Here is a 55,201-nt window from a genome sequence, read left to right as displayed (position 1 = left end):
GATCCCGCCGTTCGTGCCCGGCAATGGCAGGATGCAGGGTTTGCGTGGCTGCATGTGGTCGATCTGAACGGCGCCTTTGCCGGCCGCTCGGAAAATGCCGAGGCGATTACCGCTATTCTCGGCGCTGTTTCCGTCCCTGTTCAGCTGGGTGGCGGTATTCGTGACATGGCGGCCGTGGAGCGGTGGATAGAGGCGGGTATTTCCCGTGTCATTCTGGGCAGTGCTGCCGTCAAAACGCCACAGCTGGTCAAGGATGCTTGCCGTGCCTTCCCGGGGCGGATCGCGGTCGGCATTGATGCGCGTGACGGGTTTGTCGCCACTGAAGGCTGGGCTGAGACATCCTCGGTGGCAGCCGTTGAACTGGCTGCCCGGTTTGAGGATGAGGGTGTGGCCGCGATCATCTATACCGATATTGGCCGCGATGGCATGCTGACGGGCCCGAATGTCGAACAGACGCTTGCTTTGGCGCGTGCCACGACGATCCCGGTGATTGCCAGTGGTGGGGTCGGTGATCTGTCGCATATTGTTGATGTCTACGACGCCGGAACAATTACAGGCGTTATACTTGGGCGTGCTTTATACGATGGTCGGGTAGACCCGGCAGCGGCCTTGCAGGCCGTTTCCTTGCGTTAACAAACCATTGCGTGAAAACGCCGCACGAAGTTCTTGCATTTCCCCGGCTTTTAGCTGCAAAACCCCGCCACTTTTGGTGGCTGGCGCAGACCAGTCCTGATCCTTAAATTGTGCCGGTCGCCGGTGAACGGATTGCGCCGTGTTGAAGCTTCGTGTGATTCCCTGTCTGGACGTCAAGGACGGGCGTGTCGTCAAAGGCGTGAATTTCGTATCCCTGCGCGATGCGGGTGATCCCGTCGAGCAGGCAGCCCTGTATGATGCGGCCGGTGCGGATGAGTTGACCTTTCTGGATATTACGGCCAGCTCCGATAATCGTGATACCATTCTCGATGTGGTTGCCCGCACGGCCGAGCGGGTCTTTCTGCCGCTGACGGTTGGGGGTGGCGTCCGCACCGTGGGTGATATGCGGCGCCTGTTGCTGGCGGGGGCTGATAAATGCAGCATGAATTCAGCCGCTGTGGCGCGTCCTGAGTTGATCAGGGAAGGGGCTGAAAAATTCGGCAGCCAGGCCATCGTGGTGGCCGTTGACGTCAAGAAAACGTCATCGGGCTGGGAAGTGTTTACCCATGGTGGCCGTACAGGGACCGGGCTTGATGCCATAGAATGGTGCCGTCAGGTAGCGTCTCTGGGTGCCGGCGAGATCCTGCTGACGAGTATGGATCGGGATGGAACGGGGCAGGGATTCGACACCGAATTGTTACGTCGGGTCTGTGCGGCTGTGTCGGTGCCGGTGGTCGCTTCGGGTGGTATCGGCACATTGCAGCATTTTGTCGAGGGTGCAGAAGCGGGGGCAACAGGGTTGCTCGCTGCATCCGTTTTTCATTTTGGCACGTTCACAATCGAGCAGGTCAAAAATGCGTTGCATGCAGCGGGACAACCCGTTCGTTTCACCCGGCCTGCCATGCAGGCTGCCTGAGGGATTATGATGGTCAAAGCCGTTAAGAAAAAAACAGTCACGAAGATAAATAAGAAAACGTCCGCTCCTGCCGCCGTAAAGATCAAATCCAGAAGACTTTCGCCTCTGGCTGATATTGATCCTGATAATGCGGTGCAGGTACTGAACCGGCTTTGGGAAGTGGTCATGCAGCGCCGGGACGCTGATCCTGCGGTCAGCCATTCCGCACGTCTGCTGTCCCGCGGTATCGGCAAGGTTGCACAGAAATTCGGCGAGGAAGCCGTCGAATGTCTGATTGAGGCGGTGAGCGGCGACAAGGAAGCTCTGATCGGTGAAAGCGCCGATGTGCTGTATCACCTTCTGGTCCTGTGGGTTGCGGTCGGGGTCGAGCCTGCCGAGGTATGGCGGGAACTGACCAAGCGCGAAGGCATCAGCGGTATTGCTGAAAAAGCATCCCGTGCCAAAATATTGCCGCGCGCCGCAGGGTTGAAGACGACCAAAATTCCCTGATCATATCGATCTCGTCATCAGACAGAGATTTGAAAACAGAAAAGGCCAAGACAATGCCGGTCAGCGCCATCGGGGATTACGACCCCGACAATATCTTCGCCCTTATCCTGCGCGGCGAGATCCCATGCCGCAAGGTGATGGAGAATGATCATGCGCTGGCCTTTCTGGACATCAATCCGCAGGCTCCTACCCATGTGCTGATCATTCCCAAAAAACCGTATATTTCTTTTGCGGATTTTACGGAGCGTGCCTCCGCGGAGGAAGTCGGGACGTTTTTCCTGACGGTTGGCAAGCTGGCGCGTGACATGGGGCTGGAAGTGCCGGGATACAGGCTGCTGGCCAATAGTGGTCAGGATGCCGGGCAGGAAGTGCCGCATTTCCATGTGCATCTGTTTGCCGGGCGTCCGCTTGGCCCGATGCTGGTGAAAACCGAGGACTGAAAGACGCTGGGGGCGCGGGCTCAGTCTGCCCGCGCGCCTGGATGGAAATGGGCGTAGATGCGCCGCGCGGTTTCCTTCGAGATGCCCGGCGTGGCTTCCAGCGCCGCGAGCCCGGCCTGTTTGACACCGCGTGCCGAGCCGAAATGATTAAGCAGGGCGCGTTTGCGGGCTGCTCCGATGCCGTCAATATCGTCCAGTTCACTGCGGACCAGTGTTTTTGACCGCCCGGCCCGATGGGTAGTGATAGCGAAGCGATGCGCTTCGTCACGCAGACGCTGGAGGTAGTAAAGCACCGGATCACGGGGTGGCAGCTGGAACGGGGCCTGGCCCTCCGTATGAAACCATTCGCGGCCGGCATCGCGATCAGGGCCTTTGGCAATAGCGACCAGTTTGACATCCGTGACACCGATCTCGTCCAGGATTCCGCGGACGGCCGATAACTGGCCGGCCCCGCCATCGATCAGCACCAGATCTGGCCAGTTGGCTTCCCCCTCCGGTCCTTCGGCACGTTCCTTCAGACCACGGCTGAAACGACGCTCCAGCATTTCGCGCATCATGGCGAAATCGTCGCCGGGCGTGATCGGGCCACGGATGGAAAATTTGCGATAGGCGGATTTATTCCAGCCCTCCGGCCCTGCCACCACCATGACGCCGTACGGGTTGGTCCCCATGATATGGCTGTTGTCGTAAATCTCGATCCGGTTCGGGCGGGTGGGCAGGTCGAACAGCTCTGCCACGCCGTCCAGCAGACGGTTCTGGCCTGCACTTTCGGCCAGTTTGCGTTCCAGCGCCTCCCGAGCATTGGTCTCCGCATGGGCAACCACGGCGCGCTTTTCTCCGCGTACCGGCACATGCAGCTCGACCCGGCGCCCTGCTTTCAGGCTGAGCGCTTCCGAGACCAGTTCTTGCTCGGCGATGGTATGATTGAGCAACAGTAAAGGGGGCGGGGGCTTGTCGTCATAGAACTGGGCGATAAAGGCTCCCAATACATCCTGTGCTGTCTCGGCACTGGTATGGGCGGGATAGAAGGCACGGTTGCCGTTATTATGGCCGCCACGGATGAAGAAAACCTGCACACAGCTTTGTCCCGCATCCTGCCAGACGGCGATGACATCCGCATTGCCGATGGAGGCCGGATTGACCACGGCGGTGCCCTGCACATGGGTCAGGCCACGAATACGGTCACGGATGGCGGCGGCGCGCTCAAATTCCAGGGCTTCGGCGGCCTGTTCCATCTGGCGGGCAAGATCGCGTTGAATCTCCGTGCCGCGTCCGGACAGGAAGGCCCGCGCCTGATCGACCAACTCGGCATAATCCTCCTGACTGATACGGTCCACGCAGGGGGCAGAGCAGCGGCGGATCTGGAACAGCAGGCAGGGGCGGGAGCGGTTGGCGAACACGCTGTCCGAGCAGGAGCGCAGCAGGAAAATACGCTGCATGGCGGTCACTGTCTGGTTGACTGCCCAGGCCGAGGCAAACGGTCCCCAGTAGCTGGCGGCTTTGCGGGTCTGTGCGCCGCGATGTTTCATAATCTGCGGGAAAGCATGATCTTCGGTCAGCATCAGCCATGGATAGGATTTGTCGTCCCGTAGCACGATGTTGAAGCGTGGCTTGAGCCGCTTGATCAGATTGGCTTCCAGCAGCAGGGCTTCGGCTTCGGTATGGGTGGTGACGATCTCCATGGAAACCGTCTCGCTGACCATGCGACGCAGCCGCTCGGGAAGACGGTGGATCTGGGTGTAACTGGCCACGCGTTTTTTCAGACTGCGCGCCTTGCCGACATACAGGGCTTCGCCTTGTCCATCGAGCATCCGGTATACGCCCGGCCTGTCCGGCAACAGTTTCAGCATTGCCTCAATGACAGTCACCCCTTTGCCCGGGGGTGCCTCGACAATTGGCAGGGAAGGATTGTCAGCTTCTTTCGGCGGGTTGGCGGGAGCATCAGGCATAGTCATGGATTAGGGGTTGCCTCGCACTTCCTCAAGGGTTGGCCGCCCGGATCTCGGGGCAGGAAGTGGATAAGAGACAGGATAAAATTCATCCACCAAAGCTGTGGATAACATTGTGGAAGAAGCTGCGCACATTTGCGCCAAACCCGCAGTACACAAGGGTTACACGCCGATTGCACAGATTCGAAGCAACAGCATAAGTTATTGAATTATATAGCTTTATTATTTGTGGAGGATGGTGGTGCCGTCATCATACTGAAAAATATGATTCTCTTGCGCCGCAGGTGGACAAGTCCGGCCGCAACCCGCTTCGGGAAGAGAGTGTCAAGCACAAGAATCAGTGATTTAAGTAATTTTATGGCTTGACCGGTTTTCAGGCCGCGGGAGCCAAAAAGGTCTTATTCAACCAGAGTCGTACTGCCGGCCCCTTGCAGATGCTGCCCGCCATCCAGTGCCAACATCTGACCGGTCACAGAGGGCAGGGAGAGCAAAAACAGCACGGCACGGGCTATTTCGTCCGGGTTGGTGCCATGACCAAGCGGGACACTGCGGCATTGCTCCGCGAACTGGTCCGGGGTCTGCCGTTTGCTGGGGGCTGCCGGACCGGGGCCAATGGCATTCACGCGGATGCGGGGAGCCAGAGCCAGAGCCAGCGTGCGGGTCAGGGTCCACAGACCGCTCTTCGCGACTGTATAGGAAATAAAACCCGGTCCCGGTGCCCATACGCGCTGGTCGATCATATTGATCACAGCCCCCTGTGCCGTTGTGGGCAGCAGATGGGCAAAGGACTGTGCCAGTACCAGCGGCGCGCGGAGATTGGTTTCCATATGTCGGTCCCAACTGTCGCGGGTCGCGTCATGCCAGGCATCGAATTCGAAAATGGCGGCGTTGTTGATCAGCACGCCGATCGGCCCCAGCGCATCAGTCGCGTCCTGCATCAGCCGCCGGGCATCGTGCTCACGCCCGAGATCGGCTTGCAGGGGAACGGCATTCCGTCCGCTCCGGTGAAGGGTGGTGACGACCTCCTCGGCCTCGGTGCGACTGGTTCCGTAGTGCACGGCGACTGAAAACCCGGCCTCTCCCAGCGCCAGAGCAATGGCGCGCCCGATCCTGCGCCCGGCACCGGTGACGAGCGCGGTGCGCGGCATGGCTTCAGACAGGGGCAGGGAATGCAGCATGGGGCGATGGTTCCACGATGAGAAGATCCTGTGAGGCCGGGTGGAGCAGGGTGACGCACAGTGAGTGCAAGGATGCCATAATCCGGCAGGTGGTGCCTGCCATGGTTTTATGTCAGTATGCCAGCGTGACGGTCGGAATTACCCACGTCGCCGCCGACCTCTGACCTTGGAGGGATCATAACCGCCGCCGCCGGGGCCAAGCGGTTGCGGCGTGCGGTCCTTGCGGGCGCGTCCGCCATCTTTCTGCGCACCAGCCCGCATGGAGGAAGCAGGGGCCGGTACGGGGGGCAGGCCCATTTCCAGTGCTTCCAGACGGCGTATTTCGTCGCGCAGGCGTCCGGCTTCCTCGAACTCCAGATCGGCGGCAGCAGCGCGCATCCGGCGTTCCAGCTCGGTAATGGAGGCGCGGAGATCCTTGCCCACGAACTCGGCGGCCGAGGTGGCGGAGGTCGGCGCGACCGTGACGTAATCCTGTTCGAACACGCTTTCCAGCATTTTGCCGATCTGCTTGCGTACCGTGGTCGGCGTGATGCCGTGCGCTTCGTTCCACGCTTTCTGCCGCTCCCGACGGCGGGCGGTTTCCTCCACCGCGAAGGTCAGGGAGCGCGTCATGGTATCGGCATACAGGATCACGCGCCCCTCCACATTCCGCGCGGCGCGGCCAATGGTCTGGATCAGCGAGGTCTGGCTGCGCAGAAACCCTTCCTTATCCGCATCCAGAATGGCGACCAGTGAGCATTCCGGAATATCCAGCCCCTCCCGCAGCAGGTTGATGCCGATCAGCACATCGAAGACGCCGACGCGCAGATCGCGGATGATCTCGATCCGTTCCAGCGTGTCCACGTCGGAGTGGAGGTAGCGAACTTTCACCCCGTGCTCGGTGAGGTATTCAGTCAGATCTTCCGCCATGCGCTTGGTCAGGGTGGTGACCAGCACGCGATTTCCTTTGGCCGTGACGAGACGTATTTCCGCCAGCAGATCATCCACCTGATGTTCCACCGGGCGGATCTCCGTGATTGGATCGATCAGCCCGGTCGGGCGGATCACCTGTTCGGCGAACACACCGCCGGTCTGTTCCATCTCCCACGGGCCGGGGGTTGCGCTGACGAACACGGTTTCCGGCCGGAAGCGCTCCCATTCATCGAATTTCAGTGGTCTGTTGTCGATGCAGGAGGGCAGGCGGAAACCGAACTCCGACAGAATGGATTTCCGGGCATGGTCGCCCCGCTCCATACCGCCGATCTGCGGTACGGTCACATGGCTTTCATCGACGATCAGAATGGCGTTGTCCGGCAGATATTCAAACAGGGTCGGTGGCGGGTCTCCCGGTGCGCGACCGGAAAGATAGCGGGAGTAATTCTCGATTCCCTTGCAGGAGCCGGTGGTCTCCATCATCTCGATATCGAAGGTCACGCGCTGACGCAGGCGCTCGGCCTCCAGCACCTTGCCTTCGGCGTCGAATTCGGCCAGCCGCTGTTGCAGCTCCTGCTTGATTTCCTTGATCGCCTGACTGAGCGTGGGGCGAGGTGTGACATAGTGGCTGTTGGCGTAGACGACAGCCTCTTCCAGTTTTGCGGTCACATTGCCGGTCAGGGGATCGAATTCGCTGATGGCGTCGATCTCGTCACCGAACAGGCTGATGCGCCAGGCCCGGTCCTCATGACTGGCGGGGAAGATGTCGACCGTCTCTCCGCGCATTCTGAACGTGCCGCGCTGGAAGGCGGCATCGTTGCGTCGATATTGCAGATCGACCAGCGCCCGGGCCAGCGCATCCCGGTCGATCTGGCCGCCCACCTGCAACCGCACCACCATCTTCGCGTAAGTCTCGACCGAGCCGATACCGTAAATGCAGGAGACGGAGGCAACGATGATGACATCGTTCCGCTCCAGCAGGGCCTGTGTGGCGGCGTGACGCATCCGGTCGATCTGCTCGTTGATCTGGGCGTCTTTTTCAATATAGGTGTCGGTGCGCGGAACATAGGCTTCCGGCTGATAGTAGTCGTAATAGCTGACGAAATATTCGACTGCGTTATTGGGAAAGAACGACTTCATCTCCCCGTAGAGCTGGGCTGCCAGAGTCTTGTTTGGCGCGAGAATCAGGGCCGGGCGCTGCATTTCCTCAATCACCTTGGCCATGGTGAAGGTTTTGCCGGAGCCGGTGACGCCGAGCAGCACCTGATTGCGTTCCCCTTGCCGCAGTCCGCTGACCAGCTCCCTGATCGCGCTTGGCTGATCACCATCGGGCTTGTAGTCAGAGACGACTTCCAGTGCCTTCGTGAGGGGTTTCGCGGGCTGCTTTTGCGGCATGAACAGCATGGGATGGGCGGCGATCTGGGACATGACGGGAAGATGGGCGGCCCCACGCCCCGCTGCAAGCAAAACTGCCGATCCTGATCTTTCTCAGGGCCGTTCAGAAGGGCGTATGACGGCGGACAGGCCCACTCCGCAGGTGATGCCGGTAAGGAGACCTGCTGTCACATCGCTGATGAAGTGGAAATCAGCCCCGAGCAACCCGATGGCGACACAGGCGATCGGCAGCAACCACAGCCAGCGCAATTCCGGCAACCTGTCGCGCAGTGCAGCCATGGGGGCGGTAATCATCGTCGTATGGCCGGAGGGGAAGGAGGCCCAGCCCCGTCCGCCATGCAGCGGAAAAAAGCCGAAGAGACCGTTGCCAATCCAGGATGGGTTGTTGTCGATCCATGTTTCCGGCCATGGACGGCCGAACAGGTATTTGAGTTCATCCTTCACGGGCACGGCCACCAGCGCGGCCAGAGAGGCTGCAATCAGCGCCCATCCCATCCTGCCGGGCTGCCAGCGTCCGGATGCTGCCGCCAGGGCCGCTAAAAACAGGTAGAGTGCGCCGAGTGGGGCCGCTATTTCGGCCGGGCGCGTCATCCAGATGAAAACGGGTTTCCACGATGGCAGGGTGGCGTGGGCCCAGCTCGACCAGCCCCGATCGAGAAAGGCAATGGCCAGTACGGTCATGATTGCCGCCAGTCCCATCAGGGGCCACCAGACAGGGCGGGATGAGCTTGTATCATCACTGCTATGACGGAGACTGCTCATGCGGGTCTTTCATAAAGCTGGCTTTTCAGGCTCGGATTGGATAGCGGAAGCGTCTTTGTTCCGAAACAGGCGAGAGAGACAAACAGCGCGTGTCCAGTCTTCGTCTCCGTGCCCTGCTGCCGATCCTGCGCTGGAAGGTTAAGCGCCGCTTATCCCGTGTACAGGATGTGCGGGAACTGCGCCGTGACTTCGCACTGACCATTCGCCGCCTGCCGGGTGACATACGGATCAGTATGAAAGACATGGGCGGCGTGGGGACCGAGCATCTGCGCACTCATTCCGCCAAAGGGGGGGCTTCCAAAGTGGGGGCTTCCAAAGGGACGGAGCATGTTGTGCCGACCGTCCTGCTGTATCTGCACGGGGGCGCCTATCTGGGCTGTTCCCCGGCGACACATCGCCCGATCACCTCGTTTTTCGCGCGGGCCGGATTTGAGGTCTATGCACCGGCCTATCGTCTGGCCCCGGAAAATCCGTTCCCCGCTGCGGTCCAGGATGCGCTGTCAGTGTATCGGGCATTGCTGGACTCTGGCATTTCGCCCGCCCGTCTGGTCATTGCCGGAGATTCGGCCGGCGGTGGTCTGGCGCTGTCCCTGATGCTGGCGGCGAAACAGGCTGGACTGCCATTGCCGGTGGCGGCCGCGCTGTTTTCTCCCTGGACCGATCTGGCGGCAACCGGAGCGTCCCTGCACTATAACGCTCATCGGGATGTGATGCTGGATGGAAATGTATCCCGCGCGGCGACACTGTATCTTCAGGGGGCCGACCCTTACCATCCGCTGGCCTCGCCGCTTTATGGTGCGCTTGACGGGCTTCCCCCGTTGCTGATCGAGGTCGGGGCGGACGAAGTTCTGCTGGACGATGCTTGCAGACTTGCGGAGCGTGTACGGAGCAGCGGTGGCAGCGTTGATCTGCGCATCTGGCCCAAAGTGCCGCATGCGTTCCAGATTTTCGCGACCTTTCTGCCGGAAAGCCGGGACTCGCTGCGTCGGACTTCCCGCTTCCTGCACCGCATGGCAGGCGACGGGCACCGGCAGGCGCTGCAAACCACTTTTCCTCCCATAGCGGAGGATGAAGCGGTGCCGGGGAAGGCGTTATCCTTCCCTTAAGGCGGGCATACGCTCCAGCAGGGCGGCGTTGAGCGCATCCTTGCGTGCCCACAGGCTGCGATACCATGCGGTGCGCGCAGCCATCTGATAGGCCAGCATCCGTTCGGCAGCGACATAGCTGCGCGCCGCAGTGGCGATCTGCAGAACCGCATCAGGATTATTGACCAGGGCCACAAGCTTTTCCTGAAGCTCGGCTCCCGTGCGGAACAGGATGCCGGTCTTGCCGTCCTGAATGCTGTTCTCATACGCAACCGGGCTGGCCAGAGCGCAGACGCGATGAGAGGCGGCCTCAATGAATTTCAGGTCGCTTTTGGCACGGTTAAAGGGCGTGTCCTGCAAAGGCATGAAGGACAGCTCGCAGTCCGACAGTTTCTGATGATAGGCCGCATACTCCAGCGTGTCGGAGAAGGATTTGTGCGGCGTATCCAGTGCGTCGAAAAATCCCCGGTCCCGTACGACCTCGAAATGCAGCCGCTCTCCGCAGAGACGTGCCGCCGTGTTGAGGGCGTCAATGTAAGGGGGCCAGTCGTTTTCACGATTGATCCCCGCGAACAGCATTCTCATCTGCGGGCGTTTCGCATGATTGTGCGGTACCGGCAGGGCGCGGATGCCATTGGGGAATATGGCGACTTCCGGATTGTCTTTCCGGAATACATCGGCCAGCCCCATGGTGGTGGTCTGGACCGCGTGCACACCACGGAAATTCCACATATCCGGGCGCTGAAGAACAGGAATGTAATCCGGATGATCGTCGAATTCCGTAACGATCAGAAATCCCTGTCGCAGGATTCCCCGCAGCACGGACAGCCCTTCCTCTCCGGCGAGAGCAGGGCGATGGAAAATCCAGATTTTCGGCAAAGACGGATCGGGGGGAGGCAGTTCGCCACCCTTGACGATCGCCGCCCGGATGCCCGGCTCGGCAGCCAGAGCACGCATCGGTTCGATCACCCGGACGTCGCTGACACCGCCGACCGGTGCCAGGATGGTGGAATAGACCTGAACAGTGCCAGGCCCCCCGGCACGGGCACGCCAGACATATTGCATCGGCAGGGCGCGCTGCGCATAGGCGTCCGGATCGACCTGCATCGTCTGCAGCACTGGTTTCAGGGCATTGATGATCTGTCGCCCCTGCTCGGCCTCGAAAATACGCGGCAGGCAATCAATGGGTTGCAACCCTGCGGCACGGATGCAGTGCTCCATCATGGCCTGTGAGAAAAAGCGCAGATGCGTGCGGTCCAGCAGGCCGGTATCGCTGTAGTCGAACGTCCCGGTCAGAAGGCGTGTGGTGATGCTCCAATGTTCGACATTGGGCATGCAGATGATGACGACACCCCCTGGAGCCAGCAATGTCTCCACATGATTTTTCAGGAGCGTCCAGGGATCCTGAAGATGCTCCAGCACATCGCCATAGATCAGGCAGTCAACGCGCCCGAGCAGCTCCTCAGGAAAAACGGCGGTTTCCACATCGCTGTTGATGACCGTCTCCAGCCGGGATGAGGCGAGGCGGGCGGCCTGTTGGTTGGTCTCTATTCCGAAGACACGGGCAGCTGGATTGAGCTGTTTGTAGGCAGCCCCCAGCGCCCCAGTGCCGCATCCCACATCAAGCACGATGCGGGCTGATAACGGAATCCGGTCCAGAATGTCAGGGTTGGGAATATCGGGATATTTCCATGCCTCATCTACAGCCGCCGCAGTGGTCACGCGTCTTGATGCCTTTTCTCTGGGCGCCCGATGGAGGAATAGGAGAAGCCGGCCTCTCGCATCGCGGCAGGGTCGAAGACATTACGCAGATCAACAACCACTCGTCCATTCATCTCCGCAAGCAGCTTTTCCGGAGAGAGGGCACGGAATTCGTTCCATTCGGTGATGATCACCAGAGCATCTGCACCGGAGAGCGCCTCAATGGCACTGCCCACATAAGTAATGGCATCCGGCAGCAGGGGCCGGGCCTGCTCTATTCCTTCCGGATCATAGGCGATGATCGAAGCGCCCGCCTGATGCAGCAGGCTCAGGATCGGGATGGAGGGACTGTCTCGCATATCGTCGGTTTCGGGTTTGAATGTCAGGCCCAGTACGCCGATTCGTTTGCCGTTCACGCTGCCTCCGCAGGCGGTGATAATGCGCTCGGCCATCTGTTCCTTGCGGGTATTGTTGATATCGACCACCGTCTCGATCAGCCTTGTCGGTGCGCCCGCATCATGGGCGATCCGTACCAGAGCCAGCGTATCCTTCGGGAAGCAGGATCCGCCAAAGCCCGGACCGGGATGCAGAAATTTGCTGCCGATCCGCCCGTCCAGCCCCATGCCTTTCGCAACATCATGCACATCCGCACCGGTCGCCTCACAGAGATTGGCAATCTCATTGATGAAGGTGACTTTCATCGCCAGAAAAGCATTGGCAGCGTATTTGGTGAGTTCTGCCGTTTCCAGCCCGGTATGCAGGATCGGGGTCTCGATCAGGTTCAGCGGGCGGTAAAGACGGTTCAGCACTTCTCTGGCGCGGGGGGTGGAACTGCCAACCACCACGCGGTCCGGGCGCATGAAGTCGCCGATCGCGTTCCCCTCGCGCAGGAATTCGGGGTTGGACGCAATGTCGATCTCCAGATCGGGACGCATTTCCCGCACCAGCGCTTCCAGCCTGCGGCCAGTGCCAACCGGAACGGTCGATTTGGTCACCAGGACACAATGGGTGGTCAGGGCTTTTGCAACCTGTTCGGCAGCAGCGAAAACATAGGTCAGATCAGCATGCCCATCGCCGCGGCGGGTCGGCGTACCAACAGCGATGAACACCGCCTCCACATCCTTGACGGCAGCCATCAGATCATTGCCGAAAGACAGGCGGCCTGCGGCGACATTGTCGGCAACCAGCTTGTCCAGTCCCGGTTCGTAGATCGGCATCCGACCCTCATGCAAAGCCGCCAGCTTGGCCGGATCGGATTCCACGACCGCGACCTCAACCCCGAACTCGGCAAAACAGGCAGCGGAGACCAGCCCGACATATCCGCCTCCGATCATGGCAATGCGCATTGGTCCAGTGATCTCCTCTTCATCAAGATGATGGGTCGTTGAAGTGGGGGGGGCAAGGAAATGATGATCTCTCATCATTCATATCATCTGAGTATCGAAATAAAATAGATACTGGAAAACTATTTTTTAAAAATCAGAAGAAATGAAACAGAACAAAATAAATATTTTTTACAGGAAAAATAAGGCATGTTTTTCAACTTCTGACTGTATTATTTCCTAATGACGCAGCTGCATCTGGATCGGGCCTTCGCGCCGGCCATGGGTGAACTGGTCGACATAGGGGTTGTCGCTGTCCATCAACCTGTCGGCTTTGCCGGTCCAGACGATGCGGCCCTGAAACAGCATGGCGGCTTCGTGGCCGATCCGTTTCGCGCTGGCCATATCGTGGGTGATGGCAATGGCCGTGCTGCCACCTGACGGGCCGGCGGTGACGCATTCGACGATCAGCCCGTCGATCACTGCGCCCATGATGGGATCAAGACCGGTCGTCGGCTCATCGAAAAACAGGATATCCGGCTGCATGGCGATGGCACGGGCCAGAGCAACCCGTTTCTGCATGCCGCCGGACAACTCGGCCGGAGACATGCGCCCGATCTCTGCGCTGAGTCCTACTTTGGCCAGGTATCGGGTTGCGATCTCCTTCGCCTCTGAGCGGGAGAGACGGTTGCGGGCCAACAAACCGAAGGTCACGTTTTCCCAGACCGGCAGGCTGTCGAACAATGCGCCGTTCTGGAACAGCATCCCGATCCGTTGCCGCTGCGCGGCCCGTTCATCGGCAGGCATGGTGAGAATGTCGCGTCCGTCGAACTCGATTTTTCCCTCATCCGGCTCGATCAGGCCGAGAATGCATTTCAGCAGCACCGATTTGCCGGAGCCGGAGCCGCCGATTACGACCAGAGAGGTGCCGGCTGGAACATCCAGATCGACGCCATCGAGAATCCGGCGCTCGCCGAACGTCTTGCGCAGCCCGGTGATGCGGATGGAAGGTGCGCTCATCGTGAGAAAAACAGTTCGGTCAGGACGTAATCGAATGCCAGGATCAGAACGGAAGCGGTCACCACGGCGGATGTCGTGGCCGAGCCAACCCCCTGCGCGCCCCCCCGGCTGTTATAGCCATGATAGCAGCCCTGAAGGGCAATCAGGAATCCGAATACGGCCGCTTTCGTCAGGCCGGACATGACATCATCCATGTGGATGGAGGCGATGGTATTGGCCAGATAGGTGTGCGAATTGAAACCCAGCTTGATTGAGGCCACCAGCCATCCGCCCATCACGCCCAGAATATCGGCAATGATGACCAGCAACGGCAGGGCGATGGTGCCTGCCAGCAGCCTGGGCGCGACCAGATATTTCATCGGATGAGTGGACAAGGTGGTCAGCGCGTCGATCTGGTCGGTCACGCGCATTGTGCCCAGCTCCGCCGCCATGGCCGCGCCGACGCGCCCGGCGACCATCAGCCCGGCCAGTACCGGTCCCAGTTCCCGGGTGACGGAGAGCGAGACCAGAGACGCAATGGCGCTCTCGGCCGAAAAACGGGCAAAGCCGGTATAGGATTGCAGCGCCAGCACCATCCCGGTGAAAATGGCGGTCAGTGCCACCACCGGCAGGCTGAAATAGCCGATTTCCACCAATGCCCGCAGAAACATACGCCCGTAAAAAGGCGGCCGCAGCAGATGCGATAGAGCGGTGAGACCGAATACGCCCATCCGGCCCGTGCTGGCACAGGCCGAGAAAAAGCCCCTGCCCAGCCATGCAAGCGGACTGAGGATCATGGGGTCAAAGGCCGATAAACACGCTCATAGCGCCGCCCGAGGGAGGTCAGCACCTCATACCCGTTCGTGCTGGCGCGTGCGGCGACTTCATCGGGGGATACCTCTGGCCCGATAAGCTCCAGCCAGGAGCCTACCGTGATACGGGGATCGTCAGTGACGTCGTAGGTCGTCAGGTCCATGGAGACACGGCCTACCAGTGGAATGCGTGCCCCGTCAAAAGCGGCCTCTGCCCGGCTGCTCAGGGCACGCTGGAAACCATCCGCATATCCGACTGAACACACCGCGATCCGGGAGGGACGCTGGGCGACCCAGATACCATTATAACCTACGATCTCCCCAGCTTCGACCGGTCTGATCTGAAGCACTCTTGCAGAGAGCCGCAACACGGGGCGCATCGGGTTCGGGCGGCCTGGAACCGGATTGATGCCATACAGCGCAGCCCCGGGCCGGGCGATGTCGCTGGCAAAATCCGGCCCCAGAAAAATACCGGAGGAATTGGCGATGCTGCGCGGAGCAGGCGGCAGGCGGCTGCACGCGGCAGCAAAACGCTGGCGCTGAAGTGTATTGCTGTCATGGTCGGGAATTTCAGCGCTGATCAGATGGGTCATGATGGCCCGTAGCGTAATGCCGTCCAGCAGCTCGGGCCGTTCGGCCAGCCGGTCACGTTCCTGCGGGTCCAGCCCCAGCCGGTTGATGCCGGTATCCACATGCAGAAAAGCGGGCAGGGCCTGTTCGCGGCGGGTTGCCTCCTGCCGCCATGCCTCGATTTCAGCGAGGGAGCCGAGCGCCGGGATTAGCCCATGATCCGTATAAGCAGCTTCCCACCCGGGCCACAGGCCATTCAGCACGATCAACGTGGCGGATGGAATCAGCGGACGAAGCGTCAGGGCTTCCTGCGGATGGGCCACGAAAATGTGATCGCATCCCTCCTGCACCAGACGTTGAGCAATGACGGCGGCCCCCAGCCCGTACCCGTCCGCCTTGACCACGGCCCCGGTGATGCGATTCGTACCATGGGTCGTACGCAGAAAGCGCCAGTTGGCGGCAATGGCCTCCAGATCGATCTCCAGCCGTGCCACACCCGGCCCGTTCTGGTGCGCTTCGCCCTGAAGGGAAGGCAAAATATCAACCGGACCGCGGGATGCCTCCGCTTCTGTCAGGGGCATTTCATATGGCCCGATATCGTCAGATGTCCTCGCCATGGACGACATCGAGATCGCCGAAGCGGGTGAACTCAGCCTCGAAGAACAGATCGATTTTTCCGGTCGGCCCATGACGCTGCTTCGCGATGTAGAGTTCGGCCTTATTGTGCGCGGACTCCATATCCTGTGTCCATTTCTCCATGGCCGAGTGGAATTTCTCGTCATTCTCGAAGGCGATCTCCTTCGGCATGCGCTGTTGCAGGTAATATTCGTCGCGATACACGAACATCACGCAGTCGGCGTCCTGCTCGATCGATCCCGATTCGCGCAGATCGGAAAGCTGGGGCCGCTTGTCCTCCCGGCTTTCAACCGCACGAGAGAGCTGGGACAGGGCGATGACCGGCACGGCCAGTTCCTTGGCGATGGCCTTCAGCCCCTGCGTGATCTGGCTGATTTCCAGCACGCGGCTTTCCGGGCGTGTGCCGGCGGCGGGGCGCATCAGCTGAAGATAGTCGACCACGATCAGCGCCAGCCCCTTGGTCCGTTTCAACCGGCGGCAGCGTGTGCGCAGGGCGGAGAGCGTGATGGCCGGGGTATCGTCAATATAGAGCGGCATGACCGCCAGTTCCCGGCTGACTTCCACGAAGCGGTCGAAATCGCGCTGCCCGATATCGCCACGCCTGATGCGATCGCCGGAGATGCGGGCCTCTTCGGAGAGGAGACGGGTGGCAAGCTGCTCCGCGCTCATTTCAAGGGAGAAAACAGCCACTGTGCCGGATGGCACCGCATTGGGGTCTTTCTCCCGCGCTTCGATCAACAGGGAGCGGGCTGCGCCGAAGGCGATTTTGGTTGCCAGCGCGGTTTTGCCCATACCGGGACGCCCAGCGAGGATCAGCAGGTCGGAGGGGTGCAGACCACCGCTGCGCTTGTCCAGATCGCGCAGGCCGGTAGACAGGCCGGACACACCGCCCGGTGTTCTGAAGGACCGTTCGGCCCCGGCAATGGCGGCGGTCAGCGCCACTTCAAAGCTGACGAATCCGCCTTCACTGCCGCCACGCTCGGCCAGATCGAACAGGGTCTGCTCGGCGGTTTCCAGCTGTTCACGTGCAGACAGAGCCTGTGCGGCATCATCAGCCGCCCCGAAAGCACGGTTCACCACGTGCTCGCCAAGGTCGATCAGCTGGCGGCGCAGCCAGGCATCATGGATGGCGCGGCCGTATTCACCGGCATTGATGATGCCGACCATGGCACTCATCAGCTTGCCCAGATAGGCGCTGCCGCCGACCGGATCCAGCAGGCCGGAATGCTCGTATTCCGCCTTCAGCGTGATGGCATCCGCCAACTGTCCGGTTTCGATCCGCCGGGCGATAGAGTGATACAGACGGCCATGAATCGGGTCGGCAAAATGCTCGGGGGCCAGAAATTCGCTGACCCGTTCATAGGCTTTGTTGTTGGTCAGCAAGGCACCCAGCAGCGCCTGTTCCGCCTGATGGTTGGAGGGCGGCAGGCGTTGCGACAGGCCGAGCAGCGCGGGTTCGGACGGGGATGTGGTCACCAGAGTATTCATCGCCGGCGATCATAAGACAGGCTGGCGCGCCCGTCGCTGTGGAAGAATGCTAATAACGGGGATAACTTGGATAGGGCTGGTTATCTCTTTGAAACGAAACAGAAAAAAGGCGCGGACCGAAACCGGTGCCGCGCCTTGCTTCATAGTCTCGGGATCACCGCTCAGGCGGAGATCTCGACCTCTTCTTCGTCCGCAACCTCAATCAGGGCGGCTTCCGCAGCAGCAGCGGCTTCCTCGGCGGCAAGGCCGACAGCCTCGCCACGGGCCTGACGTTCGGCTTCCTCGACGCTGCGGGCGACATTGACCGTCACCGGCAGCACGACTTCCGGATGCAGCACGACGCGCACATCGGTCAGGCCCAGCATCTTGATCGGCTGATCAAGCTGGATCTGCTGACGGTTCACGCTCAGGCCGGATTCCGTGATTGCAACCGCGATATCGCGGCTGCTGACGGAGCCGTACAGGCCGCCGGATTCGCCCGCCTGACGGATGATGACGACCGACAGGCCGCTTACGCGTTCGGCGATGCGCTCGGCTTCTTCGCGGCGCTTCAGGTTCTGGGCTTCCAGCTGGGCGCGCTGCTGTTCGAAGCGCTCCGTATTCGCCTTGGTCGCGCGGATGGCGCGGCCGCCAGGCAGCAGGAAGTTACGGGCATAGCCGGGTTTCACGCGGACCAGATCACCCATCTGGCCCAGCTTTTCGACCCGCTGCAGCAGGATCAGTTCAACAGCAGCCATGGGTCCCTCCTCAGGTCAGGATATAGGGCAGAAGGGCGAGGAAACGGGCGCGCTTGATAGCCTGCGCCAGTTCACGCTGCTTCTTGGCCGAAACGGCGGTGATGCGGCTCGGTACGATCTTGCCGCGCTCGGACAGGAAGCGGCTCAGCAGGCGCACGTCCTTGTAATCGATCTTCGGCGCGTTCGGGCCGCTGAACGGGCAGGACTTGCGGCGACGATAGAAGGGGCGACGCGCACCGACCGCAGCGCGGCGGGTGGCGGGATTCACATCCTGGGTATCGGACATATCAACTTACTCCTGATCCAGACCGCGGTCGTCATCGTCGCCGCCGGCGCGGGCGCGGAATTCCTCGCGGTCATCATAGCCACGCTTGCGACCCGACTCGAAACGGCCGGGCGGCTTCGGGCCGCGGAAACCGCGTTCGCGGTCATCGGACTTGCGGGACAGGATCACGGACGGAACGTCGTCGATCTCCTCGACACGGATAGTCATGAAGCGCAGAACGTCTTCGTTCAGGCGCAGCTGACGCTCGACTTCCGTGATCGTGGCGGGCTTCGCGTCCAGGCCCAGCAGCATGTAATGGCCCTTCCGGTTCTTCTTGATCCGATAGGCCAGTGTGCGCAGACCCCAGTATTCACGCTTCTTGATCGCGCCGCCCTCGGCCTCGATCAGGGACGCAACATGGTCGGCAACGCTTTCGACCTGCTGCTGGGTCACATCGTTACGTGCAATCAGCACGCTCTCGTAAAGCGGCATTTCATTCCCCCTCTGGCTGTTCGGCCCCGACCGGTATGGTCCATGCAGGGGATCCCCGGAAAACCGGGCCATGCATGCGGGCATAGCCGGGACGATGCCGTCGCCCCGGCAGGGAAGGGCGGGGTAACATCACGAAACCCGTTTCGTTTCAAGGAAAAACCGCGCAGCGGAGGCAGGATCGCAGCACATGGCAGTCTGTTTGCCATCTGTCTGGCACCGATTCCAAGGCAAGCCGGTCAGCCTTGGAGTGCCCGGCATTGACTTATCGGCGTGTGAAAGTTACGCGGCGTTCCTCCAACAGTTCGGAATGATTGCGTCGAATGACCGTTCGCGCCTTTTTGTTTCCAGGTCAGGGCAGCCAGTTCGTCGGTATGGGCCGTGATCTGGCCGATGCGTTCCCCATCGCTCGTGAAGTATTCGAGGAGGTGGATGATACGCTGGGTCAGAAACTGTCCCGTCTGATGTTCGATGGTCCTGCCGAGGATCTGACCCTCACGGAAAACACCCAGCCCGCCCTGATGGCTATGTCGATGGCCGTCCTGCGCGTGCTGGAAAAGGAAGGCGGCTTCATCCTGCCTGCAAGGGCTGCGGTGGTGGCCGGGCATTCTCTGGGTGAATACTCCGCCCTGTCTGCCGCCAATGCACTGTCCGTGGCTGAAGCGGCGTTGCTGCTGCGTTTGCGCGGTCAGGCGATGCAGAATGCGGTACCGCCCGGGGAAGGCGGCATGGCGGCGTTGATCGGTGTCGATATGGATCAGGCGGCTTCCATCTGTGAAGAAGCGACCACTGATCCGGAGACGGGTCGGCATGAGGTGATCCAGCCCGCCAACGATAATGGCGGCGGGCAGGTGGTGATTTCCGGCCATCGCGGCGCGATTGACCGGGCGATCGAGGTGGCCCGTGCGCGGGGCGTGAAGCGGGCTGTGCTGCTGCCGGTCTCTGCTCCGTTCCATTCGGCGTTGATGGCGCCGGCGGCGGATGTGATGGCGCAGGCTCTGGCGGAACATCCGTTGCATGCGCCATTGGTGCCGGTGATCGCCAATGTCACGGCGGCCAAGGCCACGGACCCGGCGGAACTGCGCGACCTGCTGGTGCGGCAGGTGACAGGTACCGTGCGATGGCGGGAATGTGTGGCAACGATGCTGGAACTCGGCGTCGATACGTTCGTCGAGCTTGGCGCGGGCAAGGTGCTGGGTGGTCTGATCAGGCGAATTGCACCGGATGCAACGACCCTGTCTGCCGGAACCCCGGCAGAGATTGAGGCGCTGCTCAAGACATTTTGACGGATCAGACTGGTCGTGGGCGGAATCCCCGGCGGGGGCCGGTTCCGTACCGGACAACGAATAAAGAGATGAGGGGAAACGCCGATGTTCCGGCTGGATGGTAAAGTGGCTCTGGTAACCGGGGCTTCTGGCGGGATCGGAGCTGCCATCGCCCGTGCCCTGCATGCGCAGGGTGCAAGTGTGGTTCTGTCCGGCACCCGCCGCCCTGCTCTCGAGTCGTTGGCGGATTCTCTGGGCGAGCGTGCTTATATCGTGACGGCCGATCTGTCCGATCCCGCAGCGGCGGAAGGGTTGGTTGCAGCGGCGGAGGAAGCGGCCGGCCCGCTTCACATTCTGGTCAATAACGCAGGCCTGACCCGCGATATGCTGGCCCTGCGGATGAAGGACGAGGACTGGCAGACGGTTCTGGATGTCGATCTGACCGCGCCTTTCCGTCTGGCACGGGCCGCGCTGAAGGGCATGCTGCGCCGCCGGGCCGGCCGGATCATCCAGATTTCCTCGGTGGTCGGTGCAACCGGCAATGCGGGACAATCGAATTATGCGGCAGCAAAGGCAGGGCTGGTGGGTATGAGCAAGGCTCTGGCCCAGGAAGCGGGTTCACGCGGCGTCACGGTGAATGTCGTGGCCCCCGGTTTCGTGGAAACCGCGATGACCGATGTTCTTCCCGAAACCAGCCGTGAAAAGCTGTTGCACTCTATTCCTCTCGGCCGCATGGGGCAGCCGGAGGATATCGCATCGTCCGTGGTCTATCTGGCCTCTGACGAAGCCGGATGGGTCACCGGTGCCACACTGCATGTAAATGGCGGTATGGCGATGATCTGAACTATGGCAGGATGGTGGCGGTGTGCGAAAAACCATGCTATCGCGCAGCCGTCAGCCTGATGGCCGGAATGTTCCGGCCTTTGGGTCATCGTCCATCAGGCCTCGTCTTGCCCGGTTTCGGACAGGGTTCGAAAAAGGCCGGGGGGCGAAACATCTTTGGGGATAATGTCCGGTGGACCAGACAGGGAAGCCGGATCAGGCCACAGCAAGCATGCTGCAAGCAGGAGATAGAGATCCGATGAGCGAAGTCGCCGACAAGGTGAAGAAGATCGTCGTCGAGCACCTGGGCGTCGAGGAGTCCAAGGTGACCCCCGAAGCGTCGTTCATCGACGATCTGGGTGCCGACAGCCTCGATACCGTCGAACTGGTGATGGCGTTCGAAGAGGCGTTCGGGGTGGAAATTCCGGAAGACGCGGCTGAGAAGATCAGCACCGTCAAGGACGCGGTCGAATACATCGAAAAGCAGAAGGCGGCCTGAGGCTTCGGCCCGGCCCTCTTTTCCAAATTTGACGCACAAGACACCAGGATCGAGCGGGATGAGCATTTCCGACTCTGCTAACAGCCGTGGACGCCGTGTCGTCGTTACCGGCATGGGGATTGTCAGCCCACTCGGGCTTGGTGTCGAACACGTCTGGAAGCGCCTGATCGCCGGGGAATCCGGCATCGGCGCAATCCAGGCTTTCGATGTATCGGCTCTGCCCGCCCGCATCGCGGGGGAGGTGCCTGTCGGTAACAAAGCCGAAGGCAGCCTGGATCTGGCCGAATGGATTCCGGTCAAGGATCAGAAGAAGATGGATCGCTTCATCCATCTGGGTCTGGTCGCCGCCACGCAGGCGGTCGAGGATTCCGGCTGGATGCCCGGTGAGGACGATCAGGAAGGCCGTGAACGCACCGGCGTGATGATCGGTTCGGGTATTGGCGGTCTTCAGACAATTTACGAGACCTCCGTCAAGATTTATGAAGGCAAGGCGGCGCGTATCTCGCCCTTCTTCATTCCTGCCGCGCTGATCAATCTTGCCTCGGGCCATCTGTCGATCAAATATGGTTTCAAGGGACCGAACCATTCCGCCGTCACGGCTTGCGCCACCGGCGTTCATGCCATTGGTGATGCTGCCCGTCTGATCGCCATCGGGGATGCCGATGTGATGGTTGCGGGTGGTGCGGAAGCGGCGGTGTGTGAACTCGGCATTGCCGGGTTCTGTGCCTCCCGTGCCCTTTCTACCGGGTTCAATGAGACGCCGACCGAGGCATCCCGCCCATGGGATAAGGACCGTGACGGCTTCGTCATGGGGGAAGGCTCCGGCGTGCTGGTGCTCGAGGAATACGAGCACGCGAAAAAGCGCGGCGCGAAAATCTATGCGGAAGTGTCCGGCTATGGCCTGTCGGGTGATGCGCATCACATCACCGCCCCGGCAGAAGGCCACGATGGCGCGTTCCGGGCGATGAAGGCCGCGTTCCGCAATGGCGGGATGACGCCTGCCGATATTCAGTATGTCAATGCGCATGGCACCTCCACCCCGCTGGGCGATGATCTGGAGCTGGAGGCGGTCGAGCGTTTCTTCGGGGATGCGGCGCGCACCGTCGCCATGTCCTCCACCAAATCCGCCACGGGGCATCTGCTGGGTGCGGCAGGCGCGATTGAGGCCGTGTTCTCTATCCTCGCCATCCGGGATGGCGTGGTGCCGCCGACCCTCAATCTGCATACCCCGAGCCGCGAAAGCGTGATTGATCGTGTGGCCCTTGAGGCCCAGCGTCGTCCTGTGAAAGCGGCGCTCTCCAACAGTTTCGGTTTCGGTGGAACCAACGCCAGCATCATCTTCCGCGCCGTCTGATCATACGCCGCTCTCCGCAGGCGATGGTGCCCGCGCGCAGAACGGAGACGATCAGGCTGCACGCCGCCATGGGCTGGTGCGGCCTTCCGCCGATACGGAGGCCGCTTCCACCCATGATGGTGCCGGAGATGACACCGATCACCCTGTCATGGATGAAGCCTCACCCCAACCGGTGAGCGGTGAGGCACGTTCAAAATCGGACTGGGATGATGCATCCCCGGCCGGTCCTCCATCTCCACCTGACCAGACCAGGCCGTCTTCTCCTCCGGCAAAGCGCCGTCACTGGCGGTGGTGGTTGGGGGGCGGTGTGGCGGCTCTGCTCGCTGCTGTGGGCGGGATTGCCGGATATGGCTGGCTGACGGCCTATGCCGATGGCCCTTCCGAAGCTCGTACCATCGTTGTCGTGCCGCGTGGTGGTCTGGTTCATGTGACGCAGGCACTGCGTCAGGCGGGTATCATCGACTCTCCTCTGTTGTTCCGTGCCGCGGTCGAGATCACGCGGTGGCAGGGGGCCGGTACCTTGCACGCGGCGGAGTTCGAATTTCCGGCTCACGCCTCGGTGATGACCGTGCTGCATATCCTGCGTACAGCCCGGCCGGTGCAGCATACGATTACGTTGCCTGAAGGCATTACCGCATTCCGTGTGGCCGAGATTTTGTCCCGTGATCCCGTGCTGACCGGCGATGCGCCGGTACCGCCGGAGGGGAGTCTTCTGCCGCAGACCTACGCTTTCGAACGGGGGGCCACACGTCAGCAGATTGTGGAGCGGGCGACCGAGGCCAGCCGTCACTGGCTTGAGAAAGCATGGCAAGGACGGGATCGCTCCATCGGTTTGACCAGTCCGGAGCAAGCGGTGATTCTGGCCAGCATCGTGGAGCGGGAAACAGCCCGTCCCCAGGAACGCCCTCATGTGGCGGCGGTTTTTCTCAACCGTTTGAAACATGGGATGCGGCTTCAGGCGGACAGCACGCTGGTCTATGCCGCCAGCGGTGGCAGTGGTCAGCTGGAACGGCCTTTGTCCCATGCAGATCTGGCTTTTGACGAGCCGTACAACACCTACCGCATCCATGGTCTGCCGCCCGGCCCGATTGGCAATCCCGGGCAGGCGGCGCTGGAAGCCGTGCTCCATCCGTTGCACAGCGACGATCTTTATTTCGTTGCTGATGGAAATGGCGGGCACAATTTTGCACGTGATCTCGGCCAGCATGAGGCCAATGTGCGCAAATGGCGGGACGGCAAAAAAAGCCGCTGAACCTGCGGGGTTCTATTGAGGCATCAGCCGTGCCGTGAGCGCGGGGGGCAGCAGGGCGGTCAGATGGGCGAGGGCCGCCATCTGCCATGGGAAGGCGTAGCGTATTTTCCCCTGTGCAATCGCAACAAGGATCCGGGACGCTCCGTCCTCGGCCTCCATCAGAAACGGCATCCGGAAGCGGTTTTTATCGGTCATCGGTGTGCGGATAAATCCCGGACAGAGGGCGCTGAGCCTGATCCCGTCTTTCCACGCACGGGAGGCGGCGGCGGTGGCCCAACTTTGTGCAGCGGCCTTGCTGGCGGAATAGCTGGGCGCATAGGGCAGGGGTGCCAGCCCGGCGATGGAGGCGATCACCGCGATCCGGCCACGTAGAGCGTCATCAATGACGGCCTGCCCCTGCATCAGGGTCATGGCGGGCAGGACGCTGTTCAGCATGCCGGTGACATTGGTTTCGAACACAGCGCGGGTGGTGGCCGGCATTTCCAGGCCGCTGCCTGTTGCCGTTCCGCTCATGGCGGGGGAGATGCCTGCATTGGCGATCAGCGTTCCCAACCGGTCTCCGTGGGCAGCTATGCTCTCGATCCAGCCAGCCATGGCGACCTCATCCCTGACATCGGCACTGAAGCATCGCACCTGTGCCCCTTGATCCCGGCATTGTTGCCCGGTTTCTTCCAGCCTCTGTAGATCCCGCCCGTTCAGATACAGGCGCGCGCCGGGAAAGGCGCAGAGAATGGCCAGCGCCGCGCCGATCCCGCTGGAGGCTCCGGTGATGGCAATGGCCCCTTCCTGAGCCAGATGATGGGCGGCGATCTGCCCCTTTTGACGTATTCTCTGTTTGTCACGCTGGCCCATTGCCTGCCCCCGCTGGTATACGGCGCGCGAGGGGAGACGAACTCAGATGGTGCCCAGCCCGACCGTACGAATCGATTTCAGCCAGACTATACCCCGTCAAACCATTTGCCATGCTGCCTTGCGGGAGCAGAGGGTATGATGCGTCCACTGCCTGAAACGGGGCGGAGGGGGCTGTGTCTGGTGGTGGCGGCACCTTCCGGAGCGGGCAAAAGCTCCATCACCCGTGCGCTGCTGGCGGAAGATCCCGGCCTGCGTCTTTCGGTCAGTGTGACCACCCGCGCTCCGCGTGCCGGGGAGCAGGAGGGCGTGCATTACTATTTCCGTACACAGGAAGAGTTCGATGCGATGGCCGCAGAGGGCCAGCTGCTGGAATATGCGCGTGTGTTCGGGCGCAGCTATGGCACGCCGCGCGGGCCGGTGCAGAAGGCCCTGTCGGAGGGCAGTGACGTCCTGTTCGATGTGGACTGGCAGGGCTATCACCAGCTCCGCTCCGCCTTACCGGGCGATGTGGTGGGTATTTTCGTGCTGCCCCCCTCGCTGGACGACCTCGCCAGCCGGCTGGAGGGGCGGGGAGACGCACCGGATATCATCGCCCAGCGTATGGCGGCGGCACGGGATGAGATCGCCCATGTGGGAGAGTTCCCCTATGTCGTGGTGAATACTCATCTGCCGGAGGCGATTGATCAGGTGCGGACCATTCTTCATGCGGCCCGCACGGAAACGAAACGGCAGGGCTGGCTGCGTCACTGGCTGGGTGGCCTCGGCCTGTCGGAGTGAAAAATGAGGATGCCATGACTGAAAGCACGGAGCGTCTGATTGTCCCGGTGACCGATCTGCCGGAGGAACAGGCTGCTTCATGGCTGGGTGCTGCCGAGGCGGTGCATCGTCAGCTACGCCCTGCGATCCCCGATCCTTATGCGGGGCATATGCGGGCGATGATCGCGCAGGGGGCGGAGATGGCAGTCCTGGCGGAAGGCGGCCTCGTCAGGGCGGTGGCGGTCTATCGGTGTTACCTGACCACCTATCGCGGTTTTCGGTTTTACGTGGATGATCTGGTGACGGATGAGGCCAGCCGCTCCTGTGGCCATGGCGAGGCCTTGCTCGGCTGGTTACGGCAGCGGGCACAGCAGAGGGGCTGTCAGGCACTCGATCTCGATTCCGGTGTGCAGCGCGCCAGAGCGCACCGTTTTTATTTCCGGGAAGGTATGTCGATTACGGCGTACAGCTTCTCGCAGACGTTGGTGGAGAACCGTTAGCGTTTCTTCTCCCACCCCCGTGGCCCCTGCTGCCAGTAGGTAAGGGTGTGGCCGGCGTTTTTTGCCTGTTTCCAGCGCAGGCGGGCGGCGGCGACGGCGTCTTCGTTGCTTCCGTCGAACAGATCGAACACGCGGGTATAATCGTGCAGTCTCTCGCTGGCGGTGCCGTCGATCAGGAACAGGAAGTGGGCGCCATTGGGGGCGGCTTCATCCTGTGCAGTCAGCCAGATCGGCTGAAGGGCCGCATCGCCGCTGCGGGCGGTGCCGTGGGGAAGCCAGTCCGGGTTGGGGCAGAGCCAGAGCGTGGTGTCCAATGCGGCCACCCGCTCCGGCCCGCCGCACAGCACCATGGCTCTCTCGCCTGCTGCCAGAGTACGACCGAGTAGTTGCGGCAGGGCCTGTTCAGGCCCTGTCCGCGTCAGGTGATAGAAGCCGATTTCCGTCATCAGCCTTCGTAATACTCGGCGACCAGACGGTCGAGCAGACGCACGCCATATCCGGCAGCGCCTTTTTCCGCGAGGCTGGTATCGTGAGTCAGCCATGCCATCCCGGCGATGTCCAGATGTGCCCATGGCTTGCCGTTGACGAAGCGTTGGAGGAACTGGGCGGCGGTGATGGAGCCTGCCGGACGACCACCCACATTTTTCACATCGGCAATGTCGGAGCGAATCTGGCGGTCATAAGCGGGATGCATCGGCATCCGCCAGACTTTCTCGTTGGTTGCCGCACCGGCTTTGGCGATCTGCTCGGCCAGTGTGTCATCATTGCTGAACAGCCCGGCATATTCATGGCCGAGACCGATAATGATCGCACCGGTCAGCGTGGCGAGGTCGATCATGATGCGCGGATCGTATTTCTGCTGGGCGTACCACAGCACATCCGCCAGTACGAGGCGGCCTTCCGCATCGGTGTTGATAACCTCGATGGTCTGGCCGGAATAGCTGGTGACCACATCGCCCGGACGCTGCGCGGTGCCGGAGGGCATGTTTTCCACCAGCCCGATAATCCCGATCGCATTGACCTTTGCCTTGCGGGCAGCGAGGGCGGCCATCAGCCCGGTCACAGTCCCGGCCCCGCCCATATCCCATTTCATGTCTTCCATACCGGCGGCTGGTTTGATGCTGATCCCGCCCGTATCGAAAGTGACGCCCTTGCCGATGAAACAGACCGGTTTTTCCTTGCTGCGGGCTCCGGCTCCGTTCCACTGCATTATCACCACACGGGCTTCGCGTTCGCTGCCTTGAGCAACACCCAGCAGGGCGCCGAAGCCGAGTTTGGTCAGCTCCTTCGGGCCAAGGATTTCGACTTTCAGGCCGAGCGTGGTCAGCTTGCGGCAGCGTTCCGCGAATTCCGCCGGATAGAGCACGTTCGCAGGCTCACTCACCAGATCGCGGGTCAGGAACACGCCTTCGGCAATGGCGCGCAGCGGGGCCAGAGCGGCGCGGGTGCTGGCAATATCGGTGGTCAGAACGGTCAGTTTGGTCAGTGTCGGTTTGGCATCCGCTTTTTCATCGGTGCGATAGCGATCGAAGCGGTAGGACCGTAATGTGGCCCCATGCGCGATGAACGCAATCTGTTCGTTGGACAGGGTCGGGGCTGCAATGGCGGCCGTGTTTTCCTTCGCAATGGAGGGCCATGCGGCACCACCGGCTTCTTCCAGAGATGTCTGGGTCGGCACATCCTTGCCCAGACCGATCAGCACGATACGGGACAGGCCGGCACCGGGGGCAAGCAGATTGAGGCTTTTGCCATGCTCTGCCTTGAAATCGGCGATGGAGATGGCGCGGGTAATGGCCCCGCCCGTAGCCTTGTCCGCTGCTTCGACAAGGCCCGACGGTGTTTCGCCGGGCGCAAGAAACAGAACCAGTGCCCCGTTTTTGGGCAGGGCAGCTTTGGCAAAAGCGATATCGAGCATGCAGGTTCCCACAGACTTGGACCGGGACGGGAAAGCCGTTCCGGAACGGATAAGCAGTCAGATGACTCTGACGCTAAAGCAGATTGGCTGCGGATGAAAACGGCCTGCACCGCGTGGCCGTCATGTCTTGTTGATGAGAGACGGGATACCATCGGATCGAAAGGGCAAGAGGGAGGGGGGGTTACTCCACCGCTTTTCTTCCGGTGCTTTTACTCTGGCGCGATACACCGCATGATAAGCGCATGAATGACATTGAAGCACTGGCCCTGGCGGCTGAACTGGCACAGCAGGCGGCCTCGATTATCATGACGATCCGCTCCCGCGGGTTCGACGTGATCCATAAATCCGATCACAGCCCGGTCACCGAGGCCGATCATGCAGCGGAAAAGGCGATCCTTGCCGGTCTGCGTGCCGCCACACCGCAATGGCCGGTGGTGGCGGAGGAGGAGGTCGCAGCGGGTCTGATGACCGCCCCCGCCGATACGTTCTGGCTGGTCGATCCGCTGGACGGTACCCGGGAGTTCACCGCCGGAACACGGGATTTCACGGTGAATGTCGGCCTGATCCGTCATGGCCGACCCGTTCTGGGAGCCGTGGCGCTGCCTGCTTACGGGGAGCTGTTTCTGGGCATTCCAGGGCAAGGCGCATGGAAGCGGGATGCTGATGGCGAAAGGCCGATCCATGTCCGCACACCACCGGCGGAAGGGCTGACCGTCATGGCTTCCCGCCACTATGCCGATGATCCGCGTCTGGCGGAGTTCCTGGGTCAGCGCAAGGTTGCAGCCCTCAGTAATATCGGCTCGGCGGCCAAATTCTGCCGTCTGGCGGAAGGCGAGGCCGATCTGTATCCGCGTCTGGGCCGCACGATGGAATGGGATACGGCTGCACCGCAGGCGGTTCTGGAGGCTGCCGGAGGGTCGGTCCTCACTTTTGATGGTCAGAGGCTCGGCTATGGCAAGCCGGGATGGGAAAATCCGCATTTCATCTGTAATGGCGCGCATGGCTGACATTTTGCCCTGCACGACCGCCTTGCTGACAGAGCCGGAGGCGGCGGGCAGGCTGTTGCGTCAGGGCGCGCTGGTGGCGTTTCCGACCGAAACGGTCTGGGGGCTGGGGGCTGATGCGACCTGTGCCGATGCCGTGGCGCGGATTTTTGCCGCCAAGGATCGGCCGCGTTTCAATCCGCTGATCTGCCACTTGCCGGATGCGGAATCCGCTTTTACCCATGGTATCGCAGATGACAGGGCGCGGGCGCTGGCGGCTGCATTCTGGCCGGGGCCGCTGACCATGGTGTTGCGGCGGAACCCGGACAGTCCTGTGAGCCTGCTGGCCAGTGCCGGGCAGGAGACACTGGCATTGCGTGTGCCCGCTCTCGATCTGGCCCGCAGGATGCTGGTGGCGGCAGGGTGCCCGGTGGCAGCGCCTTCCGCGAACCGGTCGGGACGGGTGTCTCCCACCAGCCGTGATCATGTCATGGAGGGGCTGGCCGGGCGTATCGACGCCGTGCTGGATGGGCCGGACTGCATGGTGGGGGTGGAGTCGACCGTGATTGATCTCAGCGGTCCTTCAGCGATCCTGTTGCGTCCGGGCGGTGTGTCCCGCGAGGCGTTGCGGGATGTCATCGGGGATGTGACGGTTTTATCCGCTCCGGAAGGGGGGGCGGACGGAAGCAGGGAACAGGTGTTGCTCTCGCCCGGTATGATGCGTTCTCATTATGCGCCTTCCCTGACCGTGCGGCTTGATGCGGTATCGGTTGCCGCTGATGAGGCGTTGCTGGCTTTTGGGCCGCCTTTGCCCGGGGCTGGGCTGGTGTGGAATTTAAGCGCTGCCGGAGATGTGATTGAGGCCGCCACGCGCCTGTTTTCAGGGTTGAGAACCCTGGATAGCAAGGGGAGGCAACGGGGTCTGCGAGGGATCGCCTGTATGCGCGTGCCGATGCAAGGGTTGGGCGAGGCCATCAATGATCGTCTGGCCCGTGCGGCGGCCCCGCGTGAGATGCCATCCGACGCGGTGGGGGAGCCATAAGACGGTCTGATGAAGGCGCTCTTCCCCGGTTATGCTGTCGCATTCCGGTGGTTGCTTTCCTTTCGTTCCTGTCCCAGACAATGCTCATGAGCCTGAGACTGACGACACTCGATCGATATGTGATGCGCCAGTTGCTGGTTGCGCTGGTCGCCTGCACCTGCGGGCTGGTGGCGCTGATCTGGCTGACCCAGTCGCTGCGTTTCATAGAACTTGTGGTCAATCGCGGCCTGTCCGTTTTTGTGTTCCTGAAACTGACCGGCCTGCTGATCCCCAGCTTTGTGGCGGTGATCATTCCCATCACGACTTATGTTGTGGTCCAATTCGTGTATCAGCGTTTGGCAGGGGATCGGGAATTGACGGTCATGCGGGCGGCCGGGCTGTCCAGCTGGGTCATGGCGCGCCCGGCGCTGCTGGTGGCACTGCTGACAATGCTGCTGTCCTTCGTCCTGAATCTGTGGATCGTGCCGGCGGCCTTCAGTGCGTTCCGGGAGTATCAGTGGGAAATCCGCAACAAGATGGCGGCTTTCCTGTTGCAGGATGGCGTGTTTACCCCCGTTTCCGATGACATGATCGTCTACATACGCAAACGCGACGCGGACGGGACATTGCATGGCATCCTGATTGATGATGCCCGCAAGGCCGACAGCCATGCGACGATCATCGCCCAGCGTGGGCGGATGGAGCAGGGTAGCAATGGTGCGCCTCAGGTCGTGCTGGAAAGCGGCAGCCGGCAGGAGCTGGACCGCCATACGGGTCGGCTGAATATTCTGACTTTCAACGAGAACACGATCAGCCTCGAACAATCCGGCAAGGATGAACAGCGGTCGCGCGATGCCAATGAAATGTCGCTGACCGAGCTTTTGCATCCCGATCCTTCACAGGTGATGGCGCGGGATATTCCAAAGTTGAGGGTGGAGGCGCACAGGCGTCTGTCTGGTCCGCTCAATGTTCTGTCTTTTGCGGTGGTGGCGCTCGTTTCGGTGTTGAACGGCGCTTTTCGTCGACATGGTGGTCTGCTGCGTCCGGGTGTGGCGGCGCTGGTGGTGGTGGCTTTGCTGGCTGTTGGACTGGCCGTGGCGAATGCTGCGGCAAAACTGCCGCAACTGATTCCCCTGATCTGGATTGCAGCTGTTGCGCCCGGTATGGCCGGGGCCTGGATCATGTTCTGGCCGGAATGGCGCGGGAGAACATCTTTCAGGGAGGCGGGTCACAACAGGTTTGCCAGTCTTCCTCCGTCAGGGGCGCGTTAAATGATCCGCGCCTTGACCCTGTCATCCTATATCACCCGGGTTTTTCTGGCCGCAGCGCTGGTTGTTCTCGTTGCCCTTACTCTGCTGGTCGGGTTGTTCGATTTCATTGAATTGCTACGTCGGGCGGCGACCAAGCCGGATGTCTCATTCGGGCTGGTTTCGACCATCGCGGCGCTGCGACTGCCGTGGATGAGCATCACCATCCTGCCTTTCGCGGTTTTGCTGGGGGGAATTGGGGCATTCTGGCGGCTTACCCGATCCTCGGAACTGGTGGTGGCCCGGGCTGCGGGCATCTCCGCCTGGCAGTTTCTGGCGCTGCCGGTCGGGGCTGCTGCCCTGCTGGGGATGCTGGCCATGACGGTGATCAGTCCGCTCTCATCGGTCATGCTGTCGCGTGCAGAGCAACTCGATAACACCTATCTGCGAACCAGCGGCGGGCCGATGCGGCTGGCAGGCGGCCAGCTTTGGCTGCGTCAGTCCGATCCTGGGCTGGACCCGCACGGTGTGTCGATCATCCATGCAATGCAGGTGGCAGCCCATAAAAACAGTCTGCAAGCCTCTTCCATCACTGTTTTCCGGCTGGATTCCGAGGATCGCCTGGTCCAGCGGATCGAGGCGGCAACAGCCAGACTGGTCTCCGGCCAATGGGTTTTGGACAATGCCAGAGTCTTGCGTCCCAGCCATCTGCCGGACCCGCCGCATACTGTGGAGATCCCGACCGATCTGACCGTACGGCGTATTCAGGAAAGCTTTGCCTCCCCCGATACGCTGTCATTCTGGAGCCTGCCGGATTTTATCCGCCTGCTGGATCGGTCGGGGTTTTCATCGTTGCGGCATCGTCTGCGTTTTCAGTCTCTGCTGGCCCTTCCTTTGTTATGTGCCACCATGGCGCTGGTGGCGGCGGGGTTTTCCATGCGACCCTCCCGTCGGGGCGGGGTTGCCAAAATGATTGGCAGTGGTGTGGCGGCCGGATTCTGTCTGTTCGTCGTCTCCAAAGTGGCAGAGGAATTCGGGCAGTCCGGCACTGTTCCGGTGGTGCTGGCGGCATGGGCGCCTTCGGTCGCCGGGTTGATGCTGGCAGTGGCGCTGCTGCTGCATCTGGAAGACGGCTGATATGCTGACAGATCGTGCGCGGACAGGCTAAGGACACGCATGCACATGAAACGAAACGGCATCGGAAGAATGAAGACGCGGTTGGTCCTGCCAGGGCTGACGGCTTCTGTTCATGATCACCGCCTGTCATTGTTTCTGGTAGTGATGTCCGCATGCATGCTGGCCGGAGGGGCTTCGGCCTTTGCCCAGGTCAGTTCCCTGCAGGCGAGTGACAGCCTGTTCAATCAGTTCAACCAGACATCCTCCCCCGGTGCCAGCGGTTCCTCGGCGCTGGAGCCTGCCATGGTGGGCAGCGATCCGAACGGAGCCTCCGCCCCTCCGCCCGTGGCGGCCCCTTCACCACGCAAAAAAGGCTCTACGGTCAGTGGCCAGACGCCGGTCACCTTCACCGCCGATCATCTGACATATGACCGTGACGGCGCGCTGGTCAGTGCGGAGGGGCATGTAGAAGCGTGGCAGGGCGACCACGTGCTGCGCGCCGACAAGGTCACGTATGATCGTAACACCAATGTTGCCGCCGCATCCGGCAATGTGGTGCTGCTGGAGCCGGATGGCGAGGTTCTGTTCAGCGATTACGCCGAACTCAGTCAGGGCATGAAAGACGGCGTGATGAAAAACATGCGCGCCCTGCTGAAATTCAACGGTCGTCTGGTTGCCAACGGCATGCGTCGTACCGATGGCAAGGTCAATGACATGAGCCGGGTGCTCTACACGACCTGTAACCTGTGTCTGGATGACCCGAAAAAGCCGCCTTTCTGGCAGATCCGCGCCTTTACCGGCACACAGGATCTGGAGGAGAAAAAAATCGAATATCAGGATGCGGTGATGGAGATTTACGGCATTCCGGTGCTGTACCTCCCTTACATGTCGCATCCTGATCCTTCGGTGAGGCGCAAGAGCGGCTTCATGGTGCCCGGGATCGGCCAGTCCGGCTATCTGGGTGTTTTTGCCCGGGTTCCGTACTATCTGGTGATCGACGACTCATCCGATGTCACTCTGACCGCGACCCTGCCCTCGCAGACCGGACCGCAATTGCAGGCCTATTACCGGAAGAAGTTCAATAGCGGGGACATGCAGATCAATGTGGCGGCCGCCTATGTGGCGTCGTCCAGCCGCACCGATAGTAACGCCTATTACGATCCGATCCGGCCCGGTTTTCAGGGATTGATCTTCGCGAAGGGCGAATTCGTCTATGACGATACGTGGCGTTACGGCTTCAATCTGAACAATGCGACCTCGGCTGCCTATCTGCGCGATTATCATATTTCCGGTGTCGGCACGAACGTCCTGTCGAACAATATCTACCTGGAGGGCTTCGGTCAGGGTTCCTATACCCGTCTGAATGCGATGTCCTATCAGGGGATCAGCGGCTCCTTCGCCAATTCGACGGTTCCTTATGTCCTGCCGCATTATATCTATGAATATGCGGGGCAGCCGGATTCACTGGGAGGACATTTCTCGCTCAGGACCGATGATTTCAGCGTCCTGCGCGAGAAAGGCGTTTCGGATCAGAGAGCCTCGCTCAGTCTCAACTGGGACCGGCCTGCCATCGGGCGCTTCGGCGATCTGTGGAAATTCACGCTGCATGGGGATACGGTCGCCTATAATGCGACGGGGCTGAACCAGCAGCCGGTCTATGCACCCTATACCAGCACAACCGATGCGCGTGCTTTGCCCCAGGCGGCGGTCGAGGTCCGGGTGCCGCTGGCCCGCACTGCGGGCCAGTGGGGCACACAGGTGGTCGAGCCGATCGCCCAGTTGATCGTCGCCCCCAATACAGGCGGAGGCGGGTATCGCTATTTCCCCAATGAAGACAGTCTGGTGACGCAGTTTACCGATGCCAATCTGTTTTCGCTCAACCGTTTCAACGGCCTTGACCGTATGGAAGGCGGCATCCGGGCCAATGTCGGTCTTCATGCCTCCTGGAAATACAAGACCACGATGCTGGATGGGCTGGTCGGTCAGTCCTACCGGACCCATCGGGATGATACATTCATGCCCGGGCTGGGTCTGTCCGACCGTGCCTCGGATATTGTGGGGCGGGTCAGCCTGAGCGGCATCGGATATGATCTGACCACACGGGGCCGTTTCGATCACAAGAGCGGCCGGATCCATTACGGGGAGGCCGTGGCATCCTTCGGACCATCATGGCTGCGCGCCAGTGTGGGATATCTGTATACGGCGGAGAATAATTTTTACGATCTGACCTATGCGCCCGGTACGGTGCTGCCTGCCTCTACGCCTGTCTATCAGCTGGTCACGACACCGCGTAACGAAGCCATGCTCGGCCTGTCGACGCATTATGAGCATTGGCGCTTCAGCGCCTATGCGCGTCGTAATCTGGAAGCCGAGCAGATGGTGGCGCTGGGGGGCGACATTGCTTACGAGAATGAGTGCTTCATTTTGGCGATGCGTTTGTACAAACGCTATACCTCGATCCTGAATGATACCGGGAACGAGACCATCATGTTCTCTCTGACGTTTAAAACGCTGGGATCGTTTGGCTTCCGGGCTTTCTAGGCGGGCTGCTGCTGGCTATCAGAGATATCAGGATCAGGACAGGACGCTTACCCTCATGGCTGTTGACCGTTTTCGCGCCCTTCTTCTTGCCGGTCTGGCATTGTCTTCTGCTCAGCCGGCCCTGGCTGCATCCCATGGGGGGAGTGCCGCCGGCAAGGCAAAGGCACCCGCTTCTTCGCCTGATGAGACCAGTATCGTCGCGGTTGTGAATGGCGATGTCATCAGCAAGGGCGATGTGGATGCGCGTCGGCGGCTGTTTGCCATGTCCACAGGCCTGCCAATGTCAAAGGAGGTGCTGGATCGTCTGACTCCGCAGGTCCTGCGTCAGTTGGTGGACGAAAAATTGCGGCTCCAGGAAATCCAGCGTCGTGGTATCGTCATCACCGACAGCGATATTGCCCACTCCATTCAGGGGATGGAGCAGCGGAACGGTATGCAGCCGGATGCGCTGCGCCACAAACTGGCTGCGGATGGGGTCAGCATGCGTACGCTGATCGACCAGATTCGTGTTCAGTTAGGCTGGACCCGGGTGCTGCGTCAGCAGCTGGGGGAGCGTGTCAGGATCAGCGACAAGGAAATCCAGGACGAGGAAGAACTGCTGGCATCCCAGAAAGGCCAGACGGAATATCGCGTTTCGGAAATTTTCATCCCCGTCGATGATCCCTCCCGTGCGCAGGCAGCCCATGATTTTGCCGATACGGTCATCCAGCAACTGCGCAGCGGAGCACCTTTTCCCGTTGTCGCCGCCCAGTTCAGCCAGAGTCAGACCGCACTTGAGGGCGGTGATCTGGGATGGGTGCAGCCCAATCAGCTTGATCCGCAGGTTGTGTCGGTGCTGAAGGAAATGCCTCCCGGGGCGATCAGCAACCCGATCGACGTGGCGGGGGGGATCGAGATCGTGGCCCTGCGCGGCAAGCGGATCATCGGTAATGATCAGGGGACTGCCTTATCGATCCGACAGGTTTTCTATCCGTTTACGACCCCGCTCAATCCGGCAGCGCCCACGGATCAGCAGCGGAAAACGCTGGAGCATGCGAAGGCCGCCGCCGCTGCTATGCATGATTGTGCCGCAGTCGAGGCCGCCAGCAAGGCGATGGGAGGATCGCGGCCCTCCGATCCCGGTGAGCTGCGTCTGGAAAGCATTAATCCGCCGCAGTTTCGTGCCCTTCTGGCTTCTCTGCCGGTGGGTCAGCCGAGCCAGCCGATCGTCTCTCAGGACGGTATTGCCATCATGATGGTGTGCAGCCGGACCCAGAAGAATTTCGGTCTGCCCGGCAAGGAGGATATTTCCAATCAGATTCTGGGCGAACGTGTTGAAACCGCCAGCCGTCAGCTTCAGCGTGAGCTGCGCCGTCGCGCCCTGATCGATATGCGGGGCCATGACTGAGGCGGCTGTGGGGACAGTGCCTGGTTCCCCTTTGGCGCTTCCGCCCTTACGCGACGTTATTGCCCGGCATGGGCTGGAAGCCCGCAAGGCGCTGGGTCAGCATTTTCTGCTCGATCCGCATCTGATGGCGCGAATCGTGCGGGAAGCTGGCCCGATGCAGGGCCGTACAGCGATCGAGATCGGGCCGGGGCCGGGCGGCCTGACCCGTGCCTTGCTTGAGACTGCGGCAGAGCGGGTGGTGGCGATTGAACTCGATCATCGGGCAATCCCGGCGCTGGAGGAGCTTGCCGGTTTCTATCCGGATCGTCTGACGGTGCTGGAAGCGGATGCGATGCGGGCCGATCTTGGCACGCTGACCACGGGGCCGAGACGCATTGTCGCCAACCTGCCTTACAATGTCGGCACGCCCCTTCTGGTTGGCTGGTTGCGTCAGGCGGCGCTGTTCGAGAGCATGACCCTGATGTTCCAGCAGGAAGTAGCGGAACGCATCTGTGCTGCACCGGGCAGCGATGCTTACGGTCGTCTGGGGGTGTTGGCCCAGTGGACCTGTCGGGTGGAAATGCTGATGTCGGTGCCGCCCGGAGCCTTTCATCCGCCTCCGAAAGTGTATTCCGCTGTGGCAGCGCTGTGGCCTCGTGAGGAACAACCATCCCCGGCTTTGTTCACGGCGATGGAGCGGGTCACGGCGGCTGCATTCGGTCAGCGGCGCAAAATGTTGCGCGGTGCCCTCAAATCATTAGGGGGCGAAGGGTTGCTGTCCCGCGCGGGTATTGCCGGTGATCGTCGGGCGGAGACCTTGACGATCGAGGAATTTGACCGTCTGGCACGCACCAGCCTCGGCGGCGACCAATAAAAAAGCGCGATCCCCGAAAGGATCGCGCCCATTTCTATCCGATCAGGTCGGCGGAAGGAATCAGTCGAACAGACCGGTGCGCTCGATGCGCAGCTGACCACGATGCAGACCCAGATCGTCCAGTTCCTGATCCGTGCGGGCTGCCAGAATGCGGGCTGTACAACGCCGGGCGCGCTCGTTCTGCAGGCGCTGGTGAACAGCCTTCAACTGCTGGCGCACGGAGCCATGGACGGCAACGATTTGTGCGGGCAGGCTGCGGGAGGAAAGCAAACCCTGATTGAAGGTCGTGGTGGTCATGTGATCGGTTCCCTGAGGCACTGCCGGGCCTCCTTGGCATTGATTCGGAAGGCAGCGTCCTTGTGGTGATTATATGATCTATTTGCCTCTAAAAGCGGCGAGTAAAGAGTAAAAGACAGGCATGCATATGTTGCAGTGCAAAAAGAGATAAGGGCGGCAGGATGGCAACGGTGGAGACGGGACGGAATGCTCAGGCAGCGGCACGTCTCGCGGTCTTCAGGACGGTGATCGCGGGGCAGGGACTGGAAGGGTTCATTATTCCCCGGGCTGATGAGCATCTGGGTGAATACGTTCCCCCCTGTGCGGAGCGTTTGGCCTTCCTGACCGGGTTTACCGGCAGTGCTGGTCTTGCGGTGGTGTTGCACCAGCGTGCGGCCCTGTTCACAGATGGGCGTTATACGCTTCAGGCCGCTCAGGAAACGGATCCCTCTCTTTGGGAGCAGTGCCATATTATCGAGGCATCTCCTCCGCTCTGGCTGGCAAATGCCGCAGGAAAAGGGGCACGGATCGGCTATGATCCGCTGCTGATCAGCGAGGATGGGCTGGGCCGCTTTACCGCAGCGGGGCTGGAGATGGTGCCGGTTGCCGCCAATCCGGTCGATGCGGTGTGGCCTGACCGGCCAGCGCCGCCTCTGGCTGCGGCCGTGCCTCATCCGCTGGAGAGGGCAGGGCAGGATTCCGCGTCCCGACGGATGGAGATCGGGGATGCTCTGGCCGAGGCCGGCGAGGATGCGGTGGTGCTGACGGACCCTGCTTCTCTGGCCTGGCTGTTGAATATTCGGGGGCAGGATGTGCCTTTCACGCCCTATGCGCTTGGATTTGCGGTTCTGTTCGCCGATGGCAAGGTCGCGCTGTTCATGGCGCCGGAGAAAATCCCCGCTGCCACCGCGCAATGGCTTGGCGCTGACGTAACCCTGCAACCCCGGACGGCGCTGTCAGCAGCCTTGCAGGCGCTGGAGGGAAAAACCGTGCGGCTCGACCCGGCCACGGCTCCGGTCTGGTTTGCGCAGGTGCTGCGGCAGGCAGGGGCCGTCTTGAGTCCGGGCGCTGATCCCTGCGCTCTGCCGCGTGCCTGCAAGAACGTGGTGGAGCAGGCGGGGGCCAGACACGCCCACCGGCGTGATGCTGTGGCGCTGTGCCGTTTCCTGTACAGCCTGAATCCGCTGCGGGAGGGAGAAACCGAGGCCAGCGCCGCTGCCCGTCTGCTGTCGTTCCGGCAGCAGGCTGATGAGTTCAGGGGGGAAAGCTTTCCTGCCATCTCTGGTGCCGGAGAGCATGGAGCGGTGATCCATTACCGCGTCACGGCGGAAACAGACCGGCCCTTGCGACCGAACGAGGTCTATCTGATCGATTCCGGCGGCCAGTATCTGGATGGCACCACGGATGTGACCCGCACGATCTGGACCGGACCGGAGGCGCCGCCTGCGCTGTTGCGGGACCGTTTTACAAGGGTTCTCAAAGGGCATATCGCCGTGGCGACGCTGCAATTTCCGCAAGGGGTGGCCGGACCGCATATCGATGCGATGGCGCGCCGGTCCTTGTGGGATGTGGGGCTTGATTATGATCACGGCACCGGTCATGGCGTCGGCAGCTATCTGTCGGTGCATGAGGGACCGGCCTCTCTCTCCCGCGCGGGGCGTCCTGTTGCGCTGTGTCCGGGCATGATCCTGTCTGACGAGCCGGGCTATTATCAGCCTGGCGAATACGGCATCCGGCTGGAAAATCTGCTCCTGGTGCAGGAAAGGGACGTGCTGGATACCGCCCGTCCTTTTCTCGGCTTCGAGACTTTGACCCTGGCCCCGTTTGATCGCACCCTGATTGAGCCTGGTTTACTGACAGAGGCTGAAAGGGTCTGGCTCGATACCTATCACGCCCGCGTTCTGGCAGAGATCGGCCCGCTGCTGCCCCCGTCGGAGCAGGCATGGCTGGAAGCCGCCTGTGCACCCCTTTCGAACGAGGCCTGAGATGAGCACAGCCCCGACATTGCTGCACATCATCAGCCCGGAAGACTGGCAGAATGCTTTAAAGGAGGGTTGTTATGCGCCGCCGGGTCTGGAGCGGGAGGGATTCATTCATCTCTGTACTCCCGAGCAACTCTCTTTCGTGCTGAGGCTTCACTACCCTGATCAGGACGGTCTGCTGCTGTTGTCTCTGTCGGCTGATGACCTGTCCGCACTGTTGCGCTGGGAGGTGTCGGAGCCGGATCAGCCGCCTTTCCCGCATTTATATGGCGCGCTCAGGACCGATCATGTTCTCTCGATAAGACCGGTAACGCCACAGGATCGGGTGTAGACAGATCCTCCCAAGGCGGAACAGGCCAAGGCGGAACAGGGTGGTATCATCGGAAAAGGAAGCTGCTATGGCCATTCGCAAGCTTTTATTGCCGCTCCGTTGCCCGAGCCGTGGCCGATCCGCACTGGCGGTCGCGATACAGGCCGCTGCCAGATGGGAAGCCCAAATTCTGGCCGTTCACATCCGTACCGACAGCAGCGACATAGCCCCGCTGGCTGCGGAAGGCCTGTCCGGTGCGATGGTGCAGGACATGATCGAGGCGGTGGAGACAGAAGCACGGGAGCGGGGCGTGGCCATTCAGGCGATGATTGATGCCGTCACCCGTGATCGGCATCCCCCCGTTTCCATCCGGTTGGAAGAAAGGACAGGGCAGGAGGAGGACATCGTGGCATGGCAGGCGCGTGTGGCCGATCTCACCGTCATTGCCCGCCCGTCCGGGGACGATGATCTGTCCTCGACCGAGGCGTTGCACGCGGTGCTTTTTGACGGAGGACGCCCTTTGCTGATGGCGCCGGATCAGCCGGGGGATACGCTCGGCAACCGGGTCTGCATTGCCTGGAATGGCACGGTCGAAAGTGCGTCGGCTGTACGGGCGGCTCTGTCATGGGCGCAGAAGGCAGAGGCAGTCTGTATTCTGACGGCTCATTCCTATTACCGTCAGGGACCGGCGGCGAAGGAATTGGTGGAGTACCTCGGCTGTCACGGTATTCGGGCGGATATTGCTCATTTCAATCCGGTCGACGGGAGTGTCGGAGCCGGGTTGTTACAGGCGGCAGAGGATTTTTCCTGCGATCTGCTGGCGATGGGGGCTTATTCCCATTCTCGCCTGAGACAGATGATTTTAGGGGGTGTGACGCGGCATGTGATGGAACATGCGCGCATTCCGGTACTGATGAAGCGGTAGGGGTCAGGGAGCAAGACGAAACAGGCGGACATGCCGTTCGGTGCGGTCTTCCAGCTCCAGCGTGGTCGGCACGGTATATTCGGCGAAAGCGGTCATACCCTCTTGCGGCAGGTAGCTTCGTCCGGGATCAGCAATCCAGACCTCTGCCGTTTTCGCCATGCGCCGCAGCCACGGCATGATGTGACGGGTCATGGGGGCCTCGTAACAGACATCGCCGCAAAGGATCAGATCCCAGCGGCATGGGCTGCCCACCACATCGCCTTCGGCCAGACGGACGGTCAGGCCGTTTTCAGTCGCGTTCAGCGTGGTGGCGGCCAGAGCCAGCCCATCTATCTCGGCTGCCTCTGCCTCCTGTGCGCCACTGCGGGCGCAGGCCAAGGCCGCCAGCCCGCATCCTGCCGCGAAATCCAGCACCCGCCGGCCCTTCACCAGCTCGGGATGATCCAGCACGTGACGGGCAATGGCCTGACTGCCCGGCCACGCAAAGGCCCAGAAAGGCGGCTCGACATTCCGTTGCGCCAGCCAGTCTTCCGTGGCCTGCCAGATCGGGGTGATGGCGGTGGCCAGAAACAGCCCGAGCTCCGGCACCAGAGGCGCGTGGGACCATGCCGTATTCTCGCGGATGAAGGCAGTGTCTTTCATGGCAACAATCCGATCCAGCCCCAAAGGAATGCGCCCGCCACGGCCAGCCCGATTCGGGTATTGGCCCGGAAAGCGCCCAGACAGGCTGCGGGATTGAGAATATCCAGCCTGTGTACCTGCCACAGCAGCAGAGCGGCGGGCAGTGTCAGTGCAAGGTCATACAGCCATGGCAGCCCGGCCCTGATCCCGGCAAGAATCAGGAAAACCACCATCAAGGCATAGCTTGTGCCGACGAAACGCCGCGGCATATGCGCGAAACGGCGGGAGGTGGATTTGACGCCGATCACGGCATCATCCTCGATATCCTGAAACCCGTAGATCGTATCGAAACCGAGATCCCAGAAAATAGCGGCGGCATACAGGAACCCCACAAGCCACCAGTGCGGCCCTGTCTCCGCGCCTGCGGCGATGGCACCTGCGGGTGCGCCGAAGCCGAACGTGAATCCCATCACCAGTTGCGGCCACCATGTCACGCGCTTGGCGAGCGGATAGATAGCCACCAGCAGCAGGGATGAAGCGGCGGCAATTTGTGCCATGCGCGGAAGCTGAAGCAGAACCATGAATCCCGCCAGCAGCAGCAGGCCAAGAAATACAGTCGCCTGACGCATCCCCAGCACTCCCGCGGCCAGTGGCCGGCTGGCGGTGCGGGCGACGCTGCGGTCCAGATCACGGTCCCACATATCGTTGACGACGCAGCCCGCCGACCGCATCACCGCGCTGCCGATCAAAAACATTACGATCAGGCGCAGGCTTTCCCGGTCCGGTGGCCGTGCCGCCAGAATTCCCCATACGCCCGGCAGAAACAGCAGCCAGATGCCGACAGGCCGGTCGAGACGGGCCAACAGGGCGTAAGGCTGTATCCGCCGGGGCAGGCGGGTAATCCAGCCATCGGGGCGGAGATCGGTGTGAGGCCTTGGTATCTTCTCTGCCGTGCGGGCAGGGTTTGTGGCAGGATGCCCCGTCATGACAGCCTCGAATCGTTTTTCATCCGCCCGTGCCCCTTCCATCCGGCTGCATATGGACCACGCCCTGCGTGGGGGCGAGCATTTAACACTGGATACAGCGCGCGCCCATTACCTCGGCACCGTGATGCGGCGGGGGGTGGGGGATGCACTCAGCCTGTTCAATGCCACGGATGGAGAATGGCGGGCTGTGATTGAGAGGATCGACCGTAAGGGGGCGACACTCAGCCTGACGGAGCAGATTCGTTCCCCCGTCCCTGAAGAGGGGCCATGGCTGGTTTTTGCCCTGCTGAAGCGCACTAATACCGAACTGGTGGTGCAGAAAGCGACCGAGCTTGGCGTCTCCCGCCTGATTCCGGTGATGACCACCCGTACCAATGCCGAACGCATCAATGCGGCAAGGCTGGAAGCCATCGCGGTTGAAGCCGCAGAGCAGTGTGAACGTCTGAGCATTCCGGTGCTTCAGGCGCCTCAGCCATTGCCGGCCCTGTTACGCGACTGGCCGGAGGATCGGCGACTCTATGCGGCAATCGAACGGTCCGATGTGGCGCATGCCAGAGGGGTGGCCGGCCCATCGGCCCTGCTGACCGGCCCGGAAGGAGGATTTGCGGAACAGGAACTGGTCATGTTGCGTTCCCACGCGCATGTTATTCCCGTGTCTCTCGGGCGAACGGTGCTGCGTGCGGAGACCGCCGCCATTGCCGGGCTGGCCTTGCTGACAGCTCCGCCTGTGTCTGATATGCCGCTTGAGTAGCCGCAGGGATTCGACCCTGTAACGTTCCAGTCAGTCAGGAAGCCGATGTCCAATCCAGGAGACGCCGATACCACTCCGGCGACCACGACCCGTCAGCTTGCAGACTATCTTGCCAGCGGCTGCCGTGAGCGTTCCGACTGGCGTATCGGCACCGAGCACGAGAAATTCGGCTTTTCCCTGACCGATCTTGCTGCCCCTCCCTATGATGGCCCTGCCGGAATTGCGGCGATTCTGGAAGGTCTGCACACTGCCAAGGCGGCAGAGGGCTGGACACCGATTCTGGACCGTGGCCACTCCATCGGCCTGAAAGGTCCGTCCTCTTCCCTGGGTGCCTCTTTGTCGCTGGAGCCAGGCGGGCAGTTTGAGCTGTCCGGTGGTGCGCTGACGAACCTGCACCAGACAAGGCAGGAGTTTCAAATCCATTTTGCCGAGTTGCATCGTGTCGCAGCTCCGCTGGGTCTGGGTTTCGCGCCGCTGGGGTTCCAGCCGCTGCACAGCCGCGCCGCGATACCGTGGATGCCAAAGGGCCGGTACGAAATCATGCGTGCCTACATGCCCAAAGTCGGGACGCTCGGGCTGGACATGATGCTGCGCACCTGTACCGTGCAGGTGAATCTGGATACGCAATCAGAGGCGGATATGGTCCGCAAATTCCGGGTTGCGCTGGCCTTCCAGCCGGTGGCCACGGCGCTGTTTGCGAACTCTCCCTTCACGGAGGGCAAGCCGAACGGTTACCTGTCCTATCGCGCCCATATCTGGACGGATACCGACCCCCATCGCACCGGATTGCCGGGCATCGTGTTCGAGGACGGGTTCGGCTTCGAGCGCTGGACAGAGTGGCTGCTGGATGTGCCGATGTATTTCGTGCATCGCCCCGGTGAGGGCTATGGCGGATATGTCGATGTCGCCGGAGCCAGTTTCCGTGATTTCATGGCCGGGCGTCTGCCGGGCCGGGAAGGGGAGCGTCCGACCATCGGTGATTTCGCCGATCACACCACGACGGCTTTCCCTGAAGTCCGACTGAAGCGTTTTCTGGAAATGCGGGGTGCTGATGCCGGCAGTATGGCGATGATGCTGGCTCAATCGGCGCTCTGGGTTGGTCTGCTTTACGATGATGCTGCGCTGGAGGCCGCGACCGCGCTGATGAACCGGCATGGATGGCAGAGTCTGGTCGGATTGCGGTCGGAGGTCGCAAGGCAGGCAGTGAATACGCCTTTTGCGGATGGCACGGTACGCGACCTGGCCCGCGATCTGGTCGCCATCGCCGCGGACGGTCTGCGTGCCCGTGGGCAGGGGGAAGAAGTATACCTCGATCCGCTGCGCGACATCGTGGAAGGCGGCGCTCCAACACAGGCGGAGCACTGGCTGAACCGCTATCAGAGCGTCTGGGCAGGGGATGTGAGCCGGATTTTCAACGAGGCTCAGGTCGCCTAACTGCCATCATCATCTCCATCATCATCCCCATCCGGTCCGTGAGCATCGCCGGGGGAGGCTTTTCTGACTGCGGGATGAGCGGCGTGATGAGGAAGGCCGGAGATGGTATCCTGTTTGGCCCCGGTTTCCTTGAGCCCTGCCAGAATAGCCTGTGCCAGGGCATGGGCCACGCAGCGATACCCCAGATCGTTATGATGCAGCCCGTCTGAGGCGATGAAATCAGCGTATGGGTGACCCATATCCCGCCAGTGATCCATTAATTGCCCACGCTGGAACAGCGCCGCGCCGGTTTTGTGGGCAATGGAGGCCATGGTGCTGTCCAGTAAAGGACCTTCCTTGGTTGCGATGATACGGGGTGCCCGCTGATTATCCATCAGCACCACATCGGCGGATGCTTTGTGCATCCGGACGACACCAGCCATGACCATCTTGCGGAATACGTCAGGGCTGATATTGCGCATCGCCCCATTGGCGCCGACCTGCCAGATCACGGCCTGAGGATGAACATCCAGCGCGTCACTTTGCAGGCGCGGGGTTTCCTCGGCAACGTCCTCCCCGCCGATGCCCCGGTTGATCACGGCGATATGAGCATGCGGCAGAGCCTCTGACAGTTCCTTCTGCAACAAAGCAGGGTAGGAGGCACCAATATCTGACGACATCCATCCCTGCGTGGAAGAGGAACCGATGGCGACGATCACCACCTGTTCATTATCCTCCAGCGCATCCCGCAGATTTTTGAGATGCAGGGGCGGCATCTCGTAAGCCGGGCAGCTCGGCGGTGGGGAGGATGTTGCCACCTGGATGGAAGAGGAAGATGCAGAATTATTCTCCTGCATGGCATGGGCCATGAAAGGAACTGTGAGCGTACCAATGGCCGGAGCGGCGAATGCCAATAAAGCGCCGGTTTTCCAGACAATGCGATTTATCACGCCACGTTTGATCATTGGATGCTCTCAAGCCTTATCAGGGCTTACCATGAAACAGGAACTATCGCTGGCATGGAGAGAGCCGGGAGAAAAGCCTGAATCTGTTTAAATCTCATTCATCTTCAGAGTGCAGCAGGGGTGTATCCTTACCGATAGACCCCAGCCTTCCGGATTCTATCGGTAAGGATACACCGCACACCGCAATGAAAACGTTCGTCCCGGTAATGAGGCAACCCTCTCAGTCGGCTGTACCGCCGATGGTCAGGCCGGTCAGTTTCAGCGTTGGCTGCCCGACACCGACCGGAACGCCCTGACCGCTTTTGCCGCAGGTGCCAATTCCAGGGTCCAGCGCAACATCCGGCCCGATCATCTCGACTTTCGTCAGACTGTCTGGCCCGTTGCCGATCAGGGTTGCACCCTTGACCGGCGCGGTAATGCGGCCATCCTCGATCAGGTAGGCCTCGCTGGCGGAAAACACGAATTTGCCGGAGGTGATGTCCACGCTGCCGCCGCCGAAATTTGCTGCGTACAGGCCGCGTTTCACCGAGCGGATCATTTCTTCCTTCTCATGCGTGCCGCCCAGCATGATGGTGTTGGTCATACGGGGCATCGGTGCATAGGCATAGGACTGGCGGCGGCCATTGCCGGTAGGGCGGACGCCCATCAGCCGGGCATTGAGCCTATCCTGCATATAGCCGGTGAGAATCCCATCCTCGATCAACACGGTGCGGGAGGAAGGCGTGCCTTCATCGTCCACGGTCAGGCTGCCGCGCCGGTCCGGCAGGGTGCCGTCATCGACCACGGTAACGCCCGGGGCTGCGACCCGCTGTCCCATCAGCCCGGCAAAGGCGGAGGTTTTCTTGCGGTTGAAATCGCCTTCCAGCCCGTGGCCGATGGCTTCATGCAGCAGGATGCCGGGCCAGCCGGAGCCGAGCACAACCGGCATTTCCCCGGCGGGGGCCGGGCGGCTGTCGAGGTTGATCAGCGCCTGGCGCAGGGCTTCGTCTATCCCGTTTTTCCATGTTTCCTCGGTTAGGAGGCGATCATAGCCATAGCGGCCCCCCGTGCCGAAGCTGCCGCTTTCCCGGCGGCCATCCTGTTCGACGATGACGGCGATATTCAGCCTGACCAGCGGGCGCAGATCAGCGACGCGCAAGCCATCGGCGCGGATAATCTGAACAGCCTGCCATTCCCCGACGATCGAGGCCGTCACCTGCCGCACGCGGGCGTCTTTTTCCCGCGCATAGGCGTCGATGGTAGCGAGCAGGGCGGTGCGGGTGGCGAAATCGACGCTCGGCAGCGGGTTGGCGTCGCTGTAGAGCCGTGCGTTGGTCGCCCGCGGCGGCTCGGCGAGGGTACCGCCATGGCCGGACGCGACGGAGGCCACGGTGGTGGCGGCACGGCGCAAGGCGGCTTCGCTGATCTCCCCGGCATGGGCATATCCGGTGGCTTCACCGGCGACGGCGCGCAGGCCAAAGCCCGTGGCGGTGTCGAAATTTGCGCCGCGAATGCGGCCATCATCCAGACTGACGACCTCGCTTTCCCGATATTCCAGGAACAGCTCCCCATCCTCGGCCCCGAGCAGGGCATCCTGCGTGATTTTCAGGGCGCTGTCCTGATCGAGGGTCGCGTCCGCCCGTTCGAAGAACAGGTGATCGGTGGCGGCGAGGGCGGTATCGAGACTCATGACAACTCCTGCCCGGCTAGTGAGAAGAGGCCGGGGCATTGATGGAAGCGGTGCGGCCGGCACCACGCAGACTATGCAGGGTGACGATCGCGGCCGTCAGCAGCAGGACAGCCATGCCCTGATGGACCACGGCCACTGGAACGGCGACGACACTCAGAAGCGTGGCGATGCCAAGCGCATATTGCAAGATCACGGCGACCATCAGCGGTAAAACGGCACGTCGGGCATTGCCGCCTCTGCGGAATCCGATCAGCCCGGTAAGCAACGCGGTCAGGGCCGTCAATGTGGCCAGCAGGCGGTGATCGAATTGGACGGTGGGAATGTTTTCGAACATGGCACGGTGGCCTTCGCCGTAACCTTCCGGGACCAGGCGTCCATCCATCAGCGGGAAGGTATTGTAATCCAGCCCGGCATGAATACCGGCGACGAACCCGCCGGCAATGATGGTGATACAGACCAGCCCCAGCGTGACCGCGCTCATCCGGCGTAGTCCCACCGTGCCGGGGAGTGGGCGCGGCTCAGGATTCAGGACCGAGAGCGCAGTCCAGAGCAGGGCGCTGTAAAGCAGTAGGGCAAAGGAAAGATGAACCACAAGGCGATAGGGCGAAACTGCCGTGCTGTCCGGAAAAAAACCGGAGGCGACCATGAACCAGCCGACTGCACCCTGCAGCCCGCCCAGCACGAAAATCAGGATCAGGCGGGGGATCAGGCTGCGCTCGATCCGGCGCGTCACCGCCAGAAAGATCAGCGGCAGCAACAGAACCAGCCCGATCAGGCGTCCCCACAGCCGATGCGTCCATTCCAGCCAGAAAATATGCTTGAACCCGTCCAGCCCGAAGCCATGATTGACCAGCGCGTATTGCGGGATCTTCTGATACAGCGCGTATAGCCGCTCCCATTCAGTCTGGGAGGTCGGTGGCAGCGTGCCCATCAGCGGTGCCCATTCCATGATGGACAGGCCGGAACCGGTCAGCCGTGTTGCCCCTCCGAGCATGACCATGACCAGAATCATGAAGCAGAGCGTGAACATCCATGTTGCAACCAGAATGCGGTTACGCTGCTGCGGGGTCACGGCATGCTGCCACCCATGTTCGCTGCCATGGCGGGATGGGGAGGATGCGGCACGGATATGATCTGACATGATGCCTGCTCTATAACGGTTTCAGCAGCGGGCGAACAGCAGGCATGGCGATGGCAACAGTATGGGTCACCTGTATGGCTTGATGCTGCCCGGTCATGACGCTAACCGGGATGGCCATGGTCACAACCGAGCCTCCCGAGGCTGCTCCGTCCGTATCGCTGCGTGTCGCCCCTTCTTTGTGGAAAAGCGTCGGCAAGCTGCTCTTGCTGATTGCCGGTCTGGTTGGGGCCGGGCTGATCATGCACGGGCTGTCGGTTGAAAGGCTGCGCAGCACGGGTGGCGGGATGTCCTATCTGCTGCTGGCTGCCCTGTCCTGTGCAGTCGGAATGCCGCGTCAGGTGGTGGCCTTTGCAGGTGGATACAGTTTCGGGGCGGCAGAAGGATTTGGACTGGCCTTGTCGGCCACCGCGCTGGGTTGCGTTGTCGATTTTCTCTGGGCACGGCTGCTGGCGCGCGCCTGGATGCGGCGTTTTCTGGCAAGACGGGACCAGGGCGGCCGTCTGGTCAGGCTCAGCCGGCTTCTGGCCGTGCATCCCTTCAGCGCCACCCTGACCCTGCGTCTGCTGCCGGTTGGCAGTAATCTGCTGCTCAATATTCTGGCCGGCGTGCTGGATATCCGCCCCATCCCTTTTGTGGCGGCCAGTATCGTCGGATTTATCCCGCAAACGCTGGTGTTCGTGCTGCTGGGCGGGGGCACCCGAATCGGTCATGGCGTCCAGTTGGCGCTGGCGATCGTTCTGTTCTGCATGTCCACGATGCTTGGGTTCTGGCTGTATCGCCGTACCCGGCTGGGACGGGAGGCGATACAGCCGGATGACAGCGTCAGTGCAGAGTGGCCACCAGCGCCGGATGACGAATCTCGCCGGGTGTAATCAGACCGGCAGCTGTCACGCGCACCGAATGGAGTTTGCCCTCAAGCTCACGACTCCAGAAATCCAGGAATTTATGAAGTTCGGGAAAGCGGGGGGCCATGTCCAGCTCCTGCCAGATATAGCTCTGCAACAGGGCGGGATGATCGGGCAGGTGATAGAGAATTTCAGCGGTGGTCAGACGATAGTCCTGCAACTGACGGCCAAGATTCATAAGGGTGCCTCCTGACGGTAAAAAACCGGGCCTGCGCCCGTCTGACCGCAGCCCGTTTCAGAAGCGTGACATCGCGGTTTGGCTGATTTCAAGAAAAATGTTTCTTATCAATAAATTAGCACTCGCGATGCGCTGTGGCTGCCAAAAATTCACAGGATCCGAACACCGAATTGCTTGAAAAATGAAATGAGCTGCCATACATGGCTGGCACTCCCCGCATGGGAGTGCTAACAAACGAGCCCATCAAGCGCCGGACAGAGGCGCACGAGTTTTATGGAGCGTTTTCCGATGGCAAGTTTCCGTCCCCTGCACGACCGCGTCGTGGTCCGTCGCCTGAACGCTGAGGAAAAAACCTCTGGCGGCATCATCATTCCTGACACCGCCAAGGAAAAGCCGATGGAAGGCGAAATCGTCGCCGTCGGCGCCGGCGCACGTAACGAGCAGGGCCAGATTCAGCCGCTCGATGTCAAGGCTGGCGATCGCGTGCTGTTCGGCAAGTGGTCCGGCACGGAAGTGAAGATCGACGGCGAAGAGCTGCTGATCATGAAGGAAAGCGACATTATGGGCATCATCGGATAAGGCTGCGCACGGCAAAAGCCTGCGCCTTTGTTCTGAATGAAGTCCTGTTTTCCTCCCCACAGACTGTAATCGAGAGAAACGACAATGGCAGCCAAAGACGTAAAATTCGGTGGCGACGCCCGTCAGCGCATGCTGCGTGGCGTGGACATTCTGGCCGATGCGGTGAAGGTGACCCTTGGTCCGAAAGGCCGTAACGTGGTCATCGACAAGAGCTTCGGCGCACCCCGCATCACCAAGGACGGCGTGAGCGTCGCCAAGGAAATCGAGCTGGCCGACAAGTTCGAGAACATGGGCGCCCAGATGGTGCGCGAAGTGGCCTCGAAGACCAATGACAAGGCCGGTGACGGCACCACCACCGCGACCGTCCTGACCCAGGCGATCGTGCGTGAAGGCGCCAAGGCCGTGGCCGCTGGCCTGAACCCGATGGACCTGAAGCGCGGCATCGACAAGGCCGTCGCCGTGGTGATCGAGGATCTGAAGGCCAACAGCCGCAAGATCACCAATCCCTCCGAGACCGCTCAGGTCGGCACCATCTCCGCCAATGGCGAAAGCGAGATCGGCCGTATGATCTCCGAGGCGATGCAGAAGGTCGGCAATGAAGGCGTCATCACGGTTGAGGAAGCCAAGGGCATCCAGACCGAGCTGGACGTCGTCGAAGGCATGCAGTTCGACCGTGGCTATGTCTCTCCGTATTTCATCACGAATCCGGAGAAGATGATCGCGGAGCTGGATAACCCCTATATTCTGATCCACGAAAAGAAGCTGGCCCAGTTGCAGCCGCTGCTGCCGCTGCTGGAAAGCGTCGTGCAGTCCGGCCGTCCGCTGCTGATCATCGCCGAGGATGTCGAGGGCGAAGCCCTGGCCACCCTGGTCGTGAACAAGCTGCGTGGTGGTCTGAAGATCGCGGCCGTGAAGGCTCCGGGCTTCGGTGATCGTCGCAAGGCGATGCTGGAAGATATCGCGATCCTGACCGGTGGTACGGTGATCAGCGAAGATCTGGGCATCAAGCTGGAAACCGTCACCCTTCAGCAGCTCGGCACCGCGAAGCGCGTGCTGATCGAGAAGGAAAACACCACGATCGTCGAAGGCGCCGGTTCTCCCGACGACATCAAGGGCCGTTGCAGCCAGATCCGTGCGCAGGCGGAGGAAACCACCTCTGACTACGACCGTGAAAAGCTGCAGGAACGTCTGGCGAAGCTGGCAGGCGGCGTTGCGGTTATCCGCGTCGGCGGCTCCACCGAGGTCGAGGTGAAGGAGCGCAAGGACCGCGTCGATGATGCCCTGCATGCGACCCGTGCCGCGGTCGAGGAAGGCATCGTTCCGGGTGGTGGCGTGGCTCTGGCCCGTGCTTCCCTGAAGCTGGCCGATCTCGGCTATGACAATGGCGACCAGAAGGTCGGTATTGAAATTATCCGCCGTGCCCTGCAGTCACCGCTGCGTCAGATCTCCGAGAATGCGGGTGAAGACGGTGCGGTGATCGCCGGCAAGGTTCTGGAAAACGGCACTTATAATTTCGGCTTCGATGCCCAGACCGGCGAGTTCAAGGATCTGGTGTCGGCCGGTATCATCGACCCGGCGAAGGTCGTCCGTACGGCTCTGCAGGATGCGGCTTCCGTCGCAGCCCTGCTGATCACCACCGAGGCGATGATTGCCGAGAAGCCGGAAAAGAAAGCTCCGGCCGGTGCGCCTCCGGGCGGCATGGGCGATATGGATTTCTGATCCATCCGTTCATCGGACGGTTGAAGGGCGGCCCTGGTGGCCGCCCTTTTTCTTTAAGCCGTGTTGAATCGCCAAAGCAGAAGCCTGTTTTTGGTCGATCATCAAGGCGGCTTGTCATTGATCCGCAATTGACATCTGCGGAGCTTTCTGTCCCACTGCAAACTGTCAATCGTACTTTTGCTTGCCTTGCTGCGCGTCCGTTCCCGGTGAGAGTGTTTTTCGGAACATATGCACCGGTGCCCCACCGGGGGGAGCCTTCAAGTAATACAAAAGGCTCGGTTGTCGATCACCGCACAATGTGTGTGGTGTTAACGACGGAGAAGTGACGCGCTATGGCTACGGGTACAGTTAAGTGGTTCAACGCCACAAAGGGCTTCGGATTCATCATGCCGCAGGATGGCGGTAAGGATGTATTCGTGCATATCACCGCTGTTCAGGCGGCTGGTCTGCGTGGCCTGGACGAAGGTCAGAAGGTGACATACGAAGTTGCGATGGAACGCGGCAAGGCCGCTGCCACCAACCTTCGCGTGGCCTGATTGATTGCTCATCCAGCCTGATGCTTTACCGCATCGGGTTGGTCTGATCATAAGATCATAAAAACCGGTCGTTCCTGATGGAGCGACCGGTTTTTTTATGTTCAGACATGGATAAGGACGGGTCAGCCCTTCTCGACCCGGTTGATCGAGGTTCCCCCTGCCTCTGACAAGGCCCGTTCGGCACGATATTGCTGGTTCGTATCCTGCACGGAGACTGAGAGGATCAGCGCATTGGCCTCTGCGGCTGTTTCACGTTTTTCGTGTCCGGCATGGCTGGCCGCCTGCCCGATGCCTTCCGCAGCACCTCCTGCAATGGCACCACCTGCCAGCGCCGCCCCTACCACCGGCAAGGCTGCCCCGCCTGTCGCTACCACAGCCCCGGCAGCAGCCATAGCGCCTGCCGCCGCTGCCACTCCTGCTCCGAGCGTGCGTAACTGGCGATGATCTGTTTCCGTGGTGGGTGCATCGACACTGCCATCGGGACCGGCCTGGGCATTGGCCCGATTGGTCAGGGAAATGGCGCCACGGTCGATTCCGGCCTGCATCACACGATCAATGGCAGCCTGCACGGCTTCATCGCTGTCGAAATGGGCTTGTATCAGGGTTACGGAGGGCTGAAAATCCGGGCTTTGCTTGCTGTGATCGTGGCTCATTCCGTCATCTCCCATGGTTTTGGTGTCATGGAAGGCGAACGCTCCCTGACGGCACATGTTCCGTCAGGTTCTGACCGGGCTGGCTCCGGCAGGGTAAAGAATCAGACCCGCTGGTGGCGCGCGCGGGTGCAGCGTTCGATGGCGGTGATGACAAGCGGGTCCAGATGCAGTTCGTGAGCCACCATCTCCAGCATACGCAATGAAGGTTGCTGGGCTTCGCTGCTGGCGGCGATGACTTCGCAGGCAAGAGCATAGGCGGTTTCGCGCAGCCGGTTCGGCAAGGCGTTGCGAATCAGACGGGAGGCATGGGCCAGCCCGTTTTCATCCCGCAGCAGATTGACCGTGGCGTCGCTCGCGCTGGCCAGTTCCTGAGCCGTGAAACCTTGAAAAACCGGCAGAAACTGGACCAGGCCGGCCATCGTGCCGATTTCGCGGTCGGTGATACCGCCATCGGCAGCCGCCACCAGCACCATCGTACACACAAGGGCTTCCTGGGGGGTCAGTGTTTCACGGGTCAACATAGGAAAAAACTCGCTGATACTGGCAAGAGGTGCAAGCGGAAACGCATCACATTCCGAATGGCTCGGCACGCATCACGTTTTTGTGTTCGGTTCTCAGAAAATCGGCTGTTTCTGCGGCGGCTTCCGCCAGCCCGACCCGTCTGACTGTGACGCCGGGGGGAAAGGCGGAGAGAAGGCGGCTGGGCGTCCGGCGGTCCAGCAGTATGAATACTCCCCTGTCGGAAGCGCTGCGCACAAGCCGCCCGAAAGCCTGCCGCAATCTCATGCGTGTGATGCGCTCGTCATAAGCTGACGGCATGCCGCCGGAAAGATGAATACGGCGTTCCCGATGCAGAATGTCCGGACGCGGCCAAGGCACGCGTTCGAACGCAACAAGCCGCAGGGCGCGACCCGGCACATCGACCCCGTCACGCATGGCATCGGTGCCGAGCAGACAGGAATCGATTTCGGTACGAAAGACATCCACCAGCGTGGTGTTGTCCATGGCATCCACATGCTGGGCAAGGACTTGTATTCCCTCCGCTTCCAGGGTGGGTGCAATCCGTGCATGAACGGCGCGCAGCCGGGTGATAGCGGTAAACAGCCCTAATCCTCCGCCGCCGGCCGCCAGAAACAGGGTGCGATAGGCAGCGGCGAGTGCCGCAAGTTCGTACCCTACATCGGTGATGATGAAGGCGCGCGTCTGTGTCGCATAGTCGAACGGGCTGGCCAGAGCGGCACGGATAGCGGGGGAGGGCAGATGCGGCGCGCCGACTTGTGCTTCGGCCGCTTCCCAGGCGGCGGCCTGATCCTCCATGCCGCCGTCGCGCAATGTGGCTGAGGTGATCAGCAATCCATGCGCGGGCGAAGCCAGCGTGGCGGTAAAAGGAATGGTCGGGTCCAGCCAATGCCGGTGCAATCCGACATCCCGGTCTCCCGTATCGCCGCGTTGCAGGCGGATGAAATGCACATGCTCCGGCCGGAGCCCTGCTTCCGGTGGCGGTGACTGGATTGCCAGCAACATGGTACGCCACGCTGAAAGCGGGTCGATGGCCCGGCGTCCCAGAGAGCGGCAGGTGGCCTCAATCCGGCTGCGGGTTGGCTGATCGAGCGTGTCGGACTCGCTTTCCAGCCGGTCGGCCAGACGCTGGCGGAGGGTTTTCAGCGGTTGGAGGATACGGTCCAGCGCCCGATCCAGCACAGCAGCAGCGTCAGGGAGTTCGGGCAGAACCGGATGCAGATCGGCTTCAATGGCGGTGCGGGGCAGCTCGGTTTTGTCGTTTGACCGTGCCAGAGCCTGACGCCGCAGCAGATGCAGCAGAGCCTCCGCCGGATTTTGCCGTCCGGCCTCAATCCCGCCGAGATCGGGCAGCAGGATATTGCCGGGTGAAGAATCCGGGTGTTCCTGTGCATCCTGGGCCGCTTCGGCCAGACGCATCTGCCAGCCTTGCGGGGGCAGAGCGGTGGCGGCGGTCAGGGCTGCTTCCAGCGGGGCCTGAAGGTCGGGATCATCGGCCACCAGTTCCTCCAGCCTGCGGCGCAGACCGCGGGCGCGGGAACGGCCGCCTTCCGCTCCGCGCAGCCAGCGACGGAGTTCTGCCGTCTCCATCCCTGACAGGATGGCCGAAAACGCACCATCGGCGGCATCGAAGACATGGTGGCCCTCGTCAAAAACATAGCGCGTGGGAACTGTCGTGTCGTCCAGCCCACCCCACACTGCCTGCGCCATGACCAGCGCGTGATTGGCCACCACCAGATCGGCCCCGCGTGCCCGCCGGATGCTGTGTTCCACAAAGCATTTCTTCCAGTGGCCGCATCCGGCGTGAATACATTCGCCGCGCCGGTCCGCCAGTGCCGGCAGCAACCCGCCACCAAACAGTTCCGGCAGCCAGCCGGGAAGATCGCCGCCTTGCAGATCACCATCTTCCGTCACCAGTGCCCAGCGTGCCAG

The 55,201-nt window shown here is 61.4% G+C and carries 54 protein-coding genes (2 of these 54 only partly in view); 28 read left to right on the top strand and 26 right to left on the bottom strand.

What is annotated here, in order from left to right:
• The 4 genes from hisA to GBCGDNIH1_RS23635 all read left to right on the top strand — a co-directional run.
• Window positions 1–633, top strand: the 3' portion of a protein-coding gene (gene hisA / locus GBCGDNIH1_RS23650; RefSeq protein WP_011632931.1) for a 1-(5-phosphoribosyl)-5-[(5-phosphoribosylamino)methylideneamino]imidazole-4-carboxamide isomerase. The gene continues 96 nt to the left of window position 1, outside the view; 633 of the gene's 729 nt are visible here — the last part of the coding sequence; its start codon lies off the left edge, out of view; its stop codon occupies window positions 631–633.
• A 139-nt stretch (window positions 634–772) separates the two neighbouring features.
• A complete protein-coding gene (gene hisF / locus GBCGDNIH1_RS23645) occupies window positions 773–1,549 on the top strand; it encodes an imidazole glycerol phosphate synthase subunit HisF (RefSeq protein ID WP_011632930.1) in 777 nt (258 codons plus the stop codon).
• Window positions 1,550–1,555: 6 nt separating this feature from the next.
• Window positions 1,556–2,038 (top strand): phosphoribosyl-ATP diphosphatase, encoded by a 483-nt coding sequence (locus tag GBCGDNIH1_RS23640; RefSeq protein ID WP_011632929.1) that lies wholly within the window; start codon window positions 1,556–1,558, stop codon window positions 2,036–2,038.
• A 53-nt stretch (window positions 2,039–2,091) separates the two neighbouring features.
• Window positions 2,092–2,478, top strand: coding sequence for a histidine triad nucleotide-binding protein (locus GBCGDNIH1_RS23635; protein WP_025287520.1), 387 nt, complete (start codon window positions 2,092–2,094; stop codon window positions 2,476–2,478).
• A 20-nt stretch (window positions 2,479–2,498) separates the two neighbouring features.
• Here GBCGDNIH1_RS23635 and uvrC read toward each other — a convergent pair whose 3' ends face one another.
• The 4 genes from uvrC to GBCGDNIH1_RS23615 all read right to left on the bottom strand — a co-directional run bounded on the left by uvrC (window position 2,499) and on the right by GBCGDNIH1_RS23615 (window position 8,674).
• Complete coding sequence (gene uvrC, locus GBCGDNIH1_RS23630; RefSeq protein WP_408874661.1) at window positions 2,499–4,427, bottom strand: excinuclease ABC subunit UvrC; 1,929 nt, start codon at window positions 4,425–4,427, stop codon at window positions 2,499–2,501.
• Window positions 4,428–4,825: 398 nt separating this feature from the next.
• Window positions 4,826–5,605 carry an SDR family oxidoreductase gene (locus tag GBCGDNIH1_RS23625; protein ID WP_011632926.1) on the bottom strand — a complete coding sequence of 260 codons (780 nt, stop codon included), beginning with the start codon at window positions 5,603–5,605 and terminating at the stop codon, window positions 4,826–4,828.
• Between the two features lie 138 nt (window positions 5,606–5,743).
• The gene (gene uvrB / locus GBCGDNIH1_RS23620) at window positions 5,744–7,945 is read right to left on the bottom strand and encodes an excinuclease ABC subunit UvrB (protein ID WP_043454574.1); all 2,202 of its coding nucleotides are present in this window, start codon (window positions 7,943–7,945) and stop codon (window positions 5,744–5,746) included.
• A 60-nt stretch (window positions 7,946–8,005) separates the two neighbouring features.
• On the bottom strand, window positions 8,006–8,674 hold the full coding sequence (locus tag GBCGDNIH1_RS23615) for a phosphatase PAP2 family protein (RefSeq protein WP_011632924.1): 669 nt from the start codon (window positions 8,672–8,674) through the stop codon (window positions 8,006–8,008).
• Between the two features lie 89 nt (window positions 8,675–8,763).
• Here GBCGDNIH1_RS23615 and GBCGDNIH1_RS23610 point away from each other — a divergent pair, with 89 nt between their 5' ends.
• A complete protein-coding gene (locus tag GBCGDNIH1_RS23610) occupies window positions 8,764–9,780 on the top strand; it encodes an alpha/beta hydrolase (RefSeq protein ID WP_011632923.1) in 1,017 nt (338 codons plus the stop codon).
• Here GBCGDNIH1_RS23610 and GBCGDNIH1_RS23605 read toward each other — a convergent pair.
• The 9 genes from GBCGDNIH1_RS23605 to rpsF form a co-directional block, all read right to left on the bottom strand.
• Complete coding sequence (locus GBCGDNIH1_RS23605; protein ID WP_011632922.1) at window positions 9,766–11,481, bottom strand: methyltransferase domain-containing protein; 1,716 nt, start codon at window positions 11,479–11,481, stop codon at window positions 9,766–9,768. The genes GBCGDNIH1_RS23610 and GBCGDNIH1_RS23605 overlap by 15 nt on opposite strands.
• A complete protein-coding gene (locus GBCGDNIH1_RS23600) occupies window positions 11,478–12,806 on the bottom strand; it encodes a UDP-glucose dehydrogenase family protein (protein WP_172823003.1) in 1,329 nt (442 codons plus the stop codon). The genes GBCGDNIH1_RS23605 and GBCGDNIH1_RS23600 overlap by 4 nt, the downstream gene beginning before the upstream one ends.
• Window positions 12,807–13,022: 216 nt before the next feature.
• Window positions 13,023–13,802 (bottom strand): ABC transporter ATP-binding protein, encoded by a 780-nt coding sequence (locus tag GBCGDNIH1_RS23595; protein ID WP_011632920.1) that lies wholly within the window; start codon window positions 13,800–13,802, stop codon window positions 13,023–13,025.
• The gene (locus GBCGDNIH1_RS23590) at window positions 13,799–14,578 is read right to left on the bottom strand and encodes an MlaE family ABC transporter permease (protein ID WP_011632919.1); all 780 of its coding nucleotides are present in this window, start codon (window positions 14,576–14,578) and stop codon (window positions 13,799–13,801) included. The genes GBCGDNIH1_RS23595 and GBCGDNIH1_RS23590 overlap by 4 nt, the downstream gene beginning before the upstream one ends.
• Window positions 14,575–15,657 carry an alanine racemase gene (gene alr / locus GBCGDNIH1_RS23585; protein WP_011632918.1) on the bottom strand — a complete coding sequence of 361 codons (1,083 nt, stop codon included), beginning with the start codon at window positions 15,655–15,657 and terminating at the stop codon, window positions 14,575–14,577. The genes GBCGDNIH1_RS23590 and alr overlap by 4 nt, the downstream gene beginning before the upstream one ends.
• A gap of 106 nt (window positions 15,658–15,763) precedes the next feature.
• Complete coding sequence (locus GBCGDNIH1_RS23580) at window positions 15,764–17,287, bottom strand: replicative DNA helicase (protein ID WP_011632917.1); 1,524 nt, start codon at window positions 17,285–17,287, stop codon at window positions 15,764–15,766.
• Window positions 17,288–17,448: 161 nt separating this feature from the next.
• Window positions 17,449–18,024 (bottom strand): 50S ribosomal protein L9, encoded by a 576-nt coding sequence (gene rplI / locus GBCGDNIH1_RS23575; protein ID WP_011632916.1) that lies wholly within the window; start codon window positions 18,022–18,024, stop codon window positions 17,449–17,451.
• A gap of 10 nt (window positions 18,025–18,034) precedes the next feature.
• Entirely contained in the window at window positions 18,035–18,310 is a 276-nt protein-coding gene (rpsR, locus tag GBCGDNIH1_RS23570) for a 30S ribosomal protein S18 (RefSeq protein ID WP_011632915.1), read from the bottom strand.
• Between the two features lie 6 nt (window positions 18,311–18,316).
• Window positions 18,317–18,781: a 30S ribosomal protein S6 gene (rpsF, locus tag GBCGDNIH1_RS23565; protein WP_011632914.1), complete on the bottom strand. Its 465-nt coding sequence runs from the start codon at window positions 18,779–18,781 to the stop codon at window positions 18,317–18,319.
• 320 nt (window positions 18,782–19,101) lie between these two features.
• Between rpsF and fabD the strand changes: the two genes are divergently transcribed.
• The 5 genes from fabD to mltG all read left to right on the top strand — a co-directional run bounded on the left by fabD (window position 19,102) and on the right by mltG (window position 23,970).
• Window positions 19,102–20,064 carry an ACP S-malonyltransferase gene (gene fabD / locus GBCGDNIH1_RS23555; RefSeq protein WP_025318427.1) on the top strand — a complete coding sequence of 321 codons (963 nt, stop codon included), beginning with the start codon at window positions 19,102–19,104 and terminating at the stop codon, window positions 20,062–20,064.
• An 84-nt stretch (window positions 20,065–20,148) separates the two neighbouring features.
• Window positions 20,149–20,886: a 3-oxoacyl-[acyl-carrier-protein] reductase gene (gene fabG / locus GBCGDNIH1_RS23550; RefSeq protein ID WP_011632911.1), complete on the top strand. Its 738-nt coding sequence runs from the start codon at window positions 20,149–20,151 to the stop codon at window positions 20,884–20,886.
• A gap of 238 nt (window positions 20,887–21,124) precedes the next feature.
• Window positions 21,125–21,364 carry an acyl carrier protein gene (locus GBCGDNIH1_RS23545; protein WP_011632909.1) on the top strand — a complete coding sequence of 80 codons (240 nt, stop codon included), beginning with the start codon at window positions 21,125–21,127 and terminating at the stop codon, window positions 21,362–21,364.
• A gap of 58 nt (window positions 21,365–21,422) precedes the next feature.
• A complete protein-coding gene (gene fabF, locus GBCGDNIH1_RS23540; protein ID WP_043453171.1) occupies window positions 21,423–22,718 on the top strand; it encodes a beta-ketoacyl-ACP synthase II in 1,296 nt (431 codons plus the stop codon).
• Window positions 22,681–23,970 carry an endolytic transglycosylase MltG gene (gene mltG / locus GBCGDNIH1_RS23535; protein WP_095206544.1) on the top strand — a complete coding sequence of 430 codons (1,290 nt, stop codon included), beginning with the start codon at window positions 22,681–22,683 and terminating at the stop codon, window positions 23,968–23,970. Before fabF ends, mltG begins: the two co-directional genes overlap by 38 nt.
• A 12-nt stretch (window positions 23,971–23,982) precedes the next feature.
• Here mltG and GBCGDNIH1_RS23530 read toward each other — a convergent pair whose 3' ends face one another.
• On the bottom strand, window positions 23,983–24,822 hold the full coding sequence (locus GBCGDNIH1_RS23530) for an SDR family NAD(P)-dependent oxidoreductase (RefSeq protein ID WP_080504522.1): 840 nt from the start codon (window positions 24,820–24,822) through the stop codon (window positions 23,983–23,985).
• A gap of 135 nt (window positions 24,823–24,957) precedes the next feature.
• Between GBCGDNIH1_RS23530 and gmk the strand changes: the two genes are divergently transcribed.
• Together gmk and GBCGDNIH1_RS23520 are read left to right on the top strand one after the other, a co-directional pair.
• Window positions 24,958–25,599, top strand: coding sequence for a guanylate kinase (gmk, locus tag GBCGDNIH1_RS23525; protein WP_011632905.1), 642 nt, complete (start codon window positions 24,958–24,960; stop codon window positions 25,597–25,599).
• Between the two features lie 14 nt (window positions 25,600–25,613).
• On the top strand, window positions 25,614–26,078 hold the full coding sequence (locus tag GBCGDNIH1_RS23520; protein WP_050748568.1) for a GNAT family N-acetyltransferase: 465 nt from the start codon (window positions 25,614–25,616) through the stop codon (window positions 26,076–26,078).
• On the opposite strand, the gene GBCGDNIH1_RS23515 is transcribed toward GBCGDNIH1_RS23520, so the two are convergent.
• Together GBCGDNIH1_RS23515 and GBCGDNIH1_RS23510 are read right to left on the bottom strand one after the other, a co-directional pair.
• On the bottom strand, window positions 26,075–26,524 hold the full coding sequence (locus tag GBCGDNIH1_RS23515) for a DNA polymerase III subunit chi (protein WP_011632903.1): 450 nt from the start codon (window positions 26,522–26,524) through the stop codon (window positions 26,075–26,077). The genes GBCGDNIH1_RS23520 and GBCGDNIH1_RS23515 overlap by 4 nt on opposite strands.
• Window positions 26,524–27,993, bottom strand: a complete 1,470-nt coding sequence (locus GBCGDNIH1_RS23510) for a leucyl aminopeptidase (protein WP_043454559.1) — start codon at window positions 27,991–27,993, stop codon at window positions 26,524–26,526. The genes GBCGDNIH1_RS23515 and GBCGDNIH1_RS23510 overlap by 1 nt, the downstream gene beginning before the upstream one ends.
• A gap of 242 nt (window positions 27,994–28,235) precedes the next feature.
• Between GBCGDNIH1_RS23510 and cysQ the strand changes: the two genes are divergently transcribed.
• The 7 genes from cysQ (at window position 28,236) to rsmA (ending at window position 37,141) form a co-directional block, all read left to right on the top strand.
• Window positions 28,236–29,000: a 3'(2'),5'-bisphosphate nucleotidase CysQ gene (cysQ, locus tag GBCGDNIH1_RS23505; protein ID WP_043453168.1), complete on the top strand. Its 765-nt coding sequence runs from the start codon at window positions 28,236–28,238 to the stop codon at window positions 28,998–29,000.
• A complete protein-coding gene (locus tag GBCGDNIH1_RS23500) occupies window positions 28,993–30,018 on the top strand; it encodes an L-threonylcarbamoyladenylate synthase (RefSeq protein WP_011632900.1) in 1,026 nt (341 codons plus the stop codon). The genes cysQ and GBCGDNIH1_RS23500 overlap by 8 nt, the downstream gene beginning before the upstream one ends.
• Window positions 30,019–30,104: 86 nt before the next feature.
• A complete protein-coding gene (lptF, locus tag GBCGDNIH1_RS23495; protein WP_232449655.1) occupies window positions 30,105–31,268 on the top strand; it encodes an LPS export ABC transporter permease LptF in 1,164 nt (387 codons plus the stop codon).
• On the top strand, window positions 31,269–32,381 hold the full coding sequence (gene lptG / locus GBCGDNIH1_RS23490) for an LPS export ABC transporter permease LptG (RefSeq protein WP_011632898.1): 1,113 nt from the start codon (window positions 31,269–31,271) through the stop codon (window positions 32,379–32,381). It abuts the gene before it with no gap.
• Window positions 32,382–32,450: 69 nt separating this feature from the next.
• Complete coding sequence (locus GBCGDNIH1_RS23485) at window positions 32,451–34,901, top strand: LPS-assembly protein LptD (protein ID WP_162288479.1); 2,451 nt, start codon at window positions 32,451–32,453, stop codon at window positions 34,899–34,901.
• 55 nt (window positions 34,902–34,956) lie between these two features.
• Window positions 34,957–36,288: a peptidylprolyl isomerase gene (locus GBCGDNIH1_RS23480; protein WP_043453165.1), complete on the top strand. Its 1,332-nt coding sequence runs from the start codon at window positions 34,957–34,959 to the stop codon at window positions 36,286–36,288.
• The gene (gene rsmA, locus GBCGDNIH1_RS23475) at window positions 36,281–37,141 is read left to right on the top strand and encodes a 16S rRNA (adenine(1518)-N(6)/adenine(1519)-N(6))-dimethyltransferase RsmA (RefSeq protein WP_011632895.1); all 861 of its coding nucleotides are present in this window, start codon (window positions 36,281–36,283) and stop codon (window positions 37,139–37,141) included. Before GBCGDNIH1_RS23480 ends, rsmA begins: the two co-directional genes overlap by 8 nt.
• A gap of 60 nt (window positions 37,142–37,201) precedes the next feature.
• Here rsmA and GBCGDNIH1_RS23470 read toward each other — a convergent pair whose 3' ends face one another.
• Window positions 37,202–37,438, bottom strand: coding sequence for a DUF1127 domain-containing protein (locus GBCGDNIH1_RS23470; RefSeq protein ID WP_025287491.1), 237 nt, complete (start codon window positions 37,436–37,438; stop codon window positions 37,202–37,204).
• Window positions 37,439–37,599: 161 nt separating this feature from the next.
• On the opposite strand from GBCGDNIH1_RS23470, the gene GBCGDNIH1_RS23465 reads away from it, so the two are divergent.
• The 3 genes from GBCGDNIH1_RS23465 (at window position 37,600) to GBCGDNIH1_RS23455 (ending at window position 40,634) form a co-directional block, all read left to right on the top strand.
• Entirely contained in the window at window positions 37,600–39,402 is a 1,803-nt protein-coding gene (locus tag GBCGDNIH1_RS23465; protein WP_011632893.1) for an aminopeptidase P family protein, read from the top strand.
• 1 nt (window position 39,403) lies between these two features.
• Window positions 39,404–39,730, top strand: a complete 327-nt coding sequence (locus GBCGDNIH1_RS23460; protein WP_011632892.1) for a DUF952 domain-containing protein — start codon at window positions 39,404–39,406, stop codon at window positions 39,728–39,730.
• Between the two features lie 67 nt (window positions 39,731–39,797).
• Entirely contained in the window at window positions 39,798–40,634 is an 837-nt protein-coding gene (locus GBCGDNIH1_RS23455; RefSeq protein WP_043453162.1) for a universal stress protein, read from the top strand.
• Between the two features lie 3 nt (window positions 40,635–40,637).
• Here the strand turns inward: GBCGDNIH1_RS23455 and GBCGDNIH1_RS23450 are convergent, their stop codons facing one another.
• Window positions 40,638–41,276: a class I SAM-dependent methyltransferase gene (locus tag GBCGDNIH1_RS23450; protein ID WP_011632890.1), complete on the bottom strand. Its 639-nt coding sequence runs from the start codon at window positions 41,274–41,276 to the stop codon at window positions 40,638–40,640.
• Window positions 41,273–42,241 (bottom strand): 4-hydroxybenzoate octaprenyltransferase, encoded by a 969-nt coding sequence (gene ubiA / locus GBCGDNIH1_RS23445; RefSeq protein WP_011632889.1) that lies wholly within the window; start codon window positions 42,239–42,241, stop codon window positions 41,273–41,275. The genes GBCGDNIH1_RS23450 and ubiA overlap by 4 nt, the downstream gene beginning before the upstream one ends.
• Here ubiA and GBCGDNIH1_RS23440 point away from each other — a divergent pair.
• Window positions 42,240–42,992, top strand: coding sequence for a 16S rRNA (uracil(1498)-N(3))-methyltransferase (locus tag GBCGDNIH1_RS23440; protein ID WP_011632888.1), 753 nt, complete (start codon window positions 42,240–42,242; stop codon window positions 42,990–42,992). The genes ubiA and GBCGDNIH1_RS23440 overlap by 2 nt on opposite strands.
• 45 nt (window positions 42,993–43,037) lie before the next feature.
• Window positions 43,038–44,426, top strand: coding sequence for a glutamate--cysteine ligase (locus GBCGDNIH1_RS23435; protein WP_011632887.1), 1,389 nt, complete (start codon window positions 43,038–43,040; stop codon window positions 44,424–44,426).
• Here GBCGDNIH1_RS23435 and GBCGDNIH1_RS23430 read toward each other — a convergent pair.
• From GBCGDNIH1_RS23430 to GBCGDNIH1_RS23420, 3 genes are all read right to left on the bottom strand, one after another.
• A complete protein-coding gene (locus GBCGDNIH1_RS23430; protein ID WP_157692035.1) occupies window positions 44,423–45,355 on the bottom strand; it encodes an SGNH/GDSL hydrolase family protein in 933 nt (310 codons plus the stop codon). The two genes, GBCGDNIH1_RS23435 and GBCGDNIH1_RS23430, sit on opposite strands and share 4 nt — an antisense overlap.
• 235 nt (window positions 45,356–45,590) lie before the next feature.
• Window positions 45,591–47,039, bottom strand: a complete 1,449-nt coding sequence (gene tldD, locus GBCGDNIH1_RS23425) for a metalloprotease TldD (protein ID WP_011632885.1) — start codon at window positions 47,037–47,039, stop codon at window positions 45,591–45,593.
• A 16-nt stretch (window positions 47,040–47,055) separates the two neighbouring features.
• Window positions 47,056–48,180 carry a COX15/CtaA family protein gene (locus GBCGDNIH1_RS23420; RefSeq protein ID WP_011632884.1) on the bottom strand — a complete coding sequence of 375 codons (1,125 nt, stop codon included), beginning with the start codon at window positions 48,178–48,180 and terminating at the stop codon, window positions 47,056–47,058.
• A 110-nt stretch (window positions 48,181–48,290) separates the two neighbouring features.
• On the opposite strand from GBCGDNIH1_RS23420, the gene GBCGDNIH1_RS23415 reads away from it, so the two are divergent.
• Window positions 48,291–49,052 (top strand): TVP38/TMEM64 family protein, encoded by a 762-nt coding sequence (locus GBCGDNIH1_RS23415; protein WP_232449654.1) that lies wholly within the window; start codon window positions 48,291–48,293, stop codon window positions 49,050–49,052.
• On the opposite strand, the gene GBCGDNIH1_RS23410 is transcribed toward GBCGDNIH1_RS23415, so the two are convergent.
• A complete protein-coding gene (locus tag GBCGDNIH1_RS23410) occupies window positions 49,003–49,263 on the bottom strand; it encodes an usg protein (protein WP_011632882.1) in 261 nt (86 codons plus the stop codon). The two genes, GBCGDNIH1_RS23415 and GBCGDNIH1_RS23410, sit on opposite strands and share 50 nt — an antisense overlap.
• A 288-nt stretch (window positions 49,264–49,551) precedes the next feature.
• Between GBCGDNIH1_RS23410 and groES the strand changes: the two genes are divergently transcribed.
• The 3 genes from groES (at window position 49,552) to GBCGDNIH1_RS23395 (ending at window position 52,097) form a co-directional block, all read left to right on the top strand.
• Complete coding sequence (groES, locus tag GBCGDNIH1_RS23405; RefSeq protein ID WP_025287479.1) at window positions 49,552–49,842, top strand: co-chaperone GroES; 291 nt, start codon at window positions 49,552–49,554, stop codon at window positions 49,840–49,842.
• 84 nt (window positions 49,843–49,926) lie between these two features.
• On the top strand, window positions 49,927–51,561 hold the full coding sequence (gene groL, locus GBCGDNIH1_RS23400; RefSeq protein ID WP_011632880.1) for a chaperonin GroEL: 1,635 nt from the start codon (window positions 49,927–49,929) through the stop codon (window positions 51,559–51,561).
• 332 nt (window positions 51,562–51,893) lie between these two features.
• Window positions 51,894–52,097 (top strand): cold-shock protein, encoded by a 204-nt coding sequence (locus tag GBCGDNIH1_RS23395; RefSeq protein WP_011632878.1) that lies wholly within the window; start codon window positions 51,894–51,896, stop codon window positions 52,095–52,097.
• Between the two features lie 122 nt (window positions 52,098–52,219).
• Here the strand turns inward: GBCGDNIH1_RS23395 and GBCGDNIH1_RS23390 are convergent, their stop codons facing one another.
• The 3 genes from GBCGDNIH1_RS23390 to GBCGDNIH1_RS23380 all read right to left on the bottom strand — a co-directional run.
• Window positions 52,220–52,750, bottom strand: coding sequence for a hypothetical protein (locus tag GBCGDNIH1_RS23390; protein WP_157692034.1), 531 nt, complete (start codon window positions 52,748–52,750; stop codon window positions 52,220–52,222).
• A 101-nt stretch (window positions 52,751–52,851) separates the two neighbouring features.
• Entirely contained in the window at window positions 52,852–53,271 is a 420-nt protein-coding gene (locus GBCGDNIH1_RS23385; RefSeq protein ID WP_011632876.1) for a tellurite resistance TerB family protein, read from the bottom strand.
• A 46-nt stretch (window positions 53,272–53,317) separates the two neighbouring features.
• Window positions 53,318–55,201, bottom strand: the 3' portion of a protein-coding gene (locus GBCGDNIH1_RS23380) for an ATP-dependent DNA helicase (protein ID WP_011632875.1). The gene runs 1,023 nt beyond the window's last position; only the last 1,884 of its 2,907 coding nucleotides appear in the window; its start codon lies off the right edge, out of view; the stop codon is at window positions 53,318–53,320.

Source organism: Granulibacter bethesdensis CGDNIH1, assembly GCF_000014285.2.
In the GTDB taxonomy this organism is placed as follows: domain Bacteria; phylum Pseudomonadota; class Alphaproteobacteria; order Acetobacterales; family Acetobacteraceae; genus Granulibacter; species Granulibacter bethesdensis.
This window is presented reverse-complemented; position numbering and strand designations above follow the sequence as displayed.

Bases quoted from the DNA above. Each gene is read 5' to 3' on its own strand.
- GBCGDNIH1_RS23640 (WP_011632929.1), top strand. From the start codon at position 1,556: ATGATGGTCAAAGCCGTTAAGAAAAAAACAGTCACGAAGATAAATAAG.
- GBCGDNIH1_RS23635 (WP_025287520.1), top strand. From the start codon at position 2,092: ATGCCGGTCAGCGCCATCGGGGATTACGACCCCGACAATATCTTCGCC.
- uvrC (WP_408874661.1), bottom strand. From the start codon at position 4,427: ATGCCTGATGCTCCCGCCAACCCGCCGAAAGAAGCTGACAATCCTTCC.
- GBCGDNIH1_RS23625 (WP_011632926.1), bottom strand. From the start codon at position 5,605: ATGCTGCATTCCCTGCCCCTGTCTGAAGCCATGCCGCGCACCGCGCTC.
- uvrB (WP_043454574.1), bottom strand. From the start codon at position 7,945: ATGTCCCAGATCGCCGCCCATCCCATGCTGTTCATGCCGCAAAAGCAG.
- GBCGDNIH1_RS23615 (WP_011632924.1), bottom strand. From the start codon at position 8,674: ATGAGCAGTCTCCGTCATAGCAGTGATGATACAAGCTCATCCCGCCCT.
- GBCGDNIH1_RS23600 (WP_172823003.1), bottom strand. From the start codon at position 12,806: ATGCGCATTGCCATGATCGGAGGCGGATATGTCGGGCTGGTCTCCGCT.
- GBCGDNIH1_RS23595 (WP_011632920.1), bottom strand. From the start codon at position 13,802: ATGAGCGCACCTTCCATCCGCATCACCGGGCTGCGCAAGACGTTCGGC.
- GBCGDNIH1_RS23590 (WP_011632919.1), bottom strand. From the start codon at position 14,578: ATGATCCTCAGTCCGCTTGCATGGCTGGGCAGGGGCTTTTTCTCGGCC.
- GBCGDNIH1_RS23580 (WP_011632917.1), bottom strand. From the start codon at position 17,287: ATGAATACTCTGGTGACCACATCCCCGTCCGAACCCGCGCTGCTCGGC.
- rplI (WP_011632916.1), bottom strand. From the start codon at position 18,024: ATGGCTGCTGTTGAACTGATCCTGCTGCAGCGGGTCGAAAAGCTGGGC.
- rpsR (WP_011632915.1), bottom strand. From the start codon at position 18,310: ATGTCCGATACCCAGGATGTGAATCCCGCCACCCGCCGCGCTGCGGTC.
- rpsF (WP_011632914.1), bottom strand. From the start codon at position 18,781: ATGCCGCTTTACGAGAGCGTGCTGATTGCACGTAACGATGTGACCCAG.
- fabD (WP_025318427.1), top strand. From the start codon at position 19,102: ATGACCGTTCGCGCCTTTTTGTTTCCAGGTCAGGGCAGCCAGTTCGTC.
- fabG (WP_011632911.1), top strand. From the start codon at position 20,149: ATGTTCCGGCTGGATGGTAAAGTGGCTCTGGTAACCGGGGCTTCTGGC.
- GBCGDNIH1_RS23545 (WP_011632909.1), top strand. From the start codon at position 21,125: ATGAGCGAAGTCGCCGACAAGGTGAAGAAGATCGTCGTCGAGCACCTG.
- fabF (WP_043453171.1), top strand. From the start codon at position 21,423: ATGAGCATTTCCGACTCTGCTAACAGCCGTGGACGCCGTGTCGTCGTT.
- GBCGDNIH1_RS23530 (WP_080504522.1), bottom strand. From the start codon at position 24,822: ATGGGCCAGCGTGACAAACAGAGAATACGTCAAAAGGGGCAGATCGCC.
- gmk (WP_011632905.1), top strand. From the start codon at position 24,958: ATGATGCGTCCACTGCCTGAAACGGGGCGGAGGGGGCTGTGTCTGGTG.
- GBCGDNIH1_RS23520 (WP_050748568.1), top strand. From the start codon at position 25,614: ATGACTGAAAGCACGGAGCGTCTGATTGTCCCGGTGACCGATCTGCCG.
- GBCGDNIH1_RS23515 (WP_011632903.1), bottom strand. From the start codon at position 26,524: ATGACGGAAATCGGCTTCTATCACCTGACGCGGACAGGGCCTGAACAG.
- GBCGDNIH1_RS23510 (WP_043454559.1), bottom strand. From the start codon at position 27,993: ATGCTCGATATCGCTTTTGCCAAAGCTGCCCTGCCCAAAAACGGGGCA.
- cysQ (WP_043453168.1), top strand. From the start codon at position 28,236: ATGAATGACATTGAAGCACTGGCCCTGGCGGCTGAACTGGCACAGCAG.
- GBCGDNIH1_RS23500 (WP_011632900.1), top strand. From the start codon at position 28,993: ATGGCTGACATTTTGCCCTGCACGACCGCCTTGCTGACAGAGCCGGAG.
- lptF (WP_232449655.1), top strand. From the start codon at position 30,105: ATGAGCCTGAGACTGACGACACTCGATCGATATGTGATGCGCCAGTTG.
- lptG (WP_011632898.1), top strand. From the start codon at position 31,269: ATGATCCGCGCCTTGACCCTGTCATCCTATATCACCCGGGTTTTTCTG.
- GBCGDNIH1_RS23485 (WP_162288479.1), top strand. From the start codon at position 32,451: ATGAAGACGCGGTTGGTCCTGCCAGGGCTGACGGCTTCTGTTCATGAT.
- GBCGDNIH1_RS23480 (WP_043453165.1), top strand. From the start codon at position 34,957: ATGGCTGTTGACCGTTTTCGCGCCCTTCTTCTTGCCGGTCTGGCATTG.
- rsmA (WP_011632895.1), top strand. From the start codon at position 36,281: ATGACTGAGGCGGCTGTGGGGACAGTGCCTGGTTCCCCTTTGGCGCTT.
- GBCGDNIH1_RS23470 (WP_025287491.1), bottom strand. From the start codon at position 37,438: ATGACCACCACGACCTTCAATCAGGGTTTGCTTTCCTCCCGCAGCCTG.
- GBCGDNIH1_RS23465 (WP_011632893.1), top strand. From the start codon at position 37,600: ATGGCAACGGTGGAGACGGGACGGAATGCTCAGGCAGCGGCACGTCTC.
- GBCGDNIH1_RS23460 (WP_011632892.1), top strand. From the start codon at position 39,404: ATGAGCACAGCCCCGACATTGCTGCACATCATCAGCCCGGAAGACTGG.
- GBCGDNIH1_RS23455 (WP_043453162.1), top strand. From the start codon at position 39,798: ATGGCCATTCGCAAGCTTTTATTGCCGCTCCGTTGCCCGAGCCGTGGC.
- GBCGDNIH1_RS23450 (WP_011632890.1), bottom strand. From the start codon at position 41,276: ATGAAAGACACTGCCTTCATCCGCGAGAATACGGCATGGTCCCACGCG.
- GBCGDNIH1_RS23440 (WP_011632888.1), top strand. From the start codon at position 42,240: ATGACAGCCTCGAATCGTTTTTCATCCGCCCGTGCCCCTTCCATCCGG.
- ubiA (WP_011632889.1), bottom strand. From the start codon at position 42,241: ATGACGGGGCATCCTGCCACAAACCCTGCCCGCACGGCAGAGAAGATA.
- GBCGDNIH1_RS23435 (WP_011632887.1), top strand. From the start codon at position 43,038: ATGTCCAATCCAGGAGACGCCGATACCACTCCGGCGACCACGACCCGT.
- tldD (WP_011632885.1), bottom strand. From the start codon at position 47,039: ATGAGTCTCGATACCGCCCTCGCCGCCACCGATCACCTGTTCTTCGAA.
- GBCGDNIH1_RS23420 (WP_011632884.1), bottom strand. From the start codon at position 48,180: ATGTCAGATCATATCCGTGCCGCATCCTCCCCATCCCGCCATGGCAGC.
- GBCGDNIH1_RS23415 (WP_232449654.1), top strand. From the start codon at position 48,291: ATGGCCATGGTCACAACCGAGCCTCCCGAGGCTGCTCCGTCCGTATCG.
- GBCGDNIH1_RS23410 (WP_011632882.1), bottom strand. From the start codon at position 49,263: ATGAATCTTGGCCGTCAGTTGCAGGACTATCGTCTGACCACCGCTGAA.
- groES (WP_025287479.1), top strand. From the start codon at position 49,552: ATGGCAAGTTTCCGTCCCCTGCACGACCGCGTCGTGGTCCGTCGCCTG.
- groL (WP_011632880.1), top strand. From the start codon at position 49,927: ATGGCAGCCAAAGACGTAAAATTCGGTGGCGACGCCCGTCAGCGCATG.
- GBCGDNIH1_RS23395 (WP_011632878.1), top strand. From the start codon at position 51,894: ATGGCTACGGGTACAGTTAAGTGGTTCAACGCCACAAAGGGCTTCGGA.
- GBCGDNIH1_RS23390 (WP_157692034.1), bottom strand. From the start codon at position 52,750: ATGAGCCACGATCACAGCAAGCAAAGCCCGGATTTTCAGCCCTCCGTA.
- GBCGDNIH1_RS23385 (WP_011632876.1), bottom strand. From the start codon at position 53,271: ATGTTGACCCGTGAAACACTGACCCCCCAGGAAGCCCTTGTGTGTACG.